Here is a 57,671-nt window from a genome sequence, read left to right as displayed (position 1 = left end):
GCTTTCTGACCTGCACTAGCCTCTGCTAATGCCGTATTAGCTGTTGCAAATCCACTCAGCATGCCAGCTAGCCCTTGGTTTAGCTCTGCAATCGCAGCATGTAATGCTGTTGCTCCAGCTGCTAGCTGTTCAATCGAAGCAGAAAGTGAAATATACGTTGGATCATCGGCAAGCTCAGGGTACTGCTGCTGCAAGGCTTTCATTCCTTGATCCACACCAGACAGCCCTGTTGCAAGCGTCGCCTGCTGCTCAGCAATCGCAGCATAGCCTTTCGATAGCTGCTCTCCGCCAGCATATAGCTCATTATAGCCCTGTAATAGCTCATCACTCGCTGATGCTAGCTTCAATGCATTCTGTTCAAGCTCCTTCAATCCCGCTTCCAGCTGCTTAGCAGACAATGCACCTTGCTTCATTCCCGAGCTAATCTCCGATAAACCGTCAGATAGCTTATTCACTCCATCTTGCAGCTGCTTGCTACCAGAAACTAGCTGCTCAGCTCCATCGATGGCAGCATTAAGCTGTGGTGTATTTTCCGCTAATGCCTGTTCAGCTTCAGCTAATCCATCTCTTATCTCAAGCAAGCCATCCTGTCCTTGTGAAAGACCTTCTTCAAGCTGACCGACCTGATCGGTAACGAGGAAGTCCTCCAACGGTTCACCTAGCGGCCGAGTGGCACTACGCACAGTTGCGACGCCATCCTGCTCCAGCAAAGCACGAGATGCCTTTTCAATGACAGCCATGCCCTCAGAGGTGTCGAATGGCTGCTCGCTCTTGATGACGACCGTTGTAGGCATGGCTTCACCAGGTCCAAAGTTGTTAGCGATAAGATTGAAGCCTTTAACCGAATCGTATTTCTCACCAATTTCATCAAGTGAGTTATAGGAAACAAGATCATCCTTCGTTAATAACAGTGGTACGATAATGATTGCTACAATTAATAAAGCCGCCATTGGGCGTTTCAGTGAAAATGCACCAACTTTATCCCATAGCTTACTTTTACCGTGCTCCAGCTTTCCTTTGGCAGGCCAAAACAGCTTATTGCCGAGTGAATATAGGAAGAAAGGAACAACGGTGTATAGTGCGATCAGCATGACAGCTATCCCTACAGCTACTGCAACGGCAGAGCGATACAATATAAATGTCGAGAAGCCAATCGCACTGAAGCCTACCAGCACAGCAATACCTGATACAAGCACTGTTTTTCCAGCCGTGCGATACGTCGTTAGAATGGCTTCTTGTTTATCCTCATGCTTACTGAGCTCTTCCTTGTACCTGCTAATTAACAGGATGCAATAGTCCGTTCCAATCCCGAACAAGACCGCCATCATGAAGATTTGTGTGAAGGTAGACAGCGGAAAATCAACGGTATCTGCAAGAAACGCAACAATGGATTGCGATACGATATAAGATAGGCCAACCGTTAATAATGGCACAATCGGCGCAACTGCCGAGCGGAAGACTAAAAATAGTACGATAAGAATAAAGCCAACGGTAATGAGCTCCGTGCGCTTTAAGCCTTCCTCTGAGCTGAGCAGAACATCCTGACTAATAAGCCAGCTACCGGTGTAATAATGCTCTATCTCGATAGACGCTAACGCTTCATAGAGCTGGTCTATCGCTTGATCTACTTCTCTGCCATTCATCTGTACATCTAGCAGCACAATCGCCGTTGACTCATCAGGAGCAAGCATCTGCTCCTTCAATTCCTCATTGTCGAAGTAAGAGGTAATCGATGCAATGCCCAGCTGCTCCTTATTCTCTTCCAGCAGAGCAAGAGCCGATTGTATTTCCTCTTGCTGCTCAGCTGTTAATCCACCCTCCTGATGGAACACGAGGGCTGTAGAATTGCCTGATCCAGAGTCGCTGCTCTTCTCCTCTATCAGCTTGGCTGCTAGAGATGATGAATATTGCTCGGGCACTGTAATTTCGCCTTTTTCTCTAACGAGTGACGCAAGATTAGGTGCTGCAATAAACAGCCCAACGGCAGCGACAATCCATACTGCTATAACGATCCATCTAAATTTCAAAATCCCTTTCAAGCAAATGCCTCCTATTCTAAATCCATCATTAGCACTTCTGAGATATGCTCCAGCACAGCTATATATTCAAACGCTTTAGCTTCCCCGATCTTACTTATATAAGGCTCAATAATATGATAAATCGTTTCTTCTATACGGCTGTGCTGTCGATCGCCTTCCTCCGTAAGTGATAAATATACGACTCTCCGATCTTCTTGACTTGGAGTTCTCACAACATAACCTTTATTAACCATGCGGCTAATAATCGATGTGATCGTACTTTTCCCTACACAAAGCAAATCGGCCAATTCCGATGAGCTAACATCGTTATTACGCTTTAAGTAGCGTAATATAAACAGCTGCTCTGGCGTAATATCATTAGGTAGCCCTTCCTTGACTTTACTGCTTAATCTACGATTAATCATATACGTCGCTCGTTCATAGCGCTCGACAATCTCTGTCATCCTCTCATTAGCCATACCAACACCTCCCCACAAAATAGTTCTATGATGAAACTATTCTATCATCAAATAGTTTGGTCATAGAACTACTTTTACCTAAATTTCACAATTCATTCACAACTGCTTCCCACAAAAAAAGGAGCTGCAATCGAAACGAACGATTGCAGCTCCTAAGCCTTACCACATACCTACATCTATACCTATTCTTATACTCCTGCATTTCCATGCCTGTTATATCTGTCTTATTATCATATCTTTATCTATATCTATATCTTTATCTGCTTCTATACCTATGCCATTGCTATCTAATTATGCCGTTATTGCCCCAGTACCAGCCTGAAGCTGATACATGAGATAGTACTTACCTCTCTGTTCCATAAGCTGATCGTGATTACCACGTTCAACAATAACTCCGCGATCCAATACTAAAATTTGATCAGCTGCACGTATCGTCGATAAGCGATGAGCAATAACAAAGGTTGTGCGTCCTCGCTTCAGCACCTCGAGCGCCGCTTGAATGACAGACTCTGTCTCTGTATCAATACTTGCCGTCGCTTCGTCCAAAATAAGAATAGCCGGATCATAAGCAAGCGCTCTAGCAAAGGATATGAGCTGACGTTGACCAGCTGACAGCGTGCTACCTTTCTCAATGACCTCTGTATCAATGCCTTTCGGCAGCTGCATAAACATGTCATATGCGCCTACATCCTTCAGTGCCTGAATAACACGCTCCCTTGATATCTCCTCATTATTTAAGCTGACATTAGATGCGATGGTCCCTGTAAACAAGAACGGATCCTGCAGAACAATGCCCATATGCTTACGAATTTGCTGCTTAGAAAAGCTGCGCAGATCAACACCATCAATCGTTATACGGCCTTCCTCTATATCATAAAAGCGGAACAGTAAATTCAGAATTGAGCTTTTTCCAGAACCAGTATGACCAACGAGTGCAATCGTCTCCCCTTGCTTAGCGGAAAACTGAATATTTTTTAGAACATATTCCTTTTCCTTGTATGCAAAGGACACGTTCTCAAAGGCAACATCCCCACGATAACGAGGCATAGGCTGATCATCAACCTCCATACCAGGCTCATCCATAAGCTTGAATACACGTTCTGCAGATACTCTCGCTACCTCCAAATTAGATAGCTGATTAACAATGCCCACGATAGGGTTAAACATCCGATTCAAATAATCAATATAAGCAAACAGTAAGCCAACTGTAATAGCCGCTCCGAGCTGATTCGTAAAAAACAGCACAAGAATGACCGCATAAATTAAGTTGCGCAGTACGTTCAGCAAATTATGAGAGGTCCACGAATTTAAGCTGAGCATTTTATTTTGGTATTTGAAGTAATACGAATTGAGCTCATCAAATTCCTTCTCCATCGCTTTTTCTTTGCGAAAGGCTTGAATAATGGACATCCCTTGAATCGACTCGTTAACTGTGCCGTTAATCTCACTAAGCTTCGCTCTTAGCACTCGATTGTATTTGGAAGCAAAGCGCCGATAGATGTAGATCCATAGCATCAAAATCGGAATTAATGGCAATGTGATGAAGCCAAGCGTCGGATTCATAGCGAATATTGCAGCATAGATTGCTACAATATAGACCAAACCCATGCTGAAGTTAGCAATAACACCGACATACAGCTCTCTAATCGCTTCCGTATCATTCGTTACACGAGAGACAATCTGCCCTGCTGCGTAATGATCATAGTATTTAACCGGCAGCTTTTGGGTGTGCGCATAAACATCATGTCGAAGCTTCTGAACAATGCGATTCGCTGCTGTCTGCAGCAAAATGCGCTGAGAGTATACAAAAATGGCTGCCACTGCAAGCAATACTAAGTAAATCGCTGACAAACGTAGAATAGATGGAATTTCTGGCTTGTAAAATTGATACAGCTCTTCCTTCGTCAACAGGGTGGCTTGCTCACTATTGTCTCCTTCATTCACGAGATAAAAACGTAAACCTTGCTGCTCAAATTCCATGCTACCTAGCACAGCTGTACTCGGATTAAGCTTATCCTCACGTACAAGCCATTGCTCCTTATATGGAACAGCCTCAGCCGTCCCTTCTTCTACGTAATACCACGTTTTATTGATACCTGTAATATGTTCATCGATCATCTTTTTCGCAAGTAATGGTCCCATTACCTCAGCACTAACTGCAATAATTAAAAATATAAGTGCAACGATAATCGTCTTTTTATAGAGTAAACCATACTGCAGCAATCGCTTTCCTGTCTTTATCGTTCGATCTGGCTGCTGTACTTGCTCTGTCTCTATCGTCATGCTTCTCACCTCTCTATTTTAACCGCGTTAACTATGAGCTTAGCTCGAGCTCGATCTGCTGACGATCATATTGCTCCTTATACCAGCCATCACGCTTCAGCAGCTGCTCATGCGTTCCTTCTTCAGCAATTACACCATCTTCCATCACTACAATCCAATCTGCGTGCTGGACGGCCGATAAGCGGTGTGTCGTAATTATCGTCGTTTTGTGCTGTCGCTCATGCTTAATGCCCTCAATAATTTCTATTTCTGTTTTTGCATCTACAGCCGATAGTGCGTCATCCAGCAGCAGTATTTCAGGATTTGCAATTAATGCCCGCGCAATGCTCACACGCTGCTTCTGACCACCGGACAATGCAACACCACGCTCTCCAACCATCGTCTCTAAGCCCTCAGGCAAAAACTGAATATCTTTGGCGAACGAAGCCCGTTCAAGCGCACGCTGAAGCTGCTCTTCGGTCGCATCTGCTTTACCAAACAATATATTGCTGCGTATTGAACGTGAGAACAAAAACGGCTGCTGAGGCACGTAGCCGACATATCCGATTGCGTCATTCAGTTTCAGCTCGTCAATGCTATGTTCCCCAAGCTTTAATGTTCCTTGGCCTAGTGGATATTCACGCAGCAGCTGCTTCAGTATCGTCGTTTTACCACTACCTGTTTTTCCGACAATGCCGAGCGTCTGTCCTTGCTTAATGCGTATGTTAAGCGCACTTAAGTTTTCATTAGATGAGCTTGGATATTGGAAAGAATATCGCTCAAACGCGACTTGAGAAGGACTGTGCTTCTCCACTGTATTCTTCTTATCCTCTACATCTGCCTTGCTTGCTAGCGTTTCATTGACACGGTCGAGAGAGGCGTTGCCTCGCTGCATAATATTGATGAGCTCCCCCATCGCGATCATCGGCCAAATGAGCATCCCTAAAAACATATTGAATGTCACAAGCTGACCAAGCGTCAGCTCACTATTGAACACAAGATAGGCGCCGTAGCCAATTCCAATTAAATAGCTGATCCCAACAATTACTTTAATCGCAGGCTCAAACAGTGCATCGATTCTTACAACTGCTAAGTTTTTCTCAAGCACTTCCTGCGTCTTCGCTTGAAACTTTTGCTCACTTGCTTTTTCCTGAACGAAGGCACGAAGCACTCGAACGCCAGAGACAGACTCCAGTACATCATCATTCAGCTCACCAAAAGCATCCTGAGCTGCCATAAAGCGCTGATGAATTTTCTTACCAAAGATCGACAGTACCAGCGCAATGATCGGCAATGGTAGTAATGCTGCAAGTGTCAGCTTCCAGCTAATCGCTACGCTCATCATAACAACGATGCTGATCATAAATATGGTTGAATCGAATAGCGTCAAGATTCCGAAGCCGGCCGTATTCGATACCGCACCAAGATCATTCGTTGCTCGAGCCATTAAATCTCCTGTACGATTTCGCTCGTAGAAGGAAGGCTTCATTCGTAAAAAATGTGACATTAGATTAGTGCGTAGTATGCGTTCCAGCACGAATGCTGCACCAAACAGCATGTAATGCCAAATATAATTGATGCCATAGGCAACGATCGTCACGACAACCCAGCCAATGATCATCCACCGGAATTGTACCGACGAAAACTGACCCTGTTGGATACCGTCAATAACAACACCAATTAGCCACGGTGGAAGCAGGTCGACTAAGCCTGCAAAAAACAGCAAGCTAATCGCCAGCGTATATCGTTTCCACTCCAGCTTGAAAAACCATCCTAGTTTTTTTAATACATTCATCATGTTGCTTAACAACCCCTCGTTATTAACGATTTCAATAGAGCACACAAAAAAGAGCATGCCTGCGTAGACATGCTCTTCCTCACACGGGTATTAGATCACAAAGATGCGAAACTAAGCCCATTATGCGAAAAAAAAGGCGCATGACTACGTTACGTAATCATGCGCCGTATGTACTTAACTATACGTTACGGGCACGGATTACGTCATGATGTTGAAACAAGCCTGTTAAAACCATATTGCCAAACTGAACCAAGCTAATCATACGTAACCCTCCTCTCATAATGTTAAAATATGTTACAACAATATCATTGGATAAACCTCCTTGTCAATCAATAAAATGTAAAAATTAAAATTGAAGGATTCAACAACTTACTTATGTATAGCTAATAACCTAATAGCTATTCACTATATTTTCTTATTGTCAATCCAGTATCGTCTAACTTATACTTACTATAATTTGATGTATTTTGTCGATATTTGTCTAAAAACACGTTGTGTTACTTATATTAAAGCCGGAGGGCTAATCATTGTCTATCCGAATTAAATTATCATTAGCTATCTCTCTCATCGTTACGGCAGTACTTATTCTCAATGTTGTATTCTCGCAAATTAATGCGGTTCGTGTACAGAATGAAAACATTGAACAGCAGGTTACCAATATTGCCAAACAGCTCGCTGTTTCTATAGAGCTTATTGAAACTACGAATCGCAGCATCGAGAATGAGCTCGCTCATCGCCTTAAAGCGGCAGCAATAGCTGCAGAGCAGCTGCTTGATCCAGATATCTCTAACCTTTCCAATGAACTTCTAAAGCAAGTGAGAAATCAAGTAGGGGTTACAGATATTACATTATGGGTGCTAGAGGATAACGAGCTAGTTACTGTATTATCCTCTAATCCAGATGAAATTAATTTAAGATCAAAAACATGGGACTATTGGGATATAGCATTGAAGGATGTCATGCACTTACGTCCTGTCTCTGTTGATCAAGGACAGCACTCTACAAATTTCTATTCAGGTCCAGTTAACTTTGCAGTTTCAGATCCTACTAAGGTAAACAAATGGGGATATTATTACTCAGGCAAAACAAACTACATGATTAATACGATGATCAACACGGATCTTTCCTTCTCAAATGGCTATATTAACGGAAAAGAAACGATTGTGAAGGAGCTTATTAAAGAGAATGAAAACCTGTTAGAAATTACTGCATTCGATCCGGAGTTCTTTGGCAAAGAGAAAATCATTAAGCTCAAGCAAGGGCAGCCTATTTACAATCTTGATGTGCGTGATGTGATGTTCGGCTCCTACAGCTACAGCAATGTTGAAAAAGATTTGAAGCTGGTCAATCAGGCCGTGTCCACCAATCAGTTTCAATCTTCAACATTTGAACATAACGATCAGCAGCTTGTTCGCACCTTCATTCCAATTACAGGTAGCAAACCATATATTATAAGCTTAGTCCTCGATAAAGAGTCGATGCTATCTAGTACGACGAAGCAGCTGCTTGACCATACGATGATCAGCATCGTGCTGCTGCTTATTACGATCGTAGGGAGCTATCTAATAGCAGAGCTGCTTACTGCACCGTTGACTAAAATTATGGTTAAGGTTAACGCGATCTCGATGAATCAATTCAATACGCCGTTAGAGCACAGAAGTAAGGATGAGCTCGGCTTGCTTGCCTCACAGGTTAACACGATGGGCAGCAATCTGTACCATTATACCGAAGAGCTAAAGAAAACAAACGATGAGCTGATGAGTACAAAACAATACTTGGAATCCTTCTTTAACCATACAAAGGATGCCATTCATATTATGGATCTCAACTTCAACATCATTCAGATGAATAGTGCATTTGAAGAAATGTTCGAATACAGCAGCGAAGAGCTTCTCGGTCAGCCATTGTTCCGCCACTCTGAGGAGCAGCAAAAGTCTTATAATATGCTGCTCATGCAAGTAATGGAAAACAACGGGATCTCTAGCTATGAAACCGTCATGTATACTAAGTCAGGACGCCCTGTAGACGTAAGTATTACACTGTCAGGGATTATTGATGAGTACGGGGATACCGTGGCTTTCGCTTCCATTACACGTAATATTACACAGCGCAAGCAAAACGAGGAGCTGCGTCGCAACAATGAAAAGCTCTCTGCAATCGGTCAAACGGCTGCCAGCATCGCACATGAAATTCGTAATCCGTTAACGACCGTTCAAGGATTTTTGTCGCTCAACAAAACGAAGGGGAATCTACCTGAGCAGCATATCGATCTCGTCATGCAGGAAATTCAACATATGGATTCAATCATTAGCCAGTTTCTAAGCATGTCCAAGCAGCAGATTGAGCACTGGTCACCTGTGTATATAGAACGATTAATTCGTGATATTGTTACTTTAATGAAGTCCTCTGGTAAGCTGAATAATATAAACTTCAAGCTAAAGGCAGTAGAGGCATTGCCACCAGTGCACGGCTCGGAGCAACATCTTAAGCAGGTATTCGTTAATCTAATTAAAAACAGTATTGAGGCTATGCCAGAGGGCGGAGAGCTCCTCATTCATATTGACCTGAGCACTGAGCCCAAGTCCATGACGATTACGATTCGAGACACTGGTATCGGCATCTCAGAGCAAGAGCTCAGCCATATATTTGACCCATTCTATACGAACAAAGAAGGCGGAACCGGCTTAGGCTTACTTGTTACTCAGCAAATAATTTCTAATCATCATGGCTCACTCAGCTTCTCGAGCGAGCTTGGAGTAGGCACGGCTGCAACCATTGTATTACCCATCTGATGCGTCGGTGCTTATGTCAAATAGTACAAATCAAATAAAAAATATACAAGCAGTAATTGACTTCATTAACAAATAGGAGAATAATAAAAGAAAAACTCTAATCATTTTGATCGTGTAATGCACTAGGAGGAATCATACATGAGCATTGTAAATCAGTTAATGGAATTCAATAAAGATTTTGTCGAGAATAAAGAGTATGAAAAATATATTACCGACAAATATCCAGAGAAAAAGATCGCCATCCTAACTTGTATGGATACTCGCTTGATGGAGCTGCTGCCAAAGGCGCTTAATCTTCGTAATGGTGATGCAAAATTCATTAAGAACGCTGGCGCTGTATTAACTCAGCCCTTCGGATCCGCGATGCGCAGTATTCTTGTAGCCGTATATGAGCTTCAAGCAAAAGAGGTCGTTGTTATTGGACATCACGGCTGTGGCATGACTAACCTAGATACACAAGGCATGGTACAAAAAATTGTTGAAGAAGGCGGCGTAGATCCGCTCGTTATTGAAACATTGGAGCGTTCCGGCATCCGTATGGAGAAGTTCCTAAGAGGCTTTACCGCACCGGAGCATGGTGTAATGCATAGCGTTAAGATGATCCGTAATCATCCGCTATTTCCTCAGCATGTGCCTGTGCACGGCTTTATTATGGACCCACTAACTGGAGCACTCGATCTGCTCGTTGAAGACTATCGAGAATAACGACAACAAGGCATAATCTCAGCTTAGGCGAGAGATTATGCCTTTTTAGTAGTTGCTTTGATGTGATTTGAGGATAGCGTCAAGCCGGCTCTGCGCAATGTCTTGATTTATACTTATAGCTGCCCGTACTCCATCACCAGCTGCTAGCACAGCTTGTGCAGGGGATATGCTCATCACATCTCCGGCAGCATATACTCCAGCTATACTCGTCCTCCCTTTACCGTCCTGCCATATTCCTCCGTGATCAGCCAGCCTGCAGCCGAGCTGCTGCACGAGCGATCCAGCATGCTGCCAATAAGTTGATACAAATCCGCCGCTACACGCAATTCGCTTACCATTCTGCAGCACAACACCCTTCAGCTTGCCTTCTCTACCGGTAAGTGATTTTATCGGCTCTATATGCAGCACAACGCCCAGCTGCTGAAGCAGCTCCCGCTCCTCACTCGTTATTGATCCTTTCCCATTCGTAAACAGGTGCAGCCTGCTGCTCCATTGCTTCAGCGTTGCACTAAGTGCAAGGCCGTTATTGCTTTCTGTTATAATAGCAAGCGATTTGCCGCTTAGCTCATAGCCGTCACAGTACGGGCAACTGAACATTGACTTGCCATAAAATCGTTGCAGTCCGCTAACGCCGGGAAGCGATTCCTTTAAACCGGTTGCCAGCAGTAATCGATCGGCCTTAAACGTCGTTCCGCTTTTCGTGCTCATCGTGAAAGTACCATCGGTTAAGCGTTTAGCTTGGCTAATCGTTGCTACATAGCGCTTTATATTCGGATATTGGCGAAGCTCTTGATGAGCAAGCCTGCGAAAACGACTAGGAGCGATGCCTTCTCTCGTAATAAATCCATGCATGTGCCCTGTTACTGCATTGCGCGGCTTTTGATTGTCGAATAGCAGCACCTGATGATTAGCTCGAGCTAATACAAGTGCCGCATTCAAGCCTGCCGGGCCGCCACCAATAATAGCAACGATCATCATCTCACACTCCTCACTCATTTGTATAAATGTATGAGCTATTCGTTTCAGGTATACATATACAAAAAGAGAGCAGGCCAGTGATCGATCTCACTAGCCTGCTCCAGACTCAATTCATACTCGCTTTGCCATTATGAATTAGATTTATACGTTTTGTTGTACCAGCCTTTTGCCGCCTCAATCTCGCTTCTAGACAGCTGGTGGCCATAGCGCTCCCAGAGCAGCTCTAGGCTAGCTCCTGCTCCCTCTAACAGCTCCGCAAGCTCCTTCGTTTCCTGCGGTGGACATATCGGATCATTTTCACCAGCAGCGATAAATACTTCCTTACCGCTAAGATCAGGCAATTGTAATCCACGAAGCGGCACCATCGGATGGTGCAAGATCGCGCCCATTAGTGCATCCTGATAGTGAAACATTAAGCTTGCTGCGATATTAGCACCGTTGGAGTAGCCGATCGCGACAACCTTACTGCGGTCAAAGCCATATTGCTGCGCAGCTTGATCGATAAACTCGTTCAGCTCTTCCGTCCGAAGCTTCAAATCCTCAATATCAAATACACCTTCCGCAAGACGTCTAAAAAATCTTGGCATGCCATTCTCAAGCACATTTCCTCGCACACTCAATATCGAAGCTTCCGCATCAATATGCTTTGCTATGCCTAATAAATCCTGCTCAGTCCCACCCGTTCCATGTAAAAGCAGCAGCACCGGTGCTGTTTTATCCGTACCTTGTTCATATATATGCTTCATCATTATCCTCCTTTGCAGCAGGCAGCTCTACTACTGCACTGTTGACGTTCTATTCCATATGATATCTTCAAATTAAGATTTATATTCGAAAGAAGATCACCGCTAGCACGGTGATCCGCCCTCCTTAAAGGTTCTCTCCGCATAAATTCCCAATTTTTTAAGCAAAGCTGTCGCTTCCTGCTGCTCCTGCTGTGTAAGCCCCTCTACCGCAGCTTCAATGACGCTCGCATGCTGTGGGAACACCTCTTCTATAAATGCAGATCCAGCACTCGTTACTTCAGCGTAAATAAGTCGTCTGTCCTCTGTGGAAACTCGGCGCTTAGCGAGCCCTTTTTTCTCCAGCTTATCAACGACATACGTTATATTACCGCTGCTCATTAGCACCTTACTGCCGATTTGCTGCAGAGGCTGAGGGCCTTTATGATATAAAAGCTCCAGTACACCGAATTCCGTACGATTCAAGCCATGCTTACGAATATCTCTGTCGCCATGAGCAGACACCCATTGACTAGCGCGCGATAACGCAATATATAACTCCAGCGCTGCTTCCGACTGTTTGTAACGATTCGTTACACTCATGATAAGCATTCCTTTCTAAAAAAAACATCTTAAATTTAAGATAACAGAACATTCGACAACTGTCAACGTTATCTTTACTTGACTTGATTTATGATTATCGGTATTCTGAACATAATCCTAATATATGAAAGCTATGAATAGAAAAAGTAATTGCGATACGCATGTTTAAGCGAGTCGATGGCTGGTGAAAAGATCGACACATGCCGCGTAATGAATGGGTCTATTCGCTGCAACCTGAACGACACGACTCCTTGTCGTGCTAGTAGGCATTGCCGGCGCTCACCGTTACCGAGCTGATTTTGGCAGAGCTTCTGTCAAAATACAAGTGCGACTAAGGTCGAATTTGGGTGGTACCGCGGAGATCAAGCTTCGTCCCTTCTTTTAGGGATGGAGCTTTTTTTATTTACTTTAACAATCTATAAAGAGGTGGATCATCATGAAACGTATGTTGTCTGGTATTAAACCAAGTGGTGTGCTCAATATTGGCGGCTATTCTGGGGCATTAAGTCAATTTGTTCGCAATCAGGAGGAATACGAGTGCTTCTTCTTCATTCCTGACCTGCATGCTATTACTGTCTATCAGGACCCTAAGGAATTGAACGAGCGCTCTCGTGAGCTGGCTGCGCTATACATTGCAGCAGGTATCGATCCTAAGCGTTCCGCTGTATTCCTACAATCCTCCGTGTCTGCTCATGCAGAAATGGGCTGGTTGATGGAAACACAGGCTCACTTTGGTGAGCTTAGCCGAATGACACAATTTAAAGATAAGTCTGATGGCAAGGAAACCGTTAGCTCCGCCCTCTTCACTTATCCTGCTTTAATGGCTGCAGATATTTTATTGTATCAAGCTACACATGTCCCTGTCGGTGATGATCAGAAGCAGCATGTAGAGCTTACACGCGATCTAGCTAGCCGATTCAACAATCGCTACGGAGAAACCTTTATCATTCCTGAGCCGATTATTCAGGATACAGGTGCACGTATTATGGGGCTGGATGATCCATCGAAAAAAATGAGCAAATCCAATCCTAACGCAAGCAGCTACATTCTGATGACAGATGAGCCAGCGGTTATCCGCAAAAAGTTCTCACGTGCCGTTACCGACTCCGACATGTCCGTACGCTACGACTGGGATACGAAGCCAGCCGTGAGTAACCTTATCGAAATCTACAGCGTATTTTCAGGCCTATCGATTCCAGAGGTGGAGAAACACTTTGAAGGGCAAGGCTACGGCAACTTCAAAAAGGAGATTGCTGAGGTTGTTGTTGCTAAGCTAGAGCCAATTCAACAACATTTTAAAGAAATCGTTCACTCCGCAGAGCTTGACGCTATTCTTAAAGATGGTGCAGAACGTGCAGCAGCTATCGCTAATGAGACACTGCTGAAGGCGAAACGCAACCTAGGCTTTCTTATCGTGTAGTTCCTTTACCTTTCATTAGATAATAAAGAAGGGCAAGCAGATGGAGGATATGACATACTCCACTTGCTTGCCCTTTACTATTGCTTATTCATCCATTGTTGTCATTTACGACGATCCACTTCGCTCTAGCAGCTCTGATGAGCACCCACTTCAGCATAGTCTAAACATGCGAGCGATGATTCAACGAGCAAGCCATAAGCACCGCGCCGTATGCCGCATCCTTTATTGGCATAATCAGCTTCACTTGGGGGTAGGTGCTAGCGAGCTTCCGCTCTAACGCACTATGCACAAATGGCGATTTTTGCAGCACGCTGCCTGAGATTGCAATCGGGCTATGTTGCAGCTTGAGCCTCTCAATGACCGGAACAATGAGCTCATACAGACTCTCTGCTGTGGACTTCGCAAGCTTCAGTGCCTGCGCATCTCCTAGCTCACACGCCTTCGTCATAATCGGTGCTAGCGCTGCAATATCCTTCTTCGTTGTGTGCTTGCCATATACGAAGCCGATAATGTCTTGAACGGTACGCAAACCGAGCTGCTCATACACCATTGCAGGTATGATGGAATCCTTTAATCTGCCATCCTCCGCTTGAACAAGCAACGATAACAATTGACGTCCAATACTGTAGCCGCTGCCTTCATCATCGATTAAATGGCCAAAGCCACCTGTACGATGCTTTTCTCCATATCCGTTCACACCGAAGCAGATCGAGCCCGTCCCTGCGATAAGTATAATACCCTCCATCGCATTTTGCGCGCCATAGAGCGCGATCTCTTGATCACCCGTAATATATACAGGACCTTCATAGCCTTGAGCTCTAACATTTTGCTCTAGCTTAATGCTAACCTGCGGATTGCTAATGCCGGCAGCGCCGATAACGATTTGGCTTACTTGATCAAGTGAACCGCAGCTTTCTTTAATCGACTCGAACATTTGCGCAAATGAAGCCGCAATTGTCTCTTCATCCCCGCCGTTATAGTTGATCGCCCCTACATGAAATTGCTTCAGAAGCTCACCTTGTTCATTAGCGACATCTACTGCTGTTTTTGTTCCTCCGCCATCAATGCCAACGACATATGTCATAATTAAATATCCCCCCTTTGCAGCTCTACTGTTACCCGAATATTATAAGGCTATCGTTATTTTTGCGGTAGGTTTAAATTTGCCCGATAACACCGGTACGAGCGATTGGAATGCACCTTGGGAATATTCAAAGGCTGCAAGTCCTGTGCATTCACCTTTCAGCAGCGAAAGATCATATGGTCGACCTAGCGCAACGGCTGTCACATGTAAGCCTGCTTCCATTAATGCATGGGCAAGCTTAAGCTGACCTGTGTTCTCTCGACCGTTGAACAAACCTAGCACGATGCGCTTGTAGTCCTTTGCTTGATCGACAACTGCTCGAATCTGTTCTTCATTAGGATCGACATCGACGGCCACATAGGAAGCCTCAAACTGTTCACCCATATATTCAGCAAAGTTCAATTGATCATTTACACTGCTTGAAGCCATATCGGAACGGTAGGAGTAGGCGCCGACAAACAACACCTCTTTACTACGTTCTTGTACTGGCTCTAGCTCTCCCTTCACTAAGCATATCGTCTCTGTACGAATGAGCTCGTTAGAGCGACGATGCGTATCGCAGCCAACGATGTCTGTATTAGGCGCTGCTACGTCAGCTACTTCTGCTTTGTAGGCGAGTATTTTAGATACTGCGCGGTCGATTACCGCTTCCTCAAGCTCACCGGAAGCGATAGCTGCCTCGATTAGCTCGATCGCATCCTTAACGACCGACGGTGAATGACTAATAAAGACAAGATCGACGCCAGCCTTCACCGCTCCAAGCGCGCCTTGTGCTGTGCCATAGAAGCGTTTGATCGCATCCATCTCTAAGCAATCCGATACGACAAGACCTTTGAAGCCGAGCTTTTCCTTCAGCAGCTCCGTAATAATCGTATAAGACATCGTTCCCGGCACACCTGACTTCTCGATTTGTGGGAACAGAATATGCGCACTCATAATCGCCTTGGCACCTTGCTTAATGGCTTCAACGAACGGACGAAGCTCTAGCGCCTCCAGCTCTTCCAGCGACTTGTCAATCGTCGGTAAGCCGATATGGGAATCTACATTCGTGTCGCCATGACCAGGAAAATGCTTAAGTGAGGACATAACGCCTCCATCAAGCAGTCCCTTCATCATTGCGATACCGTATTCCTGAACAACCTCTGCAGAGTCTCCGTACGAACGCACATTAATGACGGGATTCAAAGGATTGTTGTTAATATCCATAACAGGAGCCAGATTAAAGTTAATGCCAAGAGCCTTCAGCTCGCGTGCCGTAATGCGTCCTGCAGTATATGCATGCTCAGGACGACCCGTAGACGCAATCGCCATTGCACCTGCAACATTCGTTGCATCGCTAGGCATACGCGTCACGCGGCCACCTTCCTGATCAATCGTAATAAAGCCCGGAATTCCTGTATAGGAAACAAACCATTGCTGAAGCTCACTTACGAGATTACCAAGCTGCACCTTATCCGCAATGTTATGTGAGAACAGAATAATATTTCCTACTTTATATTGCTCAATAACTTCCCTAAGCTCACTAGACAGCGTCGTCGATGGAAACCCTGTAACGAACATTTGCCCAATCTTCTCTCTAAGCGTCATTTGCTCTAATGTTTTCATCTCTATCCCTGCCTTATTTATATATATGATAATCCTTTTTCAGTTCAGCAAACTGCTTGCTCTCCTCAGCAAACTGCTCAAGCAATTGCGCCGCGGTCACATTGGGTTGACGGTATACGTTGTCGCCGCACAGCAAATCAATAAACGGGCGAGAGCCCTCCTTAATTGGTGGTAAAAAGGAAAATTGCTCATATAGATCTCGAATCGTAAACATCAGCGTTACACCGACGTCAAGCGGTCTAATAAGCTGTTCATCTGTAACATAAAGCTGTACACCGCCACATAGCTCTCCTGCATGCTTAGATACCGTCGGCTTGAAGTGAACAGGGCGGAACCGAACGCCAGGCAGCTGCTTAGCATTCATGACATCAGCAAGCTGCTGTGCTTCAATGTAAGGCGCACCGATCATTTCAAATGGGAAGGTCGTTCCTCTACCCTCAGAGCAATTTGTTCCTTCGAACAAGCATGTGCCCGGATAAAGCAAAGCCGTCTCATAGCGAGGCATACCAAGCGATGGATGAACCCATGTTAGGCCTGTCTGCGGAAAACGCATCTCACGCTGCCAGCCAGACAACGGTACAACATGCAGGTCAGCATTCCAGCCCATCTGGTCATTGGCCATCGTCGCAATTTCCCCCGCGGTTAAGCCATATCGAACAGCGAGCTCATAATTGCCAACAAACGACTTGAAGCCTTGCTTTAGGATATTCCCCTCGATAGTCACACCGTCAAGTGGGTTAACGCGGTCTAGCACGACAAATGGAATGCCAGCCTTTGCACAATCCTCAAGTGCATACAGCATCGTATAAATAAATGTATAATAGCGAACGCCTACATCCTGAATATCATAAACCATCACGTCGACGGCATCGAGCATTTCAGCCGTAAGACGTTTAGAATCTTTACGATATAAGCTGAATACCTTCACACCCGTATAAGGGTCCTCATACGTATCAACAAGTGCACCTGCATCTAAGTCGCCACGAACACCATGCTCTGGCGAAAACATCGCTGCAAGATTGAAATTTTCATGCAAAATCGATATCGTCGAGCGAAAATCAGTCGTAAGCCCTGTAGGTGTCGTAATTAATCCCACTCGCTTTCCTTCGAGCTTATGACGGTCATTCAATAGCATATCTACTCCGTTAAGTACCATATCATGCTGCCTCCTAGATAGGTGATGGGTGAAAAGAAAGGGAATGCATCCTGGTTCCAAGAAACACTCCCTTTTGATGCTATTTATATTTATTAGAGTTCAAAATCCGATTCAATGCCCTATACGCTACAGACGCGATACATCGTCATCAAGGCTGAACTTTTTGAACTTCCCATTTAATCGAGTTCAAAAATCCAGCCTTCAGCACCGAGAAGTTTGGATAAAGCTAGGGGCTGAGGAGCGCAGCGTACGTATTGGGTACGTGAGCACCGGAAGACCCGGCTGAATTCAAAATTCGATGCCGACTAAGCTACAGCGCGATGCACCGTGATCAAGGCTGGACTTTTTGAACTTCCCATTTAAATAATGGTTCAAAAAGTTTGGCCTTCAGGACCAAGAAGATGAAGTGATACTAGAAAGCGAGTAGCGCAGCGTACGTTGTTGGTACGTGAGCAACGGAGCTTTCGGTAGAACTTCATATTCGACGTCGACTAGGCTTCAACGCGATACATCGTCATCAAGGCTGAACTTTTTGAACTTCCTCTTATAGGGTGGAGTGTCTCAGTTTCATTGTTTCGGGGGGCACCATAAACGCCTCCGCATACATCTTTCTCGCTTCGCAGCCGCGAACAACAGCTAATGCTTTGTAGTAGTCCAGGTACTTAAAGGACTTGCTGCCTGTGACGAACCAATGCTTGCTAAGCGCCTCGATCCATAGATCGAACGCAGCCTGATCGAAATCAACGTAAAGATACGGAACATAATCCACCGCATCCTCCCAGTTTTCCGAGTAAAGTAGTTTTGCTGCAAAATGGTTAGGTAGCTCGCGCTCAATCGTCGGCATGCTAGCGTAAAAACGTGCATCGTTGACGATATGATGAGTGAGAGCATGATCCTTATGCATGCTGTTTTTCCAATGTGTAATAATGACATTAGGCTTCACTTGACGAATCACATCACAAACTTCCATACGAATTTGCTCTGTGTCCGGCACCTCGCCATCTTGATAGTCGAATACGAATGCCTCACCGCCTAGCATTTGAGCAAAAGTATGTGCTTCCTGCACCTTCTGCTCACGGTACTGAGCCATATCCTGACCTGCCGGCACGCCGCGCTCTCCTGCTGTTAGGGCAAGCGTAACGATTCGATCTCCCTTTAAGCTATGGCTGGCAAGGACACCGCCTGATGCCAGCTCGACATCCCCCACATGTGCGCCAATTGCTAAGATGGTTTGCTTCTCACTCATATTAATTGCTCCTTTCGCAATATGGAAAACTGCTTCACGACTTGAAAGCCAGCTTTTTCATAGATTCGGATGGCAGGATTATTGCTCCCTGTAAACAATGAGACATAGTCACAAGCATTGCTTTGAAACGCTTCCACCATGTGGAAAAACAATACACTTCCAAGCCCATGACCTTCATGCTCAGGGTGAACACCAATCCCTGTAAAATAAGCACGCCCATTGGGCTGCCTAACAATCGGACCTGCGAAGCCAACACAGCGATCACCATGTACCGCTGCAACAAATGGAATGTGACGCGCTGCCGCATCGGTAATTTCTTGCTGCCATTGCGGATTTCCGAGCGCTGTTAGCAGCTCCTCCAAATGCTCATGCTTTTCAGGATCAAAATATTGCACACGATAGCCCTTTTCTGCGGCCTTCTGCTCCTTCGCGGCAATATCCTCTGGTATCGTAAAATGACCAAGCTTTAAGTACATGCCGCATTGCGTTGCACGGTCGATATACCCTCGTTCTATAAGACACTGATATAGCGGCACATCTTGGCTAATTCCAGGCGCGTTATTATGCTCATGCTCCAGTGCTGTCGGTATATTCCATACCAGCTTTACTGGATTGAAGAACAATACCTCTGCCTGTGTTTTGCCAAGTGTCTTAAAACGCTGCTCCAACTTATCGACGAAGCGATGATACAGCTGCTGATCAGCGTCTTTCTTAACCCATGCACAGGTGATATAGCCCGCAACCTCACCAAGCGGCAAATCATCACCGACACTGCCAGCAGCAAAACCAATTAGCTCGTCCTCGTTGTAGGCAACGAGCACGCAACCCGCGTCATAGTATTGATGCTGAATAAAGGTGCTGAGAAACTCAGCTTCCGTAAGTGGCTTATAATGATAAATCGTAGCCACTTCATTCCACAGTGCTACGACTTCTCCGACATCCTCGATTTGAAAGCTTCTTATGTCCATACGGTTTCCCCCATTAGGAGCGTATTATTGGATTGGCCAGCTCAGCTTACCCATCACAACTGGCTGACTTGCTCCTGTTACGTTAGCAATATTGTTGGGTAATCGCTGCATCGTATAATGGGCCAGTAGCCCAAAGGCGATCGCTTCCTTCGCATCACTGCTTCCGCCGATATCCTCCTGCGTCAGCACTTTGACACCATTTGGTGTAAACAGCTGCTTCAGATAGCTAATGAGCGTTACGTTATAGCTGCCTCCTCCACCAACGAGCAGCTCATGTGCCGGATGTTCATCAGCAATAAAGTGCTCATAGCTATAGTGAATCGACCAAGCAGTCGCATAGGTAACGGTTGCAATAACATCTTCTGCACGCCATTGTTGTTTACGCATCATCGTAAGGATTTGCTCTGCATACTGTGTACCGAACCGTTCCCGACCGGTAGACTTAGGCAGAGGCATCCGGTAATAGTCATCCTGCTGCAGCCAAGCTAGCAGTTCATCAATCAATTGCCCTTGAGCAGCAATCTGCCCTCCGACATCCATCGTTAGCGGTGCGAACAGCTGTGCAACGAGTGCATCGATGATCATGTTGCCCGGTCCTGTATCGAAAGCATAGACATCCTCTGCTGATGCTCCCGCCGGCAGTACCGTTACATTGCCGATGCCACCGATATTTTGCAGCAGGCGTGTCTTACGCTCACTGCGATACAGCAAGTATTCCGTAAATGGAACTAGCGGCGCACCTTGTCCGCCAACCGCCATATCTGCAATTCGAAAATCTGAGACGCAAGGAATTCCTGTTCGATTGGCGATAACCGCACCTTCACCAATCTGCACCGTAAAGCGTACCGTTTTTCCTTCGATACTATGATCCCAAGGCGCATGATAGATCGTTTGACCATGAGAACCGATAACGCTAATTTGCTTTGCCTGGAGCCCACTCTTCGCAATAACGGAAGATGTGGCTTGGGCGTAAAGCTCGCCCAGCCACATATTCATCATTCCTACTTTGTCTATCGTTGCAAGCGCAGGATCAAAAAGCTCAAAGATTCGATCTCTTGTCTCCTTAGGGAAAGGCGTATTCTCAAAGGCAAGCAATTGAACGCTTACCTCCTGCGCGCTTGTGCTGTCAATCTCAATGACTGCCGCATCAATCCCATCAACAGAAGTACCCGACATTAGCCCGACGACATAGGTTTTAGACATTAGCCCTTCACCGCTCCTACCGTTACCCCTTCAAGGAAGTATTTTTGAAGACTGAAGAATAGAATAAACATTGGAACAGCTGAAATTGTCGCACCCGCCATCATTGGCGCAAAGTATGTTGTATTTGCAAAACGGAAGTTTTTCAGACCAACCTGAATCGTCTGCATATCCATCGTGTTCGTTACGAGGAATGGCCAGAAGAAATCATTCCAAGCTGCCATAAACGTTAGAATTGCAAGTACAGCCATGACCGTTTTAGAAAGTGGCGCAATAATGTGCCAGAAAATTTTCGGTTGAGAACAGCCCTCGATTTTTGCTGCCTCTAGAATTTCACCCGGAATGGATGACATGAACTGCTTCACAAGGAAGATGTTGTAGACCGTCACGATGCTAGGCATAATAAGTGCGGGATACGTATTTTGCAGTTCAAAAATGTTAACAATTAGAATATAAAGCGGTACTTGTGTAACTTGGCCCGGAATCATCATGGAACCTAGCAGAATTGCAAACAAAATGTTTTTACCTTTAAATTTCATTTTGGCAAAAGCATAGCCTGCTAGTGTTGCGAAGATTACGTTGGAAACCGTAATACAGGCTGCAACAATGAGAGAGTTCAATAGCCAATCCCATGAATACGGACTAAAGTTAAAGAAGAATTTATAGGACTCGAATGATATTTTGTTCGGTATTAGAGAGTAGCTCATCGCTCCAGCTTCCACTGGATCTCCAAATGAGGAGATTAACATAAAATATATCGGGAAAATGGTAGCTAAGGCAAACAGGACTAGGAACGCAATAATCAAGCCATTACGGACGAACAGAGCCCATTTGCTTTTGAAGTTGTTATTATATAAAGCCATATGTTCCGCCCCTTTTCCTAGTATTCGATATCTTTACCTAAGAACTTGAATTGAATGAAGGATACAATTGCAATAATTGCTGCTAGTACTAGAGATTGTGCTGCTGCCTCACCAAATTCGAAATATGTGAACGCATTGTTAAAGATTAACAATCCTACCATTGTCGTTGCATGGTCTGGTCCACCGCCTGTCATTAGATAAGCGTTTTGGAATACTTGGAAGGAACCAATGATACCCGTAACGAGTAGGAAAAGCGTTGTTGGCTTAAGGAAAGGTATGACGATAAACCATAGCTTTTGCAAGAAGGTTGCACCGTCAATTTCAGCTGCTTCATAGTAGCTGTTATCGATTCCAAGTAATGCAGCTAGATAAATAATAATAGCTGTACCATGACTAGACAGCCATGACATTAACACGAGAGAGAACATTGCTGTTGCACTGGAACCAAGCCAGTTTTGATTTTCCATCCCAAAAAACATAACAATTTGGTTAGCGATACCGGATTTTAACGGATCGAAGATCCACAGCCATACGACAGCCATTGCTACACCTGATGCTACTGCTGGCAAATAGTAAATTGCCTTAAACACCGTTTGTGTTCTTTTCTTAAAAGGAATAATAAGAATCGCAATAAGAAAGGAAATCAAAATATTAATTGGTACAGTTAGTAGTGTATATACTGCTGTATTTTTAATTGCCTTCCAGAATAACTCATCCGTAAATGAATTTTTAAAGTTTTCTAGACCAACATAAGTGGACCCTAATGGTCTGTATTCCTGTAAGCTAATCATAAAAGCATTAATAACCGGATATGCGGTAAATAAACAGAACGCAATAAGAGCCACTGCGATAAATGCATAACCCCAACCGCTATCACTTTCGAGTCTTAATTTTCTTCTTTTAGTCAACGTTTGATTCATTGGGCCGCACCTCTCTTCTTCGTACAGTACAAACACAGGGACTATATTCAGAATGAAAGCTGTACGTTCAATCTACGTACAGCTTTCACCATCCTAATCATTTATCGATTAGTCAACTACAACGCCATCTTCACCGAAGGATTTAATTGCAGCAGCTTTAACTGCATCATACATTTCTTGAGGTGAAATCTCGTCAGCTAGCAATGCTTGCAGCTTAGGAACGATAACCTCAGTTTCAATTTTAATTGCTTCAGCAGCAAGTTCAGTTGGAATATCTGTGCGCGCTGCTACTGCTTTAGACATCATAATTTCATCAGCTTTAAGGTTTTCTTCGCTGCGAGGATACACTTCAAGCACCTCAGCATTGCGTGCAGATTCAGAAACCGGGCTCAAGAACAGCTCATTCGTGAAGTTTGCTGCAACAGAACCAGAAGACAGGTAATGAATCGCTAAACCAATGTTGTGAAGATGTGCTTCACTTGGCTCTTTTTTACCACGTAGTGCAATGAAACCATCTACAACTGCTGTCGGAATGTAATCTGCACCGTTGAATGAAGGTACTGGAAGCGCGATGTATTCTGCTTCGATAGAATCAGCTACTGCAGAACCGTCGTTCGCTTTAATTTTTTCATTGTTTAGACGAGCAGAGTTTTCAAAGCTTGCAAGACCTTTACCAGTAATCATTGTTTGACCTGTTAGGAACATGTTCCAACGTTTACCAGCATCGATAGAGCTTAGCTCTTTAGGCATTGAACCATCGTCGATCATTTGACGGATCGCTTCAAGTAGGCCTAGGAAGTTTTTACTTGTGTAAGTGAATTTGTAATCTTCATCAAAGTACTCTGGAAGACCAGCAGATTTAGCCATAATGCTTAGGTAGTCTTTAGATGTAACACCAGATGTCGCGAATACAAATCCGTAACGAGATGTATTACCTTTATCATCCTTAACTACACCAGCTTTAATCGCTTCACGGAATTCATCGTATGTCCAGCCGTTTTCTTGAACAGCCTTATAATCAATTCCTGCTTCCTCAAGGAACTGCTTGTTACCACCGATGGAGTGAATAGCAAGATATGCAGGCAAGCCATATTGTGCATCACCTAGCTGGAAGAACTTCATTGGTACTTCATCATAATCAGCTTTAACTTCATCAGAAAGAACTTGGTTAAGATCTAGAAGCACATCTAGTGCAGCGTATTTTGAAATCGCCGTTGAACCAACCCATGCGATATCTGGTGGAGAACCTGCATTCACTTGAGTGTCAAGCTTTTGAGTCATATCCTCCCAGCTTGCTGGTTCAATTTTCAAAGTCAAGTGTGGATACATTTCATTAAACTCTTTTTCCATCTCTGGAAATCTAGCTTGGAAGTTTGCCGATGCTGGTGGCAGCAATGCAGTGATCGTGTCTTTCTCTAATGATTCACTACTGTTACCACCTGAATTCGTTGCATTGCCTGCATTGTTCGTCGCATTAGGCGTGTTATTGTTTTTTCCTCCGCAAGCTGCCAGCAATGATACGAGCATGATTACGGTTAACAACATTGTAAAACCACGTAATCCTTTTTTCATGTTTAATGCCTCCCCGTTTTTTAATTACGTCTAACCTAGTCTTACTCGCTTTTTCTTTCTACTAACTCGACATAATTGCATGAATCGCTTCTTTCAATCTGCCATTATGCTGAGCCAGCTGCTGCTCTGCTTCCTGTGCATCAAGACCTGTCTTAATCATCATTATCGCCAATTTACAGTTCATTGATGCTTTAGTAAGTGTGTCAGAAGCAGTTGTAGAATCTACGCCAGTCGCTCGCATAATGATGCGAACAGAGCGGTCCACCAGCTTAATATTGCTAGCCTTCAGGTCAACCATCAAGTTATTGTAGGTTTTCCCAAGCTTCACCATCGTGCAGGTGGTAAGCATATTAAGCACAAGCTTTTGGGCAGTCCCTGCCTTTAAGCGTGTGGAGCCACTAATGACTTCCGGACCAACAACAGGTGCAATGGCCACATCAACAATTGGTTCCAGCTTAGAGCCTTTGTTGTTACATACAGCAATCGTCTTCGCGCCGAGCTCTCTTGCCCTAGTTAAAGCACCAATGACAAACCTTGCACTCCCGCTCGCTGATATGCCGATCACAACATCCTTACTGGTAACTCCAATCTCATTGATTAGGGCAATTCCTTCTTCCAAATTATCCTCGCAGCCTTCAACCGCATTACGCAAGGCCGTGTCTCCACCTGCGATAAACCCTTGAACTAAGGAAGGATCAGTACCAAATGTTGGTGGACATTCAGAAGCATCCAATACACCTAGGCGGCCGGATGTCCCCGCTCCTATATAAAACATTTTCCCACCATTAGCTAGACTTTGGTGTAGAATATCTACCGCTTTTGCAATATGCGGAACTTCCTTTGCTACAGCTGCAGGCACCAAAGCATCCTGTTGATTCATAATCTGCACCATTTGCTCTGTTGTGCATTCATCAATCATTAAGGTGTCCGGGTTAATTGCCTCTGTCGTCAATCCCGCAAGGTAGTCATTCATAGTCTCCCTCCTCGCTGTCTATACCTAACATGTTGTTTACGTTTATACGTCAGGTTTGTTCACAACTCCTATATATTCATCTTAATATACCGCTTACAATTCGTCAATACTTTTTGAAATAAAATTTCAAACAAAAATATAATTTTGTTGTTTTGTTTCAAATTGTGCAAAAAAGAGACATTAATCTGCAAATGATTAATGTCTCTCATCCCTTTCGCACGTTAGCGTCTATGATTGTCTATGCTAACGTCTATGCTTTTTATTTAAAATGTTACGCGTCTTTTTTAGATGTACCTTTACATGCTCGTATTCAGCACTAGCAACTCCTGCAAATAAAATATCGATAACGGTCAGCATAGCAATACGCGAGCCCATTGCGCCACTTCGGATCGTCACCTCTGGCGTAGAGATGCTCAGCACGATATCTGCTTTCTCTGCTAGCTCACTTTTTGTATATTTCGTAATGGCGATACACTTCGCTTTATTTTTTTGGGCGATTTCTAGTGCATCCAATATTTCAATGGTCGCCCCTGAATTGGATATAAAAATGGCAACGTCGTTCTCCTCCAGCAAAGTCGCTGCAGTCAACTGACTATGTCCGTCCGTATAGGCATGACACATTTTTTGAATTCTAGAAAATTTCTGCTCTCCATCCATGCAGACGAGACCTGATGCTCCAACGCCGAAAAACACGATTCGTTTACTTGTGCGAAGCGCCTCAACTGCTCGCGAGATTTCCCCATTATCAATCACACTTAACGTATCTTCAATCGACTTGCAATTGTTTAATGAAATATTAGAGATAATGGTCGACAGCTCATCTCCCGGCTGAATATCAGTATACTGCGTCTTCTGCTCATCCTCGCGAGAACCTAGAGACGCAGAGATGCTTACGATAAAATTGCGATAGCCACTATAGCCCATGGTTTTACAAAACCTGAGCACAGAAGCATCACTTGTTTTGCTAGCCTGAGCCAGCGTCTTAATTGAAAGATGAGGAATTTCTTCTGTGTTTTCCAAAATGTAGTCAGCAACCATTCGTTCAACTGGAGTCAGGCTATCCTTCATCTCACGAATTTTAATTAACACATTACTATTAATACTCATAATCTACCTACTCACGATTATTTTCTACCTTATTAGAAGACAGCTATACTCTATCATAAGGAAAGGACATCAAGCAAAACTCGTAGAATGAATGCTACTATCTAGATGAATGACCGTGATGTATAGTCACAATTCGACAGCTTTGACTACTTCGAGCATAGCATTCGCTCATGTAAAAAGTCAACAATGTGCATAGCCTGCATCGGCTGCTGTGGCTTATGCTTCTCGATACCAAGCTTCATCTGCAGCAGACAGCCTGGATTGCTTGTTAGCATATAGCTCGCCTCTGTGCGATCTGCATGCACCATCTTATGCTCCAGTATGCTGCCAGCCATCTCCGGCTGTACAACATTGTATGTCCCTGCGGAACCACAGCAACGATCCGATTCTACCATCTCAATATACTCGGTATTCGCCACGTTCTTCATTAGTGTTCTAGGGGCGCTTGACCCTTTCATTACATTGCGTAAATGGCAGGAATCCTGATACGTCACTTTAACATGTTCAGTCTGGGAGGATCTATCTGCAAACTCCAGCGGATTCCCCTTCTCCACAAGTAGTGTACTAATATCAATGACGCGCTCTGCAAACCATTTTCCATCTTCACGGTATTGCTCATCCTGTGCTAGCAAATGGTCGTATTCTATGAGCAGCGCACCACAGCCACCTGCATTTGAAACGATATAATCGACACCCAGCTCCTTAAACACATCGATGTTCGTTTTCGCCAGCGCTCTTGCATCTTCCATTTCACCACTATGTGCATACAACGCCCCACAGCATACTTGTGCGTCTGGAATGTGCACGTCAAAGCCTGCTGCAGATAGCAGCTCAACAGTATTTACATTCGTATCAGCAAACATAACATCCATAATGCAGCCGCGGAACATCGCTACTGTGCCAACCTTCTTGCCCTTTGCAGCATAAAAGGTTCCCATTCGCTCAACAACACCTTTACTGCTCGCTTCAGGCAATATCTGCTCCATCTCGGCCAGATGCTTAGGAAACAGCTTCATGATGCCAGTGCCACGTGCTACCTTTTGCAAGCCAGATTTCTGGTAGAAAGCTAGCGAGCCTCCAAGCACCTTCATGCTGCCTCGTTTAGGGAATACTCCTTTAAAGAGAGTTTTGCGCATTATCTTTACTGGAGCTGAATGCTGGGCATGCTCCTCCAATGCTTCCTTTGTCTGCTCTATAAGTTGCCCGTATTTCACATCTGCTGGACATGCCGGCTCACATGCACGGCAGCCAAGACATAGGTTCATCTGATCCTTGAACTGCTCATCCGGCTCCATCAATCCATCTACCGCTGCCTTCATCATCGCAATTCGGCCGCGTGGTGATGCTGGCTCCATCCCTGTTTCATTAAAGGTCGGACATGCCGGCAAGCAAAAGCCGCAGCGCATACAATTCGTCAGCTGATCGTAATCCAGCTTCTCTAGCAAAGTGCGTGCCAGAGGGTTGCTATGTTCGATATTTGGTTTACCAAATGTACTAGCCACGTTGAATCACCACTCTCTTCTTAGCTTGCTTTGCGAACATCTTATCTGGGTTCAATAGATTGAGTGGATCGAAGGCTGTCTTAATTCCTTTCATCACTTCAATCCCCGCTTCTCCAACCTTCCACTCCAGATAAGGCGCCTTCACAACACCAACACCATGCTCACCCGTTATCGTTCCTCCAAGCTCAATCGCTGCCTCGAAGATTTCGGCAAACGCCTCCTCTACGCGATGTACCTCATCCTTATCTCGTGCATCGGTCGTCGCAGTTGGATGCAGATTTCCATCCCCTGCATGACCAAACGTTGCAATATTGACGTTGTACTTCTGCGCGATAGCATTTGTTTTAAGCACCATATCCGCTATTTTGGAGCGAGGTACCGTTGCATCCTCTAATATCGTTGTTGGACGCAAGCGTGCTAGTGCTGTAAACGCACTGCGTCTTGCGGTTAGCAGCTTTTCTGCTTCCTCGCGTGTCTTAGCGATCTCAAGTCGATCAGCCTGCTCCTCACGGCAAATGCTATAGATCTTCTCAATATCTCGCTCTACCATTTCCGGCTCGCCGTCCTGCTCGATAATTAAAATAGCTGCCATATCTAGAGGCAGGCCAATTTTAGCGAAATCATCTACGACTCGAATGGTTGGGTTATCCAATATTTCTAGTGTCGCAGGAATAATTTGCTGCTTAATGATTTTAGATACTGTACGCGCAGCACCATAGATATCCTTATACATTGCAATCATTGTTTTCTTCGTTTTCGGTGGTGGGATCAGCTTTAGAATCGCTTCAGTAATAACTGCCAGCGTTCCTTCTGAGCCGACGAGCAGCTTCGTAAGATCATAGCCCGCTACATCCTTCGTCAGCTTCCCGCCTGTGTGAATAATCGATCCATTAGCAAGCACGGCTGTTAATCCAAGCACATAATCTTTCGTTGTACCGTACTTCAAGCCGCGCAAGCCGCCAGAGCATTCAGCGATATTGCCACCGATGGTTGAGATTTTCATGCTGCTTGGGTCTGGCGGATAGAACAGTCCAAGCTCCTCAATATGACTACTAAAATGTTGTGTAATGACTCCAGGCTGTACCGTAGCCGTAAGGTTTTCCATGTCCACTTCGATAATCTTATTCATGCGGTGCATGACCATAACGATACCGCCACTTAGCGGAGTTGTTCCCCCGCATAGATTAGAGCCAGAGCCTCTCGTTACGATTGGGATACGGTTAGCGCTTGCAATTTTCATAATTTCACTAACCTGCTCGGTTGTTTCAGGGTAGATCACCCCATCAGGTAAAGCTTGAAGCATCGGTGTACCGTCATAGGAATGCGCAATAAGTGCTTCCTGATCGGTTCTAAAGTATTTATCGCCAACAATTGCTTTGAGTTGTTTGCTTATTAATTCTGTAATCACAATATGTCCTCCTTATCAGAAAGTGAACAGGTCATCTGATGACTTTGATATTGATTATAGCTTAAATGAGGTGTACAGTATAGTCAATGACCAACAATTTTTTTGGAGGTATTATGCAACCAATTAAAGTGGAAACGGAAAAAGGACATGAAATCGTGAAGCGCATGATCCTTTCACAAATAGAAGAAGGAACACTTCAGCCCGGCGAACGATTGCCCTCTGTGGTTGATCTTGCCACGGCTTATGGCGTCGGACGCTCGACCATTCGAGAAGCACTAAGTGCGCTTAAAGCAACAGGCTGGATAGATGTGAAGCATGGCGGGGGCACCTTTGTCAGCAAAACGCTGCCTACCTTGCAAGCAGATATGAAGGACCCATTTGCAGAAGCGGATGATCTAATAGAGTTGCTAGAGGTGCGCATCTGGTTAGAAAGCGGAGCCGCTGTTAGCGCGGCGGAGCGAAGAACGCCACAGGATCTTACTACACTTCAGCAAATTGTGCACAGGATGGAGCTTGCACTGCAGCAGGATGACACCGCGCTAAGCGAGCAAGCCGATATCGACTTTCATCTTGCGATAGCAAATGCGTCACATAACCAACTGCTTAATTCGCTCATGAGCTCACTGTCCAGTAAGCTAACGGAGACAATCGGTAAGTCAAGACAGCTATGGTTTTTCGAGGACAAGTCTTCAGCGAGCCAGCTGCTTAAGGAGCATCAAATGATCTATGAGGCCATTGCTGAGCAGGATGGCGAAAGAGCAAGCCAGCTGATTACCGCTCATTTGCGCAAGGTTAGAATGGTATTGAAGCGAGGCAATGTAACTTAATATAGATTGATGTAATGCAGGAATTATGCCTGTTAGAGATTCGAGATGTTGTTGTTGACCAATATAAAAATCACACTATAGTAGAGTAATAATAGAACCTAATACTATAGTGTGATTTTTCACGTTTTTTAAGATGCACTTCAACTCTATTCGCCCAACATTTACCATGTTATAATCAACATAGCAATAGACAAGCTTATATGGGCGGTCGGCTACCTCTCTACAGAAGGGAGGGATGCCTAATGACAGTTTTTGAAGCACTGATGTTAATGTTTACCTTCGGTACACTTATCGTGTTGATACTGTCGTTCAAAGACAAATAGGCCGCCCCTCAGGAAAGGAATGGCGGTCTACTTGATCTGCTTTTAATTAACCTGATATAAGCCTACCGCCCTTAAAAGCGGCTATTGCAACGGGAGTCGTGTTACCAGCACGGCTCCTTATGCATTATACGCAAGTATAGCAAGTATTTATACTCATATTGTACCACGAGTGATTGCGCTCATCAATAAATTGTGATAACCGTTAGCTCTAGCCGTTAGATGCTTTATCAAGCTGCTTGCTGCGCAGCTGACCGCATGCCGCATCGATGTCAGTGCCATGCTCCAATCGAACGCTAACGCTAACCTTATGCTTCTTCAGCATATCGTAGAATGCACGAATGTCTTCCTGTGTGCTGCGCTGATACTGACTATGCTCGTCAACTGGATTATACGGAATCAGATTGACATTCACCATAGCTTTACGCGACTCCAACAGCTCCGCTAGCTCGACAGCATGCTCAAGCTGATCATTAACTCCTCGAAGCAATATATATTCAATCGTCGCACGGCGATTAGAATGCTCCAAGTAATAATCAATGGCAGGCATTAGCTTTTCAAGCGGATATGCTTTGTTGATCTTCATAATGCGCGAACGCAGCTCATTGTTAGGTGCGTGCAGCGAAATCGCAAGATTTACGCCGAGATCACTATCCGTAAAGTCTTTGAACTTGTTCACCAAGCCGCTTGTTGATACGGTAATATGGCGCGGACCAATCGCAAGTCCCTGATGATCCTTCACCGTACGAATAAAGTTTGACATATGCTCAAAATTATCGAACGGCTCACCAATGCCCATCACGACGATATGGCTTACACGATCTCCATTGCCTTCCGCGTCAAGGAAAAACTGCACCTGCATTAGCTGCTCAGTGATTTCTCCACTCGTCAAATCACGACTTTTCGCAATTAAGCCGCTCGCGCAAAAGCTGCAGCCGATATTGCAGCCAACCTGAGTCGTTACACATACAGACAGACCAAACTTATGGCGCATAAGCACCGTCTCGATCAGATTACCGTCCTCGAGCTGGAACAAAAACTTCACCGTTCCATCCTGAGATTGCTGGCGTGTATGCTCAGATAGTGTTTCTATAACAAAATGCTCATCTAATAGAGCGATCGTTGCAGCGTTAACCTCGGTCATATCACTGAAGCTGCGAACACGACTGCGATATAAATTGCGCCAAATGTGCACCGCACGCGAGCGTTTCTCGCCTTGCTCCTCTAGCCACTGAGATAGCTGCTCAAAGGTTAATCCATAAATTGATGACTTCATACTTTTCTATCCTCATTCCGCTCAGGAGTGTGGTCATAGCTGATCTACTGATCACAGACATACTGACATGACCTATTGACTCCAAAGCTTATAATATCCATTTTATATTCGCTCTCTATTTTCCCAAAATTAGCGCCACAATACAAGTAGCTTTATTGGCTTACTAGCGGAATGTCGACTTCAATGGAGCCCGGTAGAAAATTAGGATAGGACACAATCGGAAAACGGATAGGATTCGTAAAGCCTTCTAGATCGAAGCGATGTAGCGTTTCGTATTCACTGCCTGAATGCATAGAACCAAAACGCATATATACCTCTTCCCCATTGACATCGATACCCGTAGAGAATAGACTTCCTTTATATTGCTCATTCAGCTCAGAACTACCAACATAAGAAATCGAATCTTTGGTTACAGAAAGTTCTCCTTGTAAACTGGAAGGCTGATACAATATCTTCTGCTGCTCAAAGTCTATCTCGATATAATCCTCACCTTTCGGCAACGCTTCAATCTCACCTAATCGTAACGTTAGCTGCTGCGGATCTCGGAAGTAATTGCTTTGAATAAAGAGTGAATATCCCTCTTCATCGAAGGTACCCGTTGCGGTTACACCATTTGTAATCGCGCCCCACTGCTCACCATGCTCATCTATAAGCTCTAAGCTGCGAATGCTAAGCAGTCTCATGCTATTGCTTTCATCCGCACGCAGCTTTAGCTCTGCCCGAAGCGGCGAGATGTTCAGCTCATCAATCCAGATCTTCTGATCATTGATAACAACCTCTTTAGCGATAGAATAGCTTTTCGTCTCAGCAATCGGCTGCTTCAGCTCAAATGGAATGGTCATAACTGTCTCATGTTCATCTGTAAATTTCAGTTCTAGCTCAAATTGCTTAGAACTATAATCTAGCCCTCCCTCTCCATAAACTCTGATCTCGTCTTCAATTGTCATTTCACCATCTTGATGAAAAAAGGAATAGCTAAAACCAGCCTCTATCTCTTTCCCACCATGAAGTAAGTTAATCCCTCTGACATCAACTCTGTCTAATATTTCAGCATCATCTGCTGCAACTCGATAATAGATAATCATCCCTGACTCATCTACAATGACGCCCTTTAGCGTGAGCTCTAGACCATTTTTTGTAACTGTCTGATCAATCACTTCATAATATTCATTGTCTACAATGTCCTGCATTCCTTTATCCTGATTGCCTGCAATTAGCTCCACTAGCTCCGCGACAACTGGAATGTTCGCTAACGAGCTTGCAAACACCGGTGAAACACGAATACCTATAATAAACGCGATCACAATGCTTGCTGCCATCGCACCACTAATGAGCCGCAGCTTTAATTTCCTAAGACGTAAGTCACGAGCTTCCTGCTCTGCTCTACGCTTCCCCTCTAATATAGCATGCTCAAGCTCTAGTTCTGGTACGGCAATCGTATCGAGTAAATTCATATATCGATCTTGTTTATACTCATCCATTATAGGCCCTCCTCTCTGAATAGATGTCTCAGCTTGCGCAAAGTATAATGCAGCTTCGATTTAACAGTGCCTTCCGGCAGCTTTAGCTGCTTGGCGATCGCTGCATTCGTTCGATCCTCAACATACTTCATATAAATCAGCTCACGCTGCTGTTCGTCTAATGCCGACAAGCTATCCAGCCACTCCACATCAAGCGGCTGCTCGTATGGAATTTTCTCATATCGCTCAACTTCACTTGGCAGCTCTCTTTTCTTTTTGCGCAGCATATCACGGCATATATTCATCATGATTCTCGTCAGCCACGTGCCAATGTAACGAGGCTCTTTTACGGTATGAATGCTACGAAAGCAGCGGTAGCTCAGTTCCTGCATCGCTTCAACCGCATCATGCTCATTTCGTAAATAGCTGTAAGCAATACGGTATAACGGCGATTTATAATGCTCCAGCAAGGCAATTACTGCTTCCTGATTCCCTTTGATCGCTGCACGGACCAACGGCTCCTCCAGCATGCTCTTCACCTCTTTCTACACATTAGACACGCGAGAACAGTATTTCGTTCAAATCTTAGAAAATAAATATACAAAATAAAAACGGTGAAGTGCACCCTGTCAAGTGGACAGTGTAAATAACAAAAATAATTTGCTTGGAGACCTCAGCTCATTTGAATGGAACTGGGGTCTCTTTATTATGCAGCTTGCCGGTATTCATTTGGTGACAAACCGCCTAGACGCTCTGTATAGCGATAGTTGTTATAATAGAGGATATATTCACTAACATCCTTGAGGACATTTTCATAAGTGTCATACTTTGTAAGATAATAGCTCTCTGACTTGTACGTCCCCCAAAAACGCTCAATCGGCTGGTTGTCCAGGCATCGACTCACGCGAGACATGCTTTTCCTAAATCCGTATTTCACATGGAGTCGGTTATACTCATGGGACGTGTACTGGAAGCCTCTGTCGCTTTGGATGAGCGGGATTACACCAGGATTTTTCTCGTAAGCCTTCTTCAGCGTATCCATTACGAGCTTATTGTTGTTGGAACGACCTAATACCCATGAAACAATGGAGTTATCGTACACATCAATAATCGCGCTTAGATAGGCTTTGCAACCATTTCCATACTTCAGTTCTGTCACATCTGTACACCACTTTGAATTAGGAGAATGGGCATCAAAGCTACGATTCATTACATTTTCAACAATATGGATCTCAGGAGTTTTCACGTAGCTTGGCCGTTTCCTACGAATGACCGCTTTGAGTCCAAGGGCCCGCATGATTCGGTAATATCGCTTCTTGTTATACTTCTTTTTGAGTTTTCGGTTGAGCTGAGTACGTATTTGACGGTAACCGAGTATTCCTTTTCGCTTGTCATAACGAAGCTTTACTTCTTTGGCTAACAAACGGACTTCCATTTCCCTGGCAGATGGCGTCCAGTTTAGCCACTTATAATAGGCAGATCGAGCTACCCCCGCTAGTGCACATAACTTTGTAATGGCGTACCCTTTTTCTTTGTTCAATTCTTGAATCGCTTGATACAAGTTTACGTGTCGAACAAGGGTTAGCGTGTATTTCGTCGCTTGATCTCTTCCAACTTTTTTGCGAAGGCATTCTCCATCTCTAGGTATTCGTTTCGAGCTTCTAGTTCCTTGATCCGTAGCTTAAGACGTTCATGCTCATCTAGCTCGTCTACAGGCTTTTTACGACCACGGTTGTCCTTGAGAGCATCCTCGTTGCCTGCTTGATATTTACGAACCCATGCATAGACTTGCTGATAAGAGACGCCGTACTTTACGATCGCTTTCTGATAATCCATGTTATTAGCGATGGTATATTGTGCAATTTCAATGCGTTCTTCAAACGTTGTTTTACGTCCTTTATTCATAGGAGATAGCCCTCTTCCTTTACGAGTAGGTTTCAATTCTATCTCACCAGTATACTTGGAAATCCATTTCTGCAGGACACTTCTACTTGAAATATTGTGTTTTTTTATTGCAGCTGCTACGGAATAATGACCAGACAATACATCTTTAATAGCAGTTAGCTTTAATTCCTTCGAGTACGTTTTCCATGTATTCGATTCCTTTAATCCATTAAAACCATCCGCCATATATTTTCTTATCCAATCACGAACAGTGAGTGGACTAACGCCTAGCTGTTTCGCTTCATAGGTTGGATTGGATTTGTGTTCTAAACATAGCTGTACGACATACAATTTCGTTTCCAAAGAGGTTAGACTTCTTTTAGACATTAGAAAAACTCCCATCATTGTAGCAGTAGAAGTTTTTGTTTTTTCTACTGTCTACTATGATGGGAGCATATCATACCGTTTCATTCTATCACTTTTATTAGGCATGCTTTTGAATTAATGAAATTTGCCCTGCATGAATTCCTGAATGATATATAAGCTGAACAATGGCATCAAGCGGAGTGAAGATGCCACGAGGTGTTTTTACCTCCTTGTTCCATTCTTCCGCAGACATAGATAATATGGCATCTTTCACTGTCGCATGAGATGCTTTAAGGAGATCGATATGCTCCTGCAAATTCAGGAACTCAACCTTTGCATGTGCGGGTCCACGCAGCGTATAATAAGTAAGCTCTTCTGGCTTAGACTTGCCGAATACCCACTCTGCGTAAACATATTCCACCTCTGCGCTATGTCGAAGCATATATCCAATCGTTGCTGGTCCGATGGCCAAGCTTAATGCATCCTCTGGGAGTCCACTGACCATATTGTGGAACCGAGACTGAGCCATATCCCACATTGCCACGATGGTTTTCGTATCCATGATCATCTAGACCCTCCTTAACGATTCGCTTGTTTAGCCCCTGCACCATGAGCATCACGATTCACATGTTCAAAATAATCACCTGTGAAATCAACATCGAACGCTTGGCCAAAGCCTACGACATAACGACCTGTCGTCAACGTCAGCTCAAACAATGAGAAGTCTAGCTTTCGCAGCATATTAAAGGTAGGAGCACCAAACTTCTCTTCGAATTTTGAAAACACCTGCTCATAGCCACTATTACCGACGTTAATGGCTGTTCCTTTAAACCGAGCGCGTTCCCTTGCAAACATGTTTTTTGTCGTTGCTTCATCTGCTGCGAGCATGACATCAACCGCGCGGTTTGCTTCAAGATTGCGATAATGCTCGGCCATTTGACTTAAGTAAACATATACTTTGCCATTATGCTCGACGTAGGGAGCATACGATAAAAACGGTGTGCCATCCAAACTAATCGTGCTTAAAAACAGAGATTTCATACTGCCTATTAGCTGCTTACAGTTATGCTTAAGTGCCGCTGCATCTACTGACTTCACATTCATTTCTTTCACTCCTTTACATGTTCATGTTATGTACAACGTATATATGACATTTTTGACTTATGTACTGCTAGCTGAAACCTATACCTTCTAACGAAGAGGTAATTGATAATTGTTATCAATTAATATGTATGCAGTTATATAAAAAAAAGACTTTATTATTTAGCCGACTTAATCCCTGCCATTGTGCAATGATCAAGGGTTTTCGCTAATAATAAAGTCATGTTGGAGAATGTTCCTTCTGATGATTAAGTAAATATTGCATAAACTGCTCGGGTGTTAAATTTCCCTTTTGCTGATTACACGTTAAACAAGCGCAAACACAATTAACGGGCGTTGTATGCCCACCCTTGGCACGTGGTACGAGGTGATCAATCGTATCGCCATATTCTCCGCAGTAATGACAAGTATGATGATCACGAGCTAGTATAAATCTTCGAAATTCCTTACTACTATAGATCATTCGTATCGTGTATGGATTAATAATGACGGCTGCGCCTTCCTTAACAAGCAGCTTTGCCTGTGCGGGATCGACCTCTTGAATCCAACGGCGCCCAGTATCTGACCGACCGCGCATCCGAACTACCCCGCGCCAAGTTGGGCGCAAATCATCAGCATGAAGCCCATTACTATCTGGCTGCCGATGATAGAGCAGCGGCTGACGTTTTTTTCTATTCCAGCGCGCTCTGCTAGGAGAAAGCTGCAATGCTATTGACCATTTGGACTCATCAACGTACTGCCCAGCTGAGGTTCCTGCTTGTCTGCATTGCTTGCATGTTCCGCGACGACTGTCTGGTCGCTCGCGTCTGCCAGTTCTGCGCAGAAAATCATGGAGCGGCTTTTCTTGTCCGCAGCTTATACAATACTTCGTCTTTACCTCCACGACACACCCTACTTCCTTCCGTCCGTATAGTACTTCGATTATAGCATACAATAACACTCATGTTGAATGCCCGGGTTTATCACAGCAAGGTTTATATGAGCAGGTGTGACAAAAATCACTTTCTATCTGAGCTCTGTTGATTATAGTAATTATGGAAATGGTCACCAACTACTAGGAGGTAAAGTATGTCTAATAAGATTATTCACATTCCAGAAAATCCCGTATCGCGCTTTCTATTTACTAGCACGCAAGCTGCTTGGTTTTGGTTAGTCGTACGGCTTTATGTAGGTTATACGTGGTTAACAGCCGGTTGGAAGAAGGTTAATAGTGATGCTTGGACAGGAGAAAATGCGGGGGTTGCTGTTAAAGGCTTTATGCAAGGTGCGCTTGCAAAGGCAGAGGAAGGTAAAGACGTATCCTCATGGTATGCGGCATTCCTAGAAAACTTCGTCATTCCAAATGCGAAAGCTTTCTCTTATGTCGTTGCCTTCGGTGAAGTACTTGTTGGCTTAGGCTTGATTTTAGGTCTACTAACAGGCATTGCCGCTTTCGCTGGTGGTTTGATGAACGTCAGCTTCCTGTTTGCAGGTACAGTAAGCTCCAATCCTCTACTGTTCATCCTTGCAACGTGGCTTGTGCTTGCATGGAAAAATGCAGGCTGGTATGGACTTGACCGCTGGGCACTGCCATTGCTAGGCACACCGTGGTCACGGAAGAAAACTTCGACCTATGAATAACAAACGATAAAATTAGAAGCTACATCAACTATAGAATCTCAACTCCACTTACTGGGGAAGAGATTCTTTTTTTTATTACTGCAATATTACTTTTTATATCCGTCCAGTTGTATAATTGCGATAACTCAATGTTTTGATGTTATTTACATTGGGATTAATTTCGAGAGTATAAAATATTATGTGTAAATGAATAAATGCAAAAGGAAGACCTTTTCTTGTAGAATTGAGTTACCACACAAAATTCACAGAGAGAGGTCTTCCCTATGAATCATTTTACAACAGATTTAGTCCAAGCTCTAGTTACAAAACAAGATGTGACTGAAATTTTTCGTATTCACCTCGAAAGAGCGATGAATCACTTGTTAACAACCGAGTTAACCGCCTTCCTAGATTACGAAAAGTATGATCGTGCAGGCTTCAATACAGGCAATTCTCGTAACGGCAGCTATACACGTACGCTCCATACGGAATACGGCGATCTGCACCTTCAAATCCCTCGTGATCGTAATGGAGAGTTCAAGCAGCAGACCGTAGCGCCCTACAAGCGATCCAACGACACGTTAGAATCGTTTGTCATTCATATGTTCCAAAAGGGCGTAACCATGACTGAAATCGCTGATCTGATCGAGAAAATGTATGGGCATCATTACACACCACAAACCATATCTAACATGACGCAAGTGATGGTAGAGCATGTTGATGCGTTCCTAAAGCGCCCATTAGCCCAGCGCTATGTCTGTGTCTATTTGGATGCAACCTACATTGCTGTAAAGCGTGAGACTGTTTCGAAAGAAGCCGTTTACCTAGCTGTAGGCATTCGTGAAGACGGTTCTAAGGAGGTGCTTAGCTATGCCATCGCTCCAACTGAGTCTGCCTACGTATGGAAAGAGCTTCTGCAAGACCTTCGAGAAAGAGGCACAGAAGAAGTGCTACTCTTTATTTCTGATGGGTTAAAAGGTATGGTTGATGCCATTTTCGAGGTCTTTCCAAGTGCCAAATACCAAACCTGCTGTGTTCATCTTGCTCGCAATCTTGCTCATAAAGTGCGTGTGTCTGATCGTGCTGAGATCTGTGATGATTTCAAAACAATATACCGCGCAAAGGATGAGCAAGCTGGTCGTGAAGCGCTAGAACGTTTCTGTGATAAGTGGAAAACTGCTTATCCTAAAGCAACGAAAGCTTTAGTGGAGAATCCGTATATCTTCACGTTTTACAGCTTTCCACAGTCGATTTGGAGAAGCATTTACTCTACGAATCTTATTGAATCTTTTAACAAGCAGATCAAGAAATACACGAAACGGAAAGAACAATTTCCTCACGAAGAAGCACTAGAGAAATTTTTAGTTTCACAGTTCGAAGGCTATAACCAACGCTTTGCTACAAGATGTCATATTGGCTTTGACCAAGCTCGTGCAGAACTACAAGCCATGTTCAAAAGCAACACGTAATTCAACTGCTACAAGTAAAGGTTATTTTTATTTACACAAAATTCTTGACGCTACCTTAATTTCGGTTAGTTAGTAAAAGAGATGTTTTCCAAATGCATTAGTAGTGTTCTTATTTGAAATAGCTGAGAATGGGTGAATATCATTGCATAGGTATATGTTCTCGACAACAAAAAAAGCAGAAAAATACATCGATCAGATTGTACACCAACTGGTAATATTATTTAATGTCTCACATCAAGAAGCAATTGGTCGCGTCAATAGACATTGGACAAATTGCGAGCATATTGATGATGAAAGCATGATTTATCATATGCTTCCTGATGAGTGGGCACATGAAGTATATTATGGAAGTGATTCAATGTGGTGGGGCAAAGATAAGAGTGCTTTAAGCCCTCTACCATATGAAGATGATATAAAATAGCTAAGTATGGATGTTCACTATAATAACATTCGAGAATATAATTCCTTCTCCAACGGACAAAACCTCGAATTCCACGTTATGTTGCGGAATTCGAGGTTCTACTGTTATCTTACACATATTATTTCCCAAATTATTTCAAAAATTTCTCGCTACCATCGTACGTGCCGATGATGCCGTACAGGTCAGGACGACGATCACGGAATACGCCCCACTCAATACGCATCGTTTCGATCTCATCAAGATCAAATTCTGCTACTAGCACAGTTTCCTCTGTGCGTCCCGCTTCTGCCACCTTGTTGCCTTGTGGGCCAGCAATAAAGGACGAGCCATAGAACGTAATCGAAGAGTCCTCATCGCTTTCTAGACCTACACGGTTAGATGCTACAACAGGCACGAGGTTAGAGCCAGCGTGTCCCTGCATACAGATTTGCCAGTGATCCTTAGAGTCGATCCCGCTGTCCTGCGGCTCAGAGCCAATTGCAGTTGGGTAGAATAGAATTTCTGCACCCATAAGCGCCATGCAGCGAGCTGCTTCCGGATACCACTGATCCCAGCAAATGCCCACTCCGATTTTTGCATATTTTGTATCCCAAACCTTAAAACCTGTATCGCCTGGGTTGAAATAAAACTTCTCTTCATAGCCAGGTCCATCTGGAATATGACTTTTGCGGTATAAGCCTAAAATTTCACCGTCAGCATCAATAACGACGATAGAATTATAGCGTGCATTGTTTTTCTTCTCGTAGAAGCTGATTGGCAATACAACGCCAAGCTCCTTCGCTACTTGTTGAAAATGCAGGATTGCCGGGTTTTTCTCCATCTCTGTTGCATAGACGTAATAGTCTGCCTTTTCCTTCTGGCAGAAATAGTACGTTTCGAACAGCTCCTGCAGCAAGATGATTTGCGCGCCTTGCTTCGCTGCTTCACGTACAAATGCATCAGCCTTCGCAATATTCTCTTCTCTTGTCGCTTCACAGCTCATTTGAGTTGCAGCTACTTTTACTTTTCTCATGACATTCCTTCCTCCAATCATCGCTTCGCATATTCAGCGCTTCGCTTATCCATCTCTAACGCTCGAACCTTCAGCGCTACGCTTATCCATCTCTAACGCTCGAACCTTCCTTCGTCAGGAGGTCGCTTTTAGTGATGGATAAGCTTCGCTGGTGTTTTATTTTTGTATTTATCGCTTGCGATGTTGCAAGCGTTGTATGACTAATCTTCGTGGCGCTTAGAATACTCATCGCTCCGCCCACCCCCTCCATCGCTTAACATTCCTACGGAATGAGGGGCGCTGATGGAAAGGGCGAGCTTCGCTGTTGTCTGTCATATTCGATGCCGAGTTCACTTCAATGAGCTACTTCGTAATCAACTTCGGACTTTTTAACTACCCCTTCCAATAGAGGTTAAAAAGTTCGGAGTTCAGTACCGAGAAGATGACCGGATACTAGAAAACGAGGAGCACAGCGTACGGTATTGGTACGTGAGCACCGGAGTTTTCGGTAGCCTGTCATATTCGATGCCGAGTTCACTTCAATGAGCTACTTCGTAATCAACTTCGGACTTTTGAGCTACCTCTTCCAATAAAGGTTAAAAAGTTCGGAGTTCAGTACCGAGAAGATGACCGGATACTAGAAAACGAGGAGCACAGCGTACGGTATTGGTACGTGAGCACCGGAGTTTTCGGTAGCCTGTCATATTCGATGCCGAGTTCACTTCAATGAGCTACTTCGTAATCAACTTCGGACTTTTTAACTACCTCTTCCAATAGAGGCTCAAAAGTTCGGCTTTCAGGACCGAGAAGATGGGACGAAGCTAGAAATTACGGAGCGCAGCGTACGTTATTGGTACGTGAGCACCGTAAATTTCGGCTGAGTTCCATATTCGACGTCGACTAATCTACAACGTTCAGCATCGTCATCAAAGTCGGACTTTTGAGCTACTTCTTCCAATAAAGGTGTAAAAGCTGGGCTTTCAGGACCAAGAAGCTTGCACGCTAGTAGAAAACGAGTAGCGCAGCGTACGTTGTTGGTACGTGAGCAACGGAGTTTTCGCTAGCGTTCAAGATTCGATGCCGACTAAGCTACAACGCATTACATCGTCATCAAAGTCCAGTCTTTTACACGACCGCTAAAGGGAGTTGTTGGGTTGTGCAGTGTACGTTCCCGCCCTCACGTATAACCCCCATCCCATTGATCGTGCGAATGCGACGATCAGGGTAGAGCGCTGCTAGCACTTCGATCGCTTTCTTATCGGTTTCTTCCGCTGTTCCGCCGAATACAGGCAGAATGATTCCGCCATTAACGAAGTAGAAGTTCAGATAGCTAAGCGTTAGACGCTCGCCTTCATAGTAAACAGCCGGTGGCTGCTCAATCTCGATCACTTCAAGCTTGCGCCCCTTCGCATCGACGGCTTCGCTCAATATTTGTAAATTACGCTGCGTAATGGCAAAATTATCGTCATTCTCATCGTGACATACTTGAAGGATCACCTTACCCGGTGCTGCAAAGCATGCAATATTGTCGACATGACCGTCTGTCTCATCGCCACTTAAGCCGCGTTCTAGCCAGATGACTGTATCGATATTGACATACTGCTTCAGCAGCTCGAAGATTTGCTCACGGGAAAGCTCAGGGTTACGATTCTTGTTCAGTAAGCACTCTTCCGTCGTCAGCAACGTACCTTCACCATCGGTATGAATCGATCCACCCTCCATCACAAGCGGCGCATCGAACTGAATCGCCCCTACATGCTGAATAATTTGCGGTGCGACTGCATCGTCCAGATCCCAAGGAGAATACTTACCTCCCCATGCATTGAATCCCCAATTTACACCTGCCAGCTTGCCATCAGGAGACGTAACAAAGGTCGGTCCATTGTCACGCAGCCATGCATCATTATGCTCAATGACTAGTAGATCAATGGGATGTGCATGCTCGCCTTCCACATATGCGCGCACTGCTTCCTGATCAGCAGCATTTACAACAACGGTTACAGGCTCAAACTCTGCCATAGCTATAATAATTTCAGCATAAGCTGAACATACTTCCTTATATTGCTCCGGGTAGCACATCGAAGCTTGAATCGGCCATGAAATAAACGTACGCTCATGCGTTGTCCACTCTGCTGGCATCGTAAACTGTTGAGATCTAGGATTCATAATTCCCTCCGCTTATCTATGTTAATGAATAATAAATGTCTTGAACACCGCTATCATTATACAGCAAAACTCGCTAAGGTTCGATGCTAATATTTTGAAGGATCGGCAAACTTATTTTTACTGCTGTACCGTACTCGCTGCTGCTGTTCATCGTCACCCCATATTTCGGTCCGTAAAGGAGAACAATGCGATGGTGGACGTTCTCAACACCAATGCCTGACACGGGTCGTTTCTTCATGTATTGTGCCGCAGCCTCTGCTCCTACACCATCATCAAGCACCTCGATCAGCAAACGCTGCTCGTTCTGTCTTACAAACACATAAATATTACCTTTCTTCGCTCCAGGAAAAGCATGAAAGAATGCATTCTCTACAAATGGCTGAATAATAAGCTTCGGCACTAACAGCTGTTGGCACTCACGCTGTACCTCAAAATGCACCTGTATCTGATCCCCATAGCGAATTTGATTAATGTACACATAGTGCTTCAGGTTTTCAATCTCATGCTGAACCGTGATGACATCCTCCGTCGTGCCGATTGAGTTTTGCAGCATCGTGCTTAAGCTAGTAATCGTACGATCTACATCATCAATCCGGTTCATTTTCGCTAAATATTTTATCGAGGTCAAGGTATTGTATAGGAAATGCGGATTAATTTGCATTTGCAGCACGCTTAGATCTGCCTTGCGCCGTTCTGTCTGCTCATGCATGACCTGCTTCGTATAATTATCGATTTCTTTAATGAGATGATTGTATGTCTTCGTTACTGCCTTAATCTCATAGCTTGTCTTCTCCTGCAGCGGATGCGGCTGCAATGAATCAGCCCGCGCAGACTGCATCGTATCAACGAGCTCATAGAGCGGCTTCGTGATCCGTTTAGTGATGAAATATACGACGAACATAACGACGACACTAAGGGCAAGTACGAACTGTACCATCCGATAGCCAATATTCTTTAAAGCAGCGAAAGCAACGTTTTGGTCGATTTCCTGTAGTAAGTAAGCATCATATTCCGGAATGTACAATGATAGATACGTATAGCCTGCCTTAGACTTCATCCCAAAGTATTGCTCGTTATCAGCAATCACTGCATGCTCCAGCAAATTAGCATCCTGCGTGCTCGTTAATTGGCGGTTACTGCTTGATAGGATCGCGCCATCAGAGGAAACAAGCGAGATCATCGAGCCGGGCGTCACATATGCATTATATCGCTCATAGATCGTCGCTTCATCCATAATAACAATCGCATACCCATACATCGTGCGCCGATCCATAAGCGGCTTCGTTGCGAATATATAGTGATCGTAAGGCACCGTCTCGTTAAAGATATGCTGACTGCCGTGATACATCACCTTTTGTGCAACTAGGCCGTCCTCGATCATAAAGTTTTCAATAATATTGGGCGGAACCTTGTCCCATTTCAAAGCATTGCTCGAATAATTTCGATTCTCGTTGCGCCCTACTCCTGCCACAATAAAATGCGTATTATCTGGACTGAGAAAATCTTTGTACGTATCGATGTAGTTGCCCAAATTCATCACAATATTGAGCTGCTCAAGCGTTGAATCAGCAGGCTTCGTTAAATACTGCTTAAACGCATCACTCACATTAATCTGCACCATCGTATTGACGATCTGCTCATTGTATTTTAGCAGCTCAGCTCTAACCAGCTGTAAATTCATTTTAGCGTTCTGTGTCGTCTGATTTAACAGTATTCGCTCAGAGATTTGAGAAGCTGCGAGCGTTAATAGGACAGAAGCAACAAGCGTCGCTGCAAGCACGACAAGGAAAAACTTCATAAAGATACTGTTGCGTTTAAACATAGCCTCACCTTTGCTGTTGGTGACGATATTCGACCGGTGTCATTCCAACGAATTTTTTGAATACCTTGGAAAAATAATTATGCTCAGAGAATCCAATCTTTGAGCTGATTTGAGAGATCGTGTCATCGGTATACTTTAAAAGCTCCTTCGCCTTTTCGATCCGCACTTTATTAATATAAGCCGTTAAATTTTCATTCGTTCGCTGTTTAAAGTACCAGGACAAGTAGCTGTAATTCATATGAAAGGTTTCCGCCAGCTCGGCTAGAGAAATATCCTGCTGGTAATGCTCATGAATAAAATCAATAATTTGGTTGAGCGTATTCATCTCGCCTTGATCATTACGCTCGTTCACCTGCTGCTCAACCATATCAATAAATTCTCCGATAATGTTCTGAAGCTCGTTAACAACGATCGCTTGATCAATTCGCTTAAACCACTTTAGCTTTTCTGTGCTCTGCTCGGTAAATGGTAAATGCAAATGCTCCAGCGCACTCATAATCGTATAGATGATATGCTGAATAAAACGTTTAAGCGAATATTCATCTAAGCCTTGTACCTCACTTAAATCTGAAAAATAGCTCGTCAGCTGCTCTCTTGCCTGGTTGAAGGTGAACCATTTGATTGCATTTACAAATCCATCATGGTCAAAGGATACATCTGTATGCTCCAGCTTTATTTCGTTTTCGAGAATTAAGCTTCGATTATTGAAATAAATCGCCTTCGTCATCAGCTGCTTGAGTCTCATATATTTTGCTTGCAGCTCATCAAGGCTGTCCATGCTATTGGAATGAACAAATTTCAACGTATCATACTTTTCATTCACTGCTTTAATGAAGGCAACCAGCTGCGGCTTTAGCATTGGCTCCTCATCTATATCGTAGTTCAGCACAACAGACACATCATGCTTGGTGAACACCGCCATATGTGTCACCTTAGAAAAATGCTCATAGCATTGCTGAAGTATATACTGCTCAAGCTCGTACTGACTGGTATTTGTTAAGCTTTGCAGCATCGCAATACTTGTCACAAGCAAGCTGAACTGCTGCTTTGGCAGCTGCGACAGCAGATCATGCCGATCACTAAGCGCCAGCTCCTCCTGCTCAAACCACTGACTTATTATAATAGAAGGTTCTTTAAGAAGCGGCGCTGAATATTCACGCTTCAGCTGTGAAGTCTCACAGGAGCTATGTATTAATGTAACGAGCTCCTCCACAGTGACCTTCGGCTTTAGTAAATAATCATCTACTCCGTACTTGAACACCTCTCGTACTAACTCAAACTCACTATAGCTGCTTAATATGATCATCTTAATGTCAGGGTATTTTTTTCTTACATTTTTAACAAGATCAATTCCGTCCATAATGGGCATCATAATATCTGTAATTACAACATGAGGCTGAACTAGCTCCATAAGCTCTAGCGCTTCTGCTCCATTCGCAGCCTGTGCCACGATTTCAATTCCATCCTTCGCCCAATCATGTAAATGTGTAAGGCCCGTCCGAAATATCGCCTCATCATCAACAATCATTACACGATATGCTGTCATGCTGTCACCCTCTTTTTTCGATAATTCTTCCCTTTAACATAATTCATTTTGGGGAGCAAGTACACTCTTTAGCTTTACCAAAACATGTTATCCAAATTTTTTACTACAATACAAAATTAGTACTAGTAAAAAATTAAGCGATTTCATCCTTCTATAATTTGTAGCACGAAAGGACAAAATAGTTATTATACAGCTTGTTTTGTTTTCTTTAGAATGAGAATGTACACAAAAACAAAAAAAGATAGGGGTTGTAACGATTGAAGAAGAAAGCACTTTCATCATTACTAGTCGCTGGTCTAATGGCTTCAACTTTAGCTGCTTGCGGAAGTAATGACACAAACAACAACGCAGGCAACACTACTGGTGATTCAACTGAAGGCGGCAGCAAAAAGGTTGTAGCTTGGGCATGGGACCCATCCTTTAACGGAAAAGCACTAAATATTGCTGCTGAAATCTATAAGCAAGAACATCCTGATTTCGAAATTGAAGTTGTGGATATGTCAAAAACTGACCTTGAGCAAAAGCTAAACACAAACTTGGCTGCAGGTGTTACTGAAGGTCTACCGGATATTATTTTGGTTAATGATCCTAACATCCAAAAATATGTTAACTCCTACCCAGGAACATTCGCTGATTTCACAGATAGCTCTGTAGATTACAGCCAATTTTCTCAATACAAAGTTGACGCTCTTACTGTAGATAACAAAATTTACGGTATTCCATTCGATATCGGTGTAACTGGCTTGTTCTACCGTACAGATATTTTGTCAGAAGCTGGATTCTCAGCTGAAGATCTAGAAAATATCACTTGGGATGAGTACATCGAGATCGGTAAAGTTGTTAAAGAAAAAACTGGTAAATACATGTCTACAATCAACCCTAACGATGAGGCACTAACTTCTGTATTGCTTCAATCTGCTGGCAGCTGGTACATCACTCCTGAAAACAAAGGTAACTTTGTTGACAACCCTGCTATGACTGAAACACTTCGTGTTTACAAAGCAATTTCTGATTCAGGTATTGCTAAGCCAGTAACTGGCTGGAGTGAATTCGTAGGTAGCTTTAACTCTGGTGACGTAGCAACTGTAGTATCTGGCGTATGGCAAATCGCGTCTATCATGGATGCAGCAGACCAAAGCGGTAAATGGGCTGTAGCGCCTACACCACGTCTTGACATTGAAGGCGGCGTGAACGCTTCTAACGAAGGTGGTTCTAGCTGGTTCGTTCTTGATAAATCTGCAAACAAAGAGCTTGCAATGGAATTCCTTGGCGCTACAATCGGCGGCAGCAGCGAATTCTATGAGCGTTTCCTAACTGAAGCTGGTGGTGTTGGTTCTTATATCCCTTCATTCTCTAGTGAAGCATACCAACAAACATCTGAATTCTTCGGTAACCAAGCAATCTATGCTGACTTTACAGAATGGTCTACAAAAGTACCTGGTATTTCTCTAGGTATGTACACGCAAGAAGCGAAGGATGCTTTGAAAAATGAGCTTCCAAGCATTTTGAATGGTGCAGATCTTCAAAAAAGTCTTGCTAACATTCAACAGCTATTTGAACAACAGGTACAATAATCTAATCGTTAGCAGGTGATAAAATGGGAGGCAAGTTAAATAAATCCTCTCTAATCGGATGGCAGTTTGTACTACTGCCATCCGCATTAATTCTACTATTCAGCTTCTATCCAATGATTCAGTCCTTTATCCTGAGCTTTGAATCTGGAAAAGGTAATGTATCTGAATTCGTTGGACTAGGCAACTATTCAAGACTTCTGTCTGACCCTATGTTCAGACAAGCATTGTACAACACAATTCTTTACCTTATTGTTCAAGTTCCAATTATGCTTTTCTTGGGCTTAATTATTGCCCACTTGCTTAACCAACCTAATTTGAAGTTTAAAGGCTTTTATCGTACAGCAATCTTTTTACCATGTGTAACATCTCTTGTTTCTTACTCCATACTTTTCAAAAGTATGTTTGCAGTTGATGGAATTTTCAATAAACTGCTTATGAATATGCATATTATTAACGAACCTATTGCATGGCTCATGGATCCCGTCTGGGCTCGTGTTGTAATAATTGCGGCAATTACATGGCGCTGGACAGGCTATAATATGATTTTCTATCTATCCGCAATGCAAAACATTGATCCAAGTGTTTATGAAGCTGCATCGATTGATGGTGCTTCTAAGTTTCGTCAGTTCTTCTCGATTACGATTCCAATGGTTAAACCGATCATCTTGTTTACAGCAATTATCTCAACGAACGGTACACTTCAATTGTTCGATGAGGTCGTAAACATTACGAACGGTGGACCTGGTAACTCGACGATGACGATTTCTCAGTACATCTATAACCTGTCGTTCATGTATACACCTAACTTCGGTTATGCAGCAACAGTATCCTATGCGATCGTTATTATTGTAGCGGTTCTTGCATTCATCCAAATGAAAATCGGAGGTGAAAAGAAATAATGAGACATATTGCTTCAATCGGTAAACATTTGTTTCTAATTATTGCTTCTATCGTGTCGTTATTTCCTTTCCTTTGGATGATCATGGGGATGACGAACACGTCCAGTGATATTGTAAAAGGACGCTTCAGCTTTGGATCCAACTTTGGTGCTAACATCAGTAATTTGTTTGAAGGTAGCCCAATTGGGGATGCATTTGTAAACTCTCTAATTATCGCAGTCATTGGTACAGTCCTTACCTTGCTGCTATGTTCTGCAGCCGGTTACGGCTTCGAGGTTTATCGTTCAAAAAATAAAGACCGTCTATTCGGCTTTCTATTGTTATCTATGATGATGCCATTTGCTGCAATTATGATTCCATTGTTTAAGATGTTTAGCCAATGGGGCTTGCTGAATTCAGCAGCGGCGGTTATTCTTCCGACAGCGACGACGGCGTTCATGATTTTCTTCTTCTTACAGAATACAAAATCATTCCCTCGTGAGCTGCTTCAAGCAGGTCGAGTTGATGGATTGAATGAGTGGAAGCTGTTCACTCACATCTATATGCCGACGATGAAGCCAACGTATGCGGCTGCAGCGATCATTACATTTATGGCAAACTGGAACAACTTCCTATGGCCATTGATTGCACTGCAAACACCTGAGAAGAAAACATTGCCACTTATTGTGTCTTCTCTTGCATCGTCCTATAATCCAGACTATGGTATTATTATGGTAGCAATTGTTATTTCAACATTGCCAACAGTCCTTATCTTCTTCTTGCTGCAAAAGCAATTTGTTCAGGGGATGCTTGGTTCTGTAAAGTAATTCTTTCTGTACAACCTAAAACAAGCCGTCCTTCGCTACTGAAGAACGGCTTGTCCAATATTATGAGGTAGAGGAGATCGGAATATGACACTACAATTCTCAGATCGTTTATTACATGGAGCAGACTACAATCCAGAGCAGTGGCTGCATGACCCAGCAATTCTAGCTAGAGATATTGAATATATGAAAGCAACAAACAGCAATGTGATGTCGATTGGCATGTTCTCTTGGGCAAAGCTTGAACCACAAGAGGGTGTGTTTGATTTCGAATGGATGGACAACATTATTAACTCTCTTTATGAAAACGGTATATCTGTATTTCTATCAACACCTTCTGGTGCAAGACCAATGTGGCTCGCTAAAAAATATCCAGAGGTGCTGCGCGTAGCTCCTAACCGTCAGCGCAACCTGTTCGGTGCACGGCACAATCATTGCTACACTTCTCCTGTATATCGCGAGAAGATTGGTATTATTAATGCTAAGCTTGCTGAGCGTTATGCGAAGCACCCTGGTGTTAAGCTATGGCATATCTCTAATGAGTATGGCGGCGAGTGCCATTGCGACCTTTGCCAAGAGGCTTTCCGCGGCTGGCTTAAGGAAAAGTACGGTACGATCGAAGAGTTGAACATGCAATGGTGGACAACGTTCTGGAGTCATACGTACAACGATTTCTCTGATGTTGAATCTCCTGCGCCACATGGTGAAAACGCGATTCATGGGATGAACCTAGACTGGAAGCGTTTCGTATCCGATCAAACGCAAGACTTCATGAATCACGAAATTGCAGCAGTGAAGCCTTATAACACGGATATGCCGATTACAGCTAACTTTATGTATTACTTCAATGGTCTGAACTACTTTAAGTTCAAAAATGATGTAGATATTATTTCTTGGGACAACTACCCAACATGGCATAAAACAGATGACTTTGCTATCGGCTTAGATACAGCGATGATGCACGATCTAATGCGTTCTATTAAGAAGCAGCCATTCCTGCTAATGGAAAGCACACCATCAAGCACAAACTGGCAAAGTGTCTCGAAGCTGAAAAAACCGGGCATGCACCTGTTATCTTCGATGCAAGCAATCGCTCACGGCTCTAACTCCGTGCAATACTTCCAATGGAGAAAAAGCCGCGGCTCCAGCGAAAAGCTGCACGGCGCTGTCGTATCTCATAACGATCGCTCGGATACACGTGTGTTTAAGGAGGTTGCTCAGCTTGGTGACTTGCTTACACGCCTTCCTGACATCGCTGCATCGAACACTCATTCAGAGGTTGCCATCGTATACGATTGGGAGAACAAATGGGCTGTAGAAGACTCTCAAGGCCCTCGTAACAAAAACATGGGCTATATTGAAGAGGTTCAAGCACATTACCGTGCATTTACGAAGCAAGGCATCTCCGTTGATTTCATTGATATGGAATGTGAGCTTGACGGCTACAAAATCGTCGTTGCACCAATGCTGTACATGCTGCGCGCAGGCTTTGAACAGAAAATGCGTAAGTTCGTAGAAGCAGGCGGAACGCTTGTAACGACGTATTGGACAGGCATGATTAATGAGAACGACCTAATGTTTATGGGTGATGCTCCTCATGGGCTAACGGATGTGCTGGGACTTGTAAGTGAAGAAATCGACGGCTTGTATGACCACGAATCCAATGCGGGTGTTGTACAGCAATCTCTTTCGACAGGTGTACTATCTGGCAGCTATAGCTGCACAATGCTGTGCGATCTTGTTCATTTGCAGGGTGCTGAAGCGATTGTTACGTACAAAGATGACTTCTATGCAGGACGTGCAGTGCTGACGCGCAACTCATTCGCTAAAGGTGAAGCATATCATATCGGCAGCCATTTTGAAGATAGCTTCTATGATGATTTCTACCGTGAGCTAGCTCATAAGCTAACACTTGAAACGGCTCTGCCTGTACAGCTTCCTTCCTCTGTCTATGCGGTTAGTCGTGAAGATGAATCTACAAAGTACATCTTCATTCATAACTTCAGCAATGCAGCAGCACCGATTCCAGCGCTTGATGAAGCATATAGCGTTATCGCGCGTACGCGTCCAGAATTGACCCAAGAGCAGTGGACGCTAGCACCGTATGAGATGCTTATCGTAACAACTAATAAATAATATAGCTTCACTTGTGTGACAAGCGTGTGCTATTCAACAGGCAGCCAAAACCTTTCGTGGTTTTGGCTGTTTTGTTGTACAATGAGATTCTCCGATTTATGCTTTTTGTCATTAATCGAAATAAGACTATTCCTTCACAGAGCCTAGCGTAATGCCGTGAATAAAAAACCGCTGTAAAAACGGATAAATGATTAGCACCGGAACCATCGCAATAAAAATTTTCGCTGCATTTAATGTTTGATTTGAGAGCTCGCTCATCCGTTTATATTGATCCTCTGTCATATTTGCAGTATTAATGACAACGACAAACTGTTGAATTAACGTCTGTAATGGATAATTCTCCTGGCCAGAGGTTAATACCAGCCCATGAAAGAATTCATTCCAATGATACACGATGGTAAACAGCGTAACGGTTGCAAGTACAGGTACAGCCAAGGGAATATAAAGAGTGAGCAGCATTCGCCATGGCCCTGCACCATCAACAAGAGCAGCCTCATCGAGCTCCTTAGGGAGATTGCGGAAGAAGTTAACGATTAGGATAACATTGAATACGGGCACACCACCCCCAAGCACAAGTCCCCATATGGTATCGTATAAGCCTAGCTCCTTGATCGTCATATACCAAGGTATTAAACCTCCGTTAAACAATAGCGTGAATACAAGTATCCACATAAACACATTCCGCATCCGAAATTCCTTCGTACTTCTTGAAAGTGGATAGGCCATTAAGGTCGTAATAAAGAAGGTTACGGATGCACCTAATACGACACGCTGGATCGATATCCAAAAGGAATTAAAAAATGAGCCATCCCCCATAATCTGTTTATACGAATTAAAGTTAAGGCCTACCGGCCAGAGCCATACTCGTCCCGCTGCTGCTGCCGATTTCTCACTAAGTGAAACGGCTAACGTATACCATAGTGGAAGTAAACAAAGGAATGCGATCAGAAGCAGTACGATTAACAATGTAAGGTCGAATAGCTTCGCTCTCCATGTGTTTTCTCTTAGCATGAGCCCACTCCTTTATTAGAATATACGGTAATTGGCAAACCTTGAGGCTAACTGATATGACACAATAATTAATATAAAGCTAACGACTGATTTTAACAGACCTACTGCCGTGGCAAGACCATACTGCATATTCAGCAAGCCTTCACGATATACCCATGTATCGATAATATCTCCTGTGGAGTAAACAAGTGGATTGTAGAGGTTAAAGATTTGATCGAAGCCGGCATTTAATACATTGCCCAGACTTAGCACCGCAAGCAGCACAATCGTCGTCCGTAGCCCCGGTAAAGTCACATGCCACATTCTACGAAGACGAGCAGCTCCATCAATTGCTGCAGCCTCATAAAGTGATGGATTAATGCTCGTTAACGCGGCTAAGTAGATAATGGTATTAAAACCAAACTCCTTCCAAACATCACTCGCGACAATAATAAAGGGAAACAAATCAGCTCGAGCAAAAAACAAAATAGGATCTAGCCCAATAAACGTCATCACTGTATTAATGGGGCCTGTATAGGAGAATACATCGAGCAATATCCCTGATAAGATTACCCAAGATAAAAAGTGAGGCAAGTATACGATGGTCTGAATCCAGCGCTTAACAAGCAACATTCTAAGCTCATTTAGCATAATCGCAAATATTAACGGAACAATGAGGTTCCCTATCATTTTCATAACTGCAATAAATACCGTATTAAAGAAAATTACAGGTGTATCATTTAGTGCAAACATATACTCGAAGTTATCTAATCCGACCCACTCTGATTGAAAAAAGCCTTTTCCGGGGTTGAAATCCTGAAATGCGATCACAATGCCAAACATCGGGATGATACTGATCAGCAACAGCCAGATAAAGCCGGGGAGAAGCATAATATAGTAGTGCTTCGTGAAGCTTTGGTTTCGCATGTTATTTTCCTCCTTCACTCTATACGGCTTGCAGGATGCAGAACAATCCATCCTGCACCCTGCATAGAATCATCAGATTATTTCACATGCTCTTGAACTTCTTTTGTAATGATGTCTCCTCCTTGCCTCTTCCAATCCTCTACGAATTTGTCAAAGTCATCGATTGGCGCTGCACCCATAATAATTTTGAGGAAGGTTTCATCTTCGAGCTTTTTCAGATTCGTCCAACGACTTTCCATTGTTTTCGTTTGGGAGTATAGGACGCTGTAAATCTTGTTATAATCTTGCGTTAAGCTAGAGGAGCCTACAAGTAATGAATACGCGCGCTTCCAGGTACCTTCGTCAGCCTTCGGATCCCAATATTCAATATCCAAATTATCATAAGGCTCTTTCTTTACCTTTTTAATGTTTGCAATATCAGCTGCAAGTAGCTTGTAGCCTGGATCCGTGAAGTCTGCAGCGGTTTTTGTACCTGCAAGCACTTCTCTCAGTGCTTGAGCCGAATATTCACTTTCATCGGTGTAAGACATCGGAACACGCAGCGGATAATGACCAATGGGCACTGAAATATCAAAGGTAGACTCATCGCGAACGAGTAAATTCAACATCTTAATGACAGCCTCTGGGTGCTCATAGCCTTTACGAACAACAACAAACAGTGTAGAAGGTGCACCCATATGTGCATTAAATTCCCCATCTGCATCTAGCGGCAAAAGATAAGCCTGCCAGTTTGCTCCTGGATTGTTTTTTATTGCATCAGGAAGCGGACCATAACCCATCCACCATGGACCAAAAAATATACCCGCTTTACCGTCCGTCACTGTTTCGGAAGCACTTTTACGAATTCCAAGTTCTCTATCAATTAGCCCGTTAGCATACATATCTCTAAGCTTAGCAAGTGCTTCCTTCGTTTCAGGAAGTATTGAACCATAGACGGCTTCGCCAGACTCATTCTTTAGCCAGAAGCCAGGATACGATTGATAAGCTCCAAATATCGGGTCAAGTCCGTACGTATTGTTCGTTGATTCTAGAAAGTTTGCATACAGTCTGCCTCCGTTTTGCTGACCAGCAATCCCTATCGTATCGTCTTTACCGTTATCATCTGGATCTTGCTCTACGAACGCCCTAGCAACCTTTTCAAGATCCTCTATCGTTTTAGGCGCTTCTAATCCTAACTTGTCTAGCCAATCCTTACGAATCCACATCTGATGTACACCATCAGATTGCACCTGAATACTTGGAATCGCATACATTTTTCCGTCAAACGTAACGGACTTTTGTGATACGCCATTCGTCTTTTCCATAAACTTTTTCACAGATGGAGAAGCGTACCTTTCAAATGCTTCCGTTAAATCTGCTAATTGACCCGCTTTTACCATCGCTCTAAGCTGTGAATCCTTGACGATCAACGCATCCGGCAAGTCATTACTAGAGATAGCTAGATTTACTTTTTGGTCATAGTTCGTGCCGCTTGCCGCTTGCCACGTTACCTTTGTATCGATGTTCAGTACTTCCTTAATATAACGTGAATACTGGTTGTTTTCTGGGGTGTCTCCTTCAGGCAAGCTTTTATCTGTAGGGTCTACTTCTTTTCCATAGTTAAGTGTAATCGTCTCAGCATATTTCCCAAATGGATCCGCTTTTTCCTTACTTTCATCTTCCGTTGCTTCTTTTTCACCGCTAACATTGGTGCTGCTATTGCCATTATCAGTATGTCTAGTTGCGTTCTCAGTATTGTTTCCTCCACTGCTGCAAGCACTTAACAATAAAATAAAAACTAATGATACTAACATGAACCTTTTAGCCATACCAGTTCCCCCTTCAATTCATATCAATATGGGCGAGCACCATAAATATATCACGCTTCCAAGTCATGAAAGGATAGATCACCGATGGTGATCTCGTGTGAGATATGAACGGAAATTATAATGAGCAGTCACTTCTCTTACTGGCTACGTTCATATGTCTACCTTCTCCTATGATGCTGACGATATTCGCTAGGGAGCATACCTGTCTGCTCACGGAAAACTCTACTAAAATATTTCTCATCAGCATATCCCGTATGCTCTGCAATCCAAACGATAGGCTTCATCGTTTGCGTCAAATAATCTCTCGCCTTATCGATTCGTACTTTTCGAAGATACTCATTGAAGGAATAACCAATAATTTTCTTGAAGCACTCATTAAAATAACTTCTGCTTAGATTGACTCTTTTTGCTACATCGATCGCAAATAACGGCAATTCATATTCATCATGAACAATTTTTATTGCCGACATGATACTTCCACTCACGTCTCTATTGATTTCAAGTTTGCCTAATTGCTTAAGGGTTTGCTCTCTAAAGCAGAGTAGCCAATCACTCACTTCCTTCCAGCACAAAAATTCACTAGGTAAAGCGGTGTCCACTTGCGTAATCGCTCGAAACAACCGATTCCAGTCCACTGTAAAGCCATACAGCAGCTGCATGAGCTTCGGTACAGATAACTGCAATTGCTTCAGTTGGAGCTGCAGCCCACGAAAACACAGCTCGTCATGTATCCAATGAAACGAATGCAGCCCCTGTCGCATCCTCTCTATCTCTGCTTGATGTGGCTCCATATCTTCCATCTGTAGTTCTGCAATTGATTTCTCAATCAGATAACCTTCACTTCCATCACATTCGTAAAACAGCATTTTTTCTCTATACTGTCTAAGCCATTGCTCTACTTCAGATCGAAGTATGCCTCTCAAACCTTGTAATTTGACTAGCTTCCATTCCTGCCTATGGATGCCAGCCGGGAGTCGTGGCAGCTCTTCGTCACAAGCTTCGAAAACATCTTCTTTTGCAGGCCAAAGCATAATTTGATCGTTATGGGTCATACGCCATTCTAACCGTGTAGCATCCCCAGCTTCCTTATTAATATCAGGCTTGTCCTTAAGCGATAACAATGCATAGGCAGTATCAATCGTATAAATGTCAGCTGCACTATGCATCTCTTGCTTCTTCACTCTTTCATCAATGATCCGTGCATAGATTCGAGCCAACACTTCCTCGAACTGCTCCTTCTCCAGCTGAACCTTTGCAATATAATCAATCGCGCCCAGCCGCAACGCCTCCTGGATAGACTCAAAATCCTGGTGCATCGTTAGTACAGCGATTGCTAAATGGGGATACTTTCTTCTTGCAATTCTAATTAGCTCAATCCCTGACATGACAGGCATCGACAAATCAGTAATTAATAAATGCACATGACTATTATCTAAAAGTTCAAGCGCCTTCTCTCCATTGGCCGCTTCGCCGACAACCTTCATCTCGAACATATGCCAGGGCATAACAGATATTAGTCCTTTACGCACAAGCTTATCGTCATCCACAATGAGCACATTAATCATAATGGCTAATTCCCCTTTTCAAATGGTATTCGAATAATCATGCAAGTCCCTTTTCCAAGCTCACTTGAAACGATTAGATTGGCACTGTCTCCATAATGCGATTCCAATATTCGCTTAACATAGTTCATTCCAATACCCATACCGACGCGATGCTGTTCAGTCAGCTCACGATGCATCAAGACTTCAAGCTCATCCGCTGATATGCCTTTTCCGTTATCCTTAATCTCGATTGCGAGCTCATCCTTATCTGTTTTGCTTACTTCTACCTCAATCCTCCCGTCATTGTCGAGCCCATGATATAGCGCGTTTTCAACCAGTGGCTGCAATATGAAACGAGGAA

At 43.8% G+C, this 57,671-nt stretch carries 50 protein-coding genes and 1 other annotated feature (2 of these 51 only partly in view); of the genes, 12 read left to right on the top strand and 38 right to left on the bottom strand.

Annotation, left to right across the window (positions count from 1 at the left end):
- From NSQ99_RS04210 to NSQ99_RS04195, 4 genes are all read right to left on the bottom strand, one after another.
- Positions 1-2,039, bottom strand: partial view of an MMPL family transporter gene (locus NSQ99_RS04210; RefSeq protein ID WP_340835278.1) — the 5' portion only. Its footprint begins 1,084 nt before the window's first position; only the first 2,039 of its 3,123 coding nucleotides appear in the window; it begins with the start codon at positions 2,037-2,039; the stop codon falls past the left edge of the window.
- A gap of 11 nt (positions 2,040-2,050) precedes the next feature.
- On the bottom strand, positions 2,051-2,497 hold the full coding sequence (locus tag NSQ99_RS04205) for a MarR family winged helix-turn-helix transcriptional regulator (protein ID WP_340835276.1): 447 nt from the start codon (positions 2,495-2,497) through the stop codon (positions 2,051-2,053).
- Between the two features lie 291 nt (positions 2,498-2,788).
- Entirely contained in the window at positions 2,789-4,780 is a 1,992-nt protein-coding gene (locus tag NSQ99_RS04200; RefSeq protein ID WP_285855808.1) for an ABC transporter ATP-binding protein, read from the bottom strand.
- Between the two features lie 31 nt (positions 4,781-4,811).
- Positions 4,812-6,557, bottom strand: coding sequence for an ABC transporter ATP-binding protein (locus NSQ99_RS04195; RefSeq protein ID WP_340835273.1), 1,746 nt, complete (start codon positions 6,555-6,557; stop codon positions 4,812-4,814).
- Between the two features lie 527 nt (positions 6,558-7,084).
- On the opposite strand from NSQ99_RS04195, the gene NSQ99_RS04190 reads away from it, so the two are divergent.
- Both NSQ99_RS04190 and NSQ99_RS04185 read left to right on the top strand, forming a co-directional pair.
- Entirely contained in the window at positions 7,085-9,349 is a 2,265-nt protein-coding gene (locus tag NSQ99_RS04190) for an ATP-binding protein (protein WP_340835271.1), read from the top strand.
- A 138-nt stretch (positions 9,350-9,487) separates the two neighbouring features.
- Positions 9,488-10,054 (top strand): beta-class carbonic anhydrase, encoded by a 567-nt coding sequence (locus NSQ99_RS04185; RefSeq protein ID WP_251670655.1) that lies wholly within the window; start codon positions 9,488-9,490, stop codon positions 10,052-10,054.
- Between the two features lie 45 nt (positions 10,055-10,099).
- Here NSQ99_RS04185 and NSQ99_RS04180 read toward each other — a convergent pair whose 3' ends face one another.
- The 3 genes from NSQ99_RS04180 to NSQ99_RS04170 form a co-directional block, all read right to left on the bottom strand.
- The gene (locus NSQ99_RS04180) at positions 10,100-11,032 is read right to left on the bottom strand and encodes an NAD(P)/FAD-dependent oxidoreductase (RefSeq protein ID WP_340835266.1); all 933 of its coding nucleotides are present in this window, start codon (positions 11,030-11,032) and stop codon (positions 10,100-10,102) included.
- A gap of 128 nt (positions 11,033-11,160) precedes the next feature.
- A complete protein-coding gene (locus NSQ99_RS04175) occupies positions 11,161-11,778 on the bottom strand; it encodes an alpha/beta hydrolase (RefSeq protein WP_340838726.1) in 618 nt (205 codons plus the stop codon).
- 102 nt (positions 11,779-11,880) lie between these two features.
- Complete coding sequence (locus NSQ99_RS04170; protein ID WP_251670661.1) at positions 11,881-12,357, bottom strand: MarR family winged helix-turn-helix transcriptional regulator; 477 nt, start codon at positions 12,355-12,357, stop codon at positions 11,881-11,883.
- A gap of 124 nt (positions 12,358-12,481) precedes the next feature.
- Positions 12,482-12,737, top strand: a binding site (T-box leader).
- 56 nt (positions 12,738-12,793) lie between these two features.
- Here NSQ99_RS04170 and trpS point away from each other — a divergent pair.
- Positions 12,794-13,777 carry a tryptophan--tRNA ligase gene (gene trpS / locus NSQ99_RS04165; protein ID WP_340835265.1) on the top strand — a complete coding sequence of 328 codons (984 nt, stop codon included), beginning with the start codon at positions 12,794-12,796 and terminating at the stop codon, positions 13,775-13,777.
- Between the two features lie 160 nt (positions 13,778-13,937).
- On the opposite strand, the gene NSQ99_RS04160 is transcribed toward trpS, so the two are convergent.
- The 13 genes from NSQ99_RS04160 to NSQ99_RS04100 form a co-directional block, all read right to left on the bottom strand.
- Positions 13,938-14,861, bottom strand: a complete 924-nt coding sequence (locus NSQ99_RS04160) for an N-acetylglucosamine kinase (RefSeq protein WP_340835264.1) — start codon at positions 14,859-14,861, stop codon at positions 13,938-13,940.
- A 42-nt stretch (positions 14,862-14,903) separates the two neighbouring features.
- The gene (locus NSQ99_RS04155; protein ID WP_340835262.1) at positions 14,904-16,466 is read right to left on the bottom strand and encodes a glycoside hydrolase family 3 protein; all 1,563 of its coding nucleotides are present in this window, start codon (positions 16,464-16,466) and stop codon (positions 14,904-14,906) included.
- Positions 16,467-16,479: 13 nt separating this feature from the next.
- Entirely contained in the window at positions 16,480-17,622 is a 1,143-nt protein-coding gene (locus NSQ99_RS04150; RefSeq protein WP_251670666.1) for an exo-beta-N-acetylmuramidase NamZ family protein, read from the bottom strand.
- 544 nt (positions 17,623-18,166) lie between these two features.
- Positions 18,167-18,868 carry a PIG-L deacetylase family protein gene (locus NSQ99_RS04145; RefSeq protein WP_251670667.1) on the bottom strand — a complete coding sequence of 234 codons (702 nt, stop codon included), beginning with the start codon at positions 18,866-18,868 and terminating at the stop codon, positions 18,167-18,169.
- Positions 18,865-19,836, bottom strand: a complete 972-nt coding sequence (locus NSQ99_RS04140) for a GNAT family N-acetyltransferase (protein WP_340835258.1) — start codon at positions 19,834-19,836, stop codon at positions 18,865-18,867. The genes NSQ99_RS04145 and NSQ99_RS04140 overlap by 4 nt, the downstream gene beginning before the upstream one ends.
- A gap of 24 nt (positions 19,837-19,860) precedes the next feature.
- Positions 19,861-21,039: an anhydro-N-acetylmuramic acid kinase gene (locus NSQ99_RS04135; protein WP_340835257.1), complete on the bottom strand. Its 1,179-nt coding sequence runs from the start codon at positions 21,037-21,039 to the stop codon at positions 19,861-19,863.
- Entirely contained in the window at positions 21,039-21,899 is an 861-nt protein-coding gene (locus NSQ99_RS04130; protein WP_251670670.1) for a carbohydrate ABC transporter permease, read from the bottom strand. Before NSQ99_RS04130 ends, NSQ99_RS04135 begins: the two co-directional genes overlap by 1 nt.
- A gap of 17 nt (positions 21,900-21,916) precedes the next feature.
- Positions 21,917-22,819, bottom strand: coding sequence for a carbohydrate ABC transporter permease (locus NSQ99_RS04125; protein WP_251670671.1), 903 nt, complete (start codon positions 22,817-22,819; stop codon positions 21,917-21,919).
- A gap of 108 nt (positions 22,820-22,927) precedes the next feature.
- Positions 22,928-24,391 (bottom strand): ABC transporter substrate-binding protein, encoded by a 1,464-nt coding sequence (locus NSQ99_RS04120; protein ID WP_251670672.1) that lies wholly within the window; start codon positions 24,389-24,391, stop codon positions 22,928-22,930.
- A 61-nt stretch (positions 24,392-24,452) separates the two neighbouring features.
- Entirely contained in the window at positions 24,453-25,364 is a 912-nt protein-coding gene (gene murQ / locus NSQ99_RS04115) for an N-acetylmuramic acid 6-phosphate etherase (protein WP_340835255.1), read from the bottom strand.
- A gap of 243 nt (positions 25,365-25,607) precedes the next feature.
- On the bottom strand, positions 25,608-26,471 hold the full coding sequence (locus NSQ99_RS04110) for a MurR/RpiR family transcriptional regulator (protein WP_340835252.1): 864 nt from the start codon (positions 26,469-26,471) through the stop codon (positions 25,608-25,610).
- Positions 26,472-26,617: 146 nt separating this feature from the next.
- Positions 26,618-27,973, bottom strand: a complete 1,356-nt coding sequence (locus tag NSQ99_RS04105) for a (Fe-S)-binding protein (protein WP_340835250.1) — start codon at positions 27,971-27,973, stop codon at positions 26,618-26,620.
- Positions 27,966-29,381: an FAD-binding oxidoreductase gene (locus tag NSQ99_RS04100; RefSeq protein ID WP_340835249.1), complete on the bottom strand. Its 1,416-nt coding sequence runs from the start codon at positions 29,379-29,381 to the stop codon at positions 27,966-27,968. Before NSQ99_RS04100 ends, NSQ99_RS04105 begins: the two co-directional genes overlap by 8 nt.
- Before the next feature lie 113 nt (positions 29,382-29,494).
- Here NSQ99_RS04100 and NSQ99_RS04095 point away from each other — a divergent pair, with 113 nt between their 5' ends.
- Positions 29,495-30,208: a FadR/GntR family transcriptional regulator gene (locus NSQ99_RS04095; protein ID WP_251670677.1), complete on the top strand. Its 714-nt coding sequence runs from the start codon at positions 29,495-29,497 to the stop codon at positions 30,206-30,208.
- 200 nt (positions 30,209-30,408) lie between these two features.
- On the top strand, positions 30,409-30,531 hold the full coding sequence (locus NSQ99_RS23230; RefSeq protein ID WP_445670478.1) for a putative holin-like toxin: 123 nt from the start codon (positions 30,409-30,411) through the stop codon (positions 30,529-30,531).
- Positions 30,532-30,739: 208 nt separating this feature from the next.
- Here NSQ99_RS23230 and rlmN read toward each other — a convergent pair whose 3' ends face one another.
- The 8 genes from rlmN to NSQ99_RS04055 all read right to left on the bottom strand — a co-directional run bounded on the left by rlmN (position 30,740) and on the right by NSQ99_RS04055 (position 37,498).
- The gene (gene rlmN, locus NSQ99_RS04090; protein WP_340835246.1) at positions 30,740-31,804 is read right to left on the bottom strand and encodes a 23S rRNA (adenine(2503)-C(2))-methyltransferase RlmN; all 1,065 of its coding nucleotides are present in this window, start codon (positions 31,802-31,804) and stop codon (positions 30,740-30,742) included.
- Between the two features lie 152 nt (positions 31,805-31,956).
- Positions 31,957-33,285, bottom strand: coding sequence for a DUF4179 domain-containing protein (locus NSQ99_RS04085; RefSeq protein WP_340835243.1), 1,329 nt, complete (start codon positions 33,283-33,285; stop codon positions 31,957-31,959).
- Positions 33,285-33,794 carry a sigma-70 family RNA polymerase sigma factor gene (locus NSQ99_RS04080; RefSeq protein WP_340838725.1) on the bottom strand — a complete coding sequence of 170 codons (510 nt, stop codon included), beginning with the start codon at positions 33,792-33,794 and terminating at the stop codon, positions 33,285-33,287. Before NSQ99_RS04080 ends, NSQ99_RS04085 begins: the two co-directional genes overlap by 1 nt.
- Positions 33,795-33,970: 176 nt before the next feature.
- Positions 33,971-34,825 (bottom strand): IS3 family transposase, encoded by an 855-nt coding sequence (locus tag NSQ99_RS04075; protein WP_340834468.1) that lies wholly within the window; start codon positions 34,823-34,825, stop codon positions 33,971-33,973.
- Between the two features lie 20 nt (positions 34,826-34,845).
- Complete coding sequence (locus NSQ99_RS04070) at positions 34,846-35,535, bottom strand: helix-turn-helix domain-containing protein (RefSeq protein WP_340834466.1); 690 nt, start codon at positions 35,533-35,535, stop codon at positions 34,846-34,848.
- Between the two features lie 97 nt (positions 35,536-35,632).
- Complete coding sequence (locus tag NSQ99_RS04065) at positions 35,633-36,076, bottom strand: DinB family protein (protein WP_251670685.1); 444 nt, start codon at positions 36,074-36,076, stop codon at positions 35,633-35,635.
- Between the two features lie 17 nt (positions 36,077-36,093).
- Complete coding sequence (locus tag NSQ99_RS04060) at positions 36,094-36,618, bottom strand: HugZ family pyridoxamine 5'-phosphate oxidase (protein WP_340835239.1); 525 nt, start codon at positions 36,616-36,618, stop codon at positions 36,094-36,096.
- 217 nt (positions 36,619-36,835) lie between these two features.
- Complete coding sequence (locus NSQ99_RS04055) at positions 36,836-37,498, bottom strand: HNH endonuclease (protein ID WP_340835236.1); 663 nt, start codon at positions 37,496-37,498, stop codon at positions 36,836-36,838.
- A 185-nt stretch (positions 37,499-37,683) separates the two neighbouring features.
- Here NSQ99_RS04055 and NSQ99_RS04050 point away from each other — a divergent pair, with 185 nt between their 5' ends.
- The 3 genes from NSQ99_RS04050 to NSQ99_RS04040 all read left to right on the top strand — a co-directional run bounded on the left by NSQ99_RS04050 (position 37,684) and on the right by NSQ99_RS04040 (position 40,104).
- Complete coding sequence (locus NSQ99_RS04050) at positions 37,684-38,235, top strand: DoxX family membrane protein (protein ID WP_251670691.1); 552 nt, start codon at positions 37,684-37,686, stop codon at positions 38,233-38,235.
- Positions 38,236-38,498: 263 nt separating this feature from the next.
- A complete protein-coding gene (locus NSQ99_RS04045) occupies positions 38,499-39,683 on the top strand; it encodes an IS256 family transposase (RefSeq protein ID WP_210178541.1) in 1,185 nt (394 codons plus the stop codon).
- 154 nt (positions 39,684-39,837) lie between these two features.
- A complete protein-coding gene (locus NSQ99_RS04040; RefSeq protein WP_340835232.1) occupies positions 39,838-40,104 on the top strand; it encodes a hypothetical protein in 267 nt (88 codons plus the stop codon).
- A 130-nt stretch (positions 40,105-40,234) separates the two neighbouring features.
- Here the strand turns inward: NSQ99_RS04040 and aguB are convergent, their stop codons facing one another.
- The 5 genes from aguB to NSQ99_RS04015 all read right to left on the bottom strand — a co-directional run bounded on the left by aguB (position 40,235) and on the right by NSQ99_RS04015 (position 46,629).
- Positions 40,235-41,116: an N-carbamoylputrescine amidase gene (gene aguB, locus NSQ99_RS04035; RefSeq protein ID WP_251670695.1), complete on the bottom strand. Its 882-nt coding sequence runs from the start codon at positions 41,114-41,116 to the stop codon at positions 40,235-40,237.
- 82 nt (positions 41,117-41,198) lie between these two features.
- On the bottom strand, positions 41,199-41,345 hold the full coding sequence (locus NSQ99_RS04030; protein WP_340835229.1) for a hypothetical protein: 147 nt from the start codon (positions 41,343-41,345) through the stop codon (positions 41,199-41,201).
- A gap of 875 nt (positions 41,346-42,220) precedes the next feature.
- A complete protein-coding gene (locus NSQ99_RS04025; RefSeq protein WP_340835228.1) occupies positions 42,221-43,261 on the bottom strand; it encodes an agmatine deiminase family protein in 1,041 nt (346 codons plus the stop codon).
- A 73-nt stretch (positions 43,262-43,334) separates the two neighbouring features.
- Positions 43,335-45,083, bottom strand: a complete 1,749-nt coding sequence (locus tag NSQ99_RS04020; protein ID WP_340835226.1) for a sensor histidine kinase — start codon at positions 45,081-45,083, stop codon at positions 43,335-43,337.
- Positions 45,084-45,087: 4 nt separating this feature from the next.
- On the bottom strand, positions 45,088-46,629 hold the full coding sequence (locus NSQ99_RS04015) for a response regulator transcription factor (protein ID WP_340835224.1): 1,542 nt from the start codon (positions 46,627-46,629) through the stop codon (positions 45,088-45,090).
- A 257-nt stretch (positions 46,630-46,886) separates the two neighbouring features.
- On the opposite strand from NSQ99_RS04015, the gene NSQ99_RS04010 reads away from it, so the two are divergent.
- The 4 genes from NSQ99_RS04010 (at position 46,887) to NSQ99_RS03995 (ending at position 52,041) form a co-directional block, all read left to right on the top strand.
- Complete coding sequence (locus NSQ99_RS04010) at positions 46,887-48,203, top strand: ABC transporter substrate-binding protein (RefSeq protein WP_340835222.1); 1,317 nt, start codon at positions 46,887-46,889, stop codon at positions 48,201-48,203.
- 23 nt (positions 48,204-48,226) lie between these two features.
- Positions 48,227-49,102, top strand: coding sequence for a carbohydrate ABC transporter permease (locus tag NSQ99_RS04005; RefSeq protein WP_251666812.1), 876 nt, complete (start codon positions 48,227-48,229; stop codon positions 49,100-49,102).
- Complete coding sequence (locus tag NSQ99_RS04000; protein WP_251666813.1) at positions 49,102-49,908, top strand: carbohydrate ABC transporter permease; 807 nt, start codon at positions 49,102-49,104, stop codon at positions 49,906-49,908. The genes NSQ99_RS04005 and NSQ99_RS04000 overlap by 1 nt, the downstream gene beginning before the upstream one ends.
- An 84-nt stretch (positions 49,909-49,992) precedes the next feature.
- Positions 49,993-52,041, top strand: coding sequence for a beta-galactosidase (locus NSQ99_RS03995; RefSeq protein WP_340835219.1), 2,049 nt, complete (start codon positions 49,993-49,995; stop codon positions 52,039-52,041).
- Positions 52,042-52,167: 126 nt separating this feature from the next.
- On the opposite strand, the gene NSQ99_RS03990 is transcribed toward NSQ99_RS03995, so the two are convergent.
- From NSQ99_RS03990 to NSQ99_RS03970, 5 genes are all read right to left on the bottom strand, one after another.
- A complete protein-coding gene (locus NSQ99_RS03990; RefSeq protein WP_340835217.1) occupies positions 52,168-53,052 on the bottom strand; it encodes a carbohydrate ABC transporter permease in 885 nt (294 codons plus the stop codon).
- A 15-nt stretch (positions 53,053-53,067) separates the two neighbouring features.
- Positions 53,068-53,958, bottom strand: coding sequence for an ABC transporter permease (locus NSQ99_RS03985; protein WP_340835215.1), 891 nt, complete (start codon positions 53,956-53,958; stop codon positions 53,068-53,070).
- 77 nt (positions 53,959-54,035) lie between these two features.
- A complete protein-coding gene (locus NSQ99_RS03980; RefSeq protein ID WP_340835212.1) occupies positions 54,036-55,766 on the bottom strand; it encodes an extracellular solute-binding protein in 1,731 nt (576 codons plus the stop codon).
- 158 nt (positions 55,767-55,924) lie between these two features.
- The gene (locus NSQ99_RS03975) at positions 55,925-57,331 is read right to left on the bottom strand and encodes a response regulator (protein WP_340835210.1); all 1,407 of its coding nucleotides are present in this window, start codon (positions 57,329-57,331) and stop codon (positions 55,925-55,927) included.
- Positions 57,332-57,336: 5 nt separating this feature from the next.
- Positions 57,337-57,671 carry the 3' end of a sensor histidine kinase gene (locus NSQ99_RS03970; RefSeq protein ID WP_251666822.1) on the bottom strand. It continues 1,408 nt past the right edge of the window, so only the last 335 of its 1,743 coding nucleotides appear in the window; its start codon lies beyond the right edge, outside the window; its stop codon occupies positions 57,337-57,339.

It is taken from the genome of Paenibacillus sp. FSL W7-1287, from assembly GCF_038004245.1.
Classification (GTDB): domain Bacteria; phylum Bacillota; class Bacilli; order Paenibacillales; family Paenibacillaceae; genus Pristimantibacillus; species Pristimantibacillus camelliae.
This window is presented reverse-complemented; position numbering and strand designations above follow the sequence as displayed.

What these genes read in the sequence shown, in the direction of transcription:
- NSQ99_RS04205 (WP_340835276.1), bottom strand. Translation starts at nt 2,497, where the DNA reads ATGGCTAATGAGAGGATGACAGAGATTGTCGAGCGCTATGAACGAGCG.
- NSQ99_RS04200 (WP_285855808.1), bottom strand. Translation starts at nt 4,780, where the DNA reads ATGACGATAGAGACAGAGCAAGTACAGCAGCCAGATCGAACGATAAAG.
- NSQ99_RS04195 (WP_340835273.1), bottom strand. Translation starts at nt 6,557, where the DNA reads ATGATGAATGTATTAAAAAAACTAGGATGGTTTTTCAAGCTGGAGTGG.
- NSQ99_RS04185 (WP_251670655.1), top strand. Translation starts at nt 9,488, where the DNA reads ATGAGCATTGTAAATCAGTTAATGGAATTCAATAAAGATTTTGTCGAG.
- NSQ99_RS04180 (WP_340835266.1), bottom strand. Translation starts at nt 11,032, where the DNA reads ATGATGATCGTTGCTATTATTGGTGGCGGCCCGGCAGGCTTGAATGCG.
- NSQ99_RS04175 (WP_340838726.1), bottom strand. Translation starts at nt 11,778, where the DNA reads ATGAAGCATATATATGAACAAGGTACGGATAAAACAGCACCGGTGCTG.
- NSQ99_RS04170 (WP_251670661.1), bottom strand. Translation starts at nt 12,357, where the DNA reads ATGAGTGTAACGAATCGTTACAAACAGTCGGAAGCAGCGCTGGAGTTA.
- trpS (WP_340835265.1), top strand. Translation starts at nt 12,794, where the DNA reads ATGAAACGTATGTTGTCTGGTATTAAACCAAGTGGTGTGCTCAATATT.
- NSQ99_RS04160 (WP_340835264.1), bottom strand. Translation starts at nt 14,861, where the DNA reads ATGACATATGTCGTTGGCATTGATGGCGGAGGAACAAAAACAGCAGTA.
- NSQ99_RS04155 (WP_340835262.1), bottom strand. Translation starts at nt 16,466, where the DNA reads ATGAAAACATTAGAGCAAATGACGCTTAGAGAGAAGATTGGGCAAATG.
- NSQ99_RS04150 (WP_251670666.1), bottom strand. Translation starts at nt 17,622, where the DNA reads ATGGTACTTAACGGAGTAGATATGCTATTGAATGACCGTCATAAGCTC.
- NSQ99_RS04145 (WP_251670667.1), bottom strand. Translation starts at nt 18,868, where the DNA reads ATGAGTGAGAAGCAAACCATCTTAGCAATTGGCGCACATGTGGGGGAT.
- NSQ99_RS04140 (WP_340835258.1), bottom strand. Translation starts at nt 19,836, where the DNA reads ATGGACATAAGAAGCTTTCAAATCGAGGATGTCGGAGAAGTCGTAGCA.
- NSQ99_RS04135 (WP_340835257.1), bottom strand. Translation starts at nt 21,039, where the DNA reads ATGTCTAAAACCTATGTCGTCGGGCTAATGTCGGGTACTTCTGTTGAT.
- NSQ99_RS04130 (WP_251670670.1), bottom strand. Translation starts at nt 21,899, where the DNA reads ATGGCTTTATATAATAACAACTTCAAAAGCAAATGGGCTCTGTTCGTC.
- NSQ99_RS04125 (WP_251670671.1), bottom strand. Translation starts at nt 22,819, where the DNA reads ATGAATCAAACGTTGACTAAAAGAAGAAAATTAAGACTCGAAAGTGAT.
- NSQ99_RS04120 (WP_251670672.1), bottom strand. Translation starts at nt 24,391, where the DNA reads ATGAAAAAAGGATTACGTGGTTTTACAATGTTGTTAACCGTAATCATG.
- murQ (WP_340835255.1), bottom strand. Translation starts at nt 25,364, where the DNA reads ATGAATGACTACCTTGCGGGATTGACGACAGAGGCAATTAACCCGGAC.
- NSQ99_RS04110 (WP_340835252.1), bottom strand. Translation starts at nt 26,471, where the DNA reads ATGAGTATTAATAGTAATGTGTTAATTAAAATTCGTGAGATGAAGGAT.
- NSQ99_RS04095 (WP_251670677.1), top strand. Translation starts at nt 29,495, where the DNA reads ATGCAACCAATTAAAGTGGAAACGGAAAAAGGACATGAAATCGTGAAG.
- NSQ99_RS23230 (WP_445670478.1), top strand. Translation starts at nt 30,409, where the DNA reads ATGGGCGGTCGGCTACCTCTCTACAGAAGGGAGGGATGCCTAATGACA.
- rlmN (WP_340835246.1), bottom strand. Translation starts at nt 31,804, where the DNA reads ATGAAGTCATCAATTTATGGATTAACCTTTGAGCAGCTATCTCAGTGG.
- NSQ99_RS04085 (WP_340835243.1), bottom strand. Translation starts at nt 33,285, where the DNA reads ATGGATGAGTATAAACAAGATCGATATATGAATTTACTCGATACGATT.
- NSQ99_RS04080 (WP_340838725.1), bottom strand. Translation starts at nt 33,794, where the DNA reads ATGCTGGAGGAGCCGTTGGTCCGTGCAGCGATCAAAGGGAATCAGGAA.
- NSQ99_RS04070 (WP_340834466.1), bottom strand. Translation starts at nt 35,535, where the DNA reads ATGTCTAAAAGAAGTCTAACCTCTTTGGAAACGAAATTGTATGTCGTA.
- NSQ99_RS04065 (WP_251670685.1), bottom strand. Translation starts at nt 36,076, where the DNA reads ATGGATACGAAAACCATCGTGGCAATGTGGGATATGGCTCAGTCTCGG.
- NSQ99_RS04060 (WP_340835239.1), bottom strand. Translation starts at nt 36,618, where the DNA reads ATGAATGTGAAGTCAGTAGATGCAGCGGCACTTAAGCATAACTGTAAG.
- NSQ99_RS04050 (WP_251670691.1), top strand. Translation starts at nt 37,684, where the DNA reads ATGTCTAATAAGATTATTCACATTCCAGAAAATCCCGTATCGCGCTTT.
- NSQ99_RS04045 (WP_210178541.1), top strand. Translation starts at nt 38,499, where the DNA reads ATGAATCATTTTACAACAGATTTAGTCCAAGCTCTAGTTACAAAACAA.
- NSQ99_RS04040 (WP_340835232.1), top strand. Translation starts at nt 39,838, where the DNA reads ATGTTCTCGACAACAAAAAAAGCAGAAAAATACATCGATCAGATTGTA.
- aguB (WP_251670695.1), bottom strand. Translation starts at nt 41,116, where the DNA reads ATGAGAAAAGTAAAAGTAGCTGCAACTCAAATGAGCTGTGAAGCGACA.
- NSQ99_RS04030 (WP_340835229.1), bottom strand. Translation starts at nt 41,345, where the DNA reads ATGAGTATTCTAAGCGCCACGAAGATTAGTCATACAACGCTTGCAACA.
- NSQ99_RS04025 (WP_340835228.1), bottom strand. Translation starts at nt 43,261, where the DNA reads ATGAATCCTAGATCTCAACAGTTTACGATGCCAGCAGAGTGGACAACG.
- NSQ99_RS04020 (WP_340835226.1), bottom strand. Translation starts at nt 45,083, where the DNA reads ATGTTTAAACGCAACAGTATCTTTATGAAGTTTTTCCTTGTCGTGCTT.
- NSQ99_RS04015 (WP_340835224.1), bottom strand. Translation starts at nt 46,629, where the DNA reads ATGACAGCATATCGTGTAATGATTGTTGATGATGAGGCGATATTTCGG.
- NSQ99_RS04005 (WP_251666812.1), top strand. Translation starts at nt 48,227, where the DNA reads ATGGGAGGCAAGTTAAATAAATCCTCTCTAATCGGATGGCAGTTTGTA.
- NSQ99_RS04000 (WP_251666813.1), top strand. Translation starts at nt 49,102, where the DNA reads ATGAGACATATTGCTTCAATCGGTAAACATTTGTTTCTAATTATTGCT.
- NSQ99_RS03995 (WP_340835219.1), top strand. Translation starts at nt 49,993, where the DNA reads ATGACACTACAATTCTCAGATCGTTTATTACATGGAGCAGACTACAAT.
- NSQ99_RS03990 (WP_340835217.1), bottom strand. Translation starts at nt 53,052, where the DNA reads ATGCTAAGAGAAAACACATGGAGAGCGAAGCTATTCGACCTTACATTG.
- NSQ99_RS03985 (WP_340835215.1), bottom strand. Translation starts at nt 53,958, where the DNA reads ATGCGAAACCAAAGCTTCACGAAGCACTACTATATTATGCTTCTCCCC.
- NSQ99_RS03980 (WP_340835212.1), bottom strand. Translation starts at nt 55,766, where the DNA reads ATGGCTAAAAGGTTCATGTTAGTATCATTAGTTTTTATTTTATTGTTA.
- NSQ99_RS03975 (WP_340835210.1), bottom strand. Translation starts at nt 57,331, where the DNA reads ATGATTAATGTGCTCATTGTGGATGACGATAAGCTTGTGCGTAAAGGA.